Origin of the sequence: Nocardia canadensis, from assembly GCF_032656385.1 — a bacterium.
Taxonomy (GTDB): Bacteria; Actinomycetota; Actinomycetes; order Mycobacteriales; family Mycobacteriaceae; genus Nocardia; species Nocardia canadensis.
In genome coordinates, this window is sequence record NZ_JAVCWB010000006.1 from 56,461 (window position 1) to 99,836 (window position 43,376).

Below are 43,376 nucleotides of genomic sequence, written 5' to 3' on the forward strand. Positions count from 1 at the left end.
GGCGCGGTGTCGCGCACCCGGCGTTCCTTGATCCCGGTGATCCGCTCCAGGTCGAACGAGGGCGGAACTTTCAAACGGGAAATCAATTCCGCGGTGGACACGATATTCGACGGAAGATATGCGCCGATCGACTCGAAACGTGAATGCAACACGTGAACTCCTCCAACGTCTGTAAGTGCGCCTGGGATCATTTCCGACCGTCGGTGGGACGGAACCCTACCTGAGTTATTGCGTTCGCCCGGAAACGATCTGAGGGCCCGGTATTCGAGGAACAACCATCGACGAGCCTACGTGTGACCGGAAGTGCTGGATATGTGGCTACCGCCGGAAAAGCGAGGCTGTACAGGGGTGATGCATTCATTTACGGCGTACGGGCAGTGGGTGGCTATCGCTGCTTCGCGATGTCTCGGCCAAGGCGGATGCCGGATTGCCGAGGCTTCGGAGTGAGGGACCTCACGAAGGAACTCCGGATGGAATGTATCGCCGGGGCCACACCTTTTGTCGCCGGGGCACAATGGTCGGCGTGAAGTTTGTCGCGAGAGGAAAAGGTCCCGCGCGAACGACATCGCGGCCCCGGGGCGCCGTCGAAGGTGGAGCCTCGACGACGGTCGGCGCTGTCACACGCCCCAGCTCGGGCTCTGGGGCCACACCTGCGAACAGACACCGCGAAGACCGTCGAGGAGATCTTGGCCAGGGCCCGGACCGAGGCCGCGGTGGGCTGAGTCAGTGGGCCGGGGAACGCAATCCGGCCAGGCGCGCCAGCCGCCGATGCGAATCCAGCCGTGCCGCGCGATCGAAAGTACTGGTGTGTACGAGGATTTCATCGGCGCCCGACTGGGTAATCAAGTGTCCCAGGGCGTCCGCGACCTCCCTCTCGGCACCGTGGATCTGGTCCTCGAGCGCCCGCTCGAACAGGTCGCGCTGCCGGGCGGTCATCGTCGTGGCATCGACCTCCTCGGGAGCGACGAGGGCGGGGAATTCCCCGCGGGTGCGCGAATACGCGCTCGACCACGCCTCCGGGAGCAGGAGTCGGTGTGCCTGCGCCGCCGAGTCGGCGATCATGACCGTCGCCGAGACGATCACATACGGCTGCTCGGCCCACGCCGACGGCCGGAACTCGGCCCGGTAGCGCTCGATCGCCCGCACCATGGCCGCCCTGCCCCCGACCTGCGCGATGACCAGCGGCAGCCCGAACCGGGCCGCGCGCTCGGCGCCCGAACTCGTCGCCAGCAGGAAGGTCGGCAGGCGGGTGCCCTCCGCCGCCACGGCGTGCACGCCGGCACGGCCCGCGCCGAAGTAGTCGAGCAGTTCGATCAGGTCGGCATCGAAATCCTCGGCATCGGCGCGGTCGTGGGCCAATGCCCGGCGGACGCCGTCGGTGAATCCCACCGACCGGCCCAGACCCATGTCCACCCGCCCGGGGAACAGGGACTGCAGCACACCGAACTGCTCGGCGACGACCAACGGCTGGTGGTTGGGCAGCATGACCCCGCCGGTCCCGACCCGGATCCGGTCGGTCGCCGCCGCGACCGCCGCGGCCAGCACGGTCGGGGCGGTACCCGCGACACCGGGCACGCTGTGATGTTCGGCGACCCAGAACCGGTGGAATCCCCACTGCTCGGCGAGCTGGGCGAACTCGACGGTCTCGCGCAGCGCGTCGGCGTGGGACTGCCCGCGCCGGACGCGGGAACGATCCAGGATCGAGAGGCGAGTCGACTCGAGTGTCGGGGTCATATCGATGTCAACGCCGCGTGTCGCGAGGGATTCCACCGGCGGGTCGCGGCTTCGCAAGATTCGATCGGCACCAACCCTGGACCAACCTTGCCCACCCATAGTGTCTGGCGACCCCGACAACCGAGATTCTCCGAGGAGCGCACCATGCCTTACCAAGCCGGGTCCGGACGCCGTGAACGGCATCCGCGCGTACGTGCCGCGAGCCACCGTCACCGCGCGATCGAGACAACCGAGGACGCCCGCCACGTGCTGCAACTGCTGACCGCCATGCACGGACCGGTCGTCCTCTACCTCCCCGCCGACGCCGACGGCTACACCCCGATCTGTGTGCGCCGCACCGACTTCCACGCCGGTTCCGGCGACGTCCTCGCCGGGCAGACGGCCTGGCACACCGAATTCTGGCTGGCCGAGCGCTTCCACGTCGGCCTCGAGGATCTCGACGTCGGCATCGACGTCCGCAGCGCGCCCGGCGGCGACCGCCGGACCGCCTCGCTGGAATCCTCGTGCGGTTTCCGCTTCACCCTGCGCATCGAGAGCGCCCAGGACGTCACCGGCCTCGTCGAGGAGGCCTCCTAGCCGTCGACGACCACGGGGGGTTGTCGGTGGGTGTGGATACCCTGCCGGGATGGTCGGACTGGACTCGGCGTTGCGCCGGTTGACGCGGGATGTGGGAAAGCTGCTGCAGCCGTACGGTTTCCATGGATCGGATGCCAGATGGGTGCGGGTGGCGGCGGGTGGGGTGGCGTCGGTCGGCCGCGGCCGGGTCCAGCGGAGCTGGACGGACGGACAGCAGGAGGTCCGCTTCGGGCTGGAGGTGAGTGCCACACCGACCGCGTGGTGGGAGTTCGGCAACTGGTGCCATGAGCGGGCGGGTCGCGCGCACACGATGCTGGCGGACGCGACCGGGCCGGGCCTCGTCGACGCGCGGAGCATACCGGCCGAATTCACCGAACCGTGGTCGCTGCGTGTCGATCCCGCGGTCGACGGACAGCAGGTGCGCCCGTCCGATATCGAGGCGTTGCGCGCCGACCTGCCCCGGCGGGTGCACGTGTACGCGCGCCGGGCGCTGCGGTTGCTCGAGCCGGACCGCTATCTGGACGAGTTGCTGGCCGATCCCGAGCCCGGGTGGCGCACCTGGGAGGCGATCGTCGTGCTGCTGGCCGAGCACGGCCCCGACGACCGCCTCGACGCGGCGCTGGACCGGCTGCGGGCCTGTCTGCCCGCAGCGGAGGACGCCGGAGGGCCCGCGAATGTCTTTGCCTACGTGCGCGACCGGCCGGCGGTCGCCTCGATGCCGCTGTCCCCGAGTCCCTGCGACCCGACACGCTGACCGGTAGCATCGCTAACCGAATCGGAAGATTCAGTCCAGCAGTATGTTTCGATGCGATCGCCTGCATTGGGGTCCGGGAAACACCGGTGATCGAGAGGTTCATGGTGGAATCGGTGACGAGTCGGTTGGTAATCGATACAACGGGAGAGGACATCCAGGGCGAGATCGCGCGCATCCGGGAGCAGGGTCGGGCCACGCTGGTCGAGCTGCCCGGCGGGGTGCAGGCGTGGTCGGTCACCGATGTCGCGCTGCTGGAGAAGCTGCTCACCGATGCACGGGTCTCCAAGGACGCCGGGCAGCACTGGCCGCCGTTCGTCGCCGGCGAGATCCCGGCCGACTGGCCCCTGTATCTGTGGGTGGCCGTGGCGAACATGTTCACCGCCTACGGCGCCGACCATCGCAGGCTGCGCCGCCTGGTGGCGCCCGCGTTCACCGCCCGCCGCACCGAGGCCATGCGGGAACAGGTCGAGCGGATCACCACCGATCTGCTCGACCAGCTGGCCGCGACCCCGCGCGGCGAGGTCGTCGATCTGCGGGAGCACTTCGCCTATCCGCTGCCGATCCAGGTGATCTCGGAGCTGATGGGCGTGCCCGAGGCGCTGAACCCGGGCCTGCGCACGTGCGTCGACGGCATCTTCGACACCACCCTCACCCCGGAACAGTCGCAGGCCAACTATCTCGAGATGTACCGGATTCTGGGTGAGCTGGTGGCCTTCCGGCGCGAGCACCCCGGCGACGACATGACCAGCGTGCTCATCTCCCAGCGCGACGAGGACGAGGGCGGCGCGCTCACCGAGGAAGAACTGATCGGCACCCTGCTGCTGGTCATCTCGGCCGGACACGAGACCACCGTCAACCTCCTCGACCAGGCGATCACCGCCCTGCTCACCCGGCCCGCGGTGCTCGCCGAGGTCCGGGCGGGCGCGATCACCTGGGCCGACGTCGTGGAGGAGACGCTGCGCTACGAGTCGCCGGTCGCGCACCTGCCGCTGCGGTTCGCGGTGTCCGACATCGACATCGACGGCGTCCACATCGGCCAGGGCGAGGCGATCCTGGCGAGCTACGCCGGCGCGGGCCGTGACCCGAAGCGGCACGGCGCGACCGCCGACGAGTTCGATCCGACCCGGCCCGACAAGTCCCACATGGCCTTCGGCTACGGCGTGCATCACTGCCTCGGCGCGCCGCTGGCCCGGCTCGAGGCACTGGTCTCGCTGCCCGCGCTGTTCGACCGCTTCCCGGCGATGAGCCTGGCAGCGCCGGTCGAGGAACTCGGCACCGTGCCCAGCTTCATCTCCAACGGGCACCGGCACCTGCCGGTGCGCGTGCACGGCGAGTAGCCCCGAGGGGTCCCTGCTCGGCCGGCCGAGCAGGGACCACGCTCATCGCGTCGGCGCCGCGAGCGGTGGCGTCCTCGGGAACCGCACCGGCAGTGCCGCCAGCGCGCGGTGGAAAGGCCCGGGCCGCCAGACCAATTCGGCCTCCGGTACCGCCAGTTCCAGCTCGGGCAGCGCGTCGAGCAGCTGATCGATCGCCTCCTGCGCGATCAGGTAGGCGGGGGACTTGGCCGGGCAGCCGTGCGGGCCCGTGCTCCACGCCAGATGCGCCCGGTTGTCCAGGAAGTCGCCGCTGCCGATCGAGGGATCGTTGTTGCAGGCGGCCATGCTGATCACCACCGGCTGATGGGCGGGCAGCCACACGTCGTCGACCAGGATCGGCTGGCGCGGGTAGGTGGTGCAGAAGTTGGCCATCGGCGGATCGGTGTAGAGCACTTCGTCGAGCGCGTCGCGGGTGGACAGGCTGCCGCCCAACAGGCTGCCCGCGAAGCGGTGATCGGTGAGCATCAGCCGGATCGTGTTGAGCACCAGGTTGAGCATCGGCTCGATGCCCGCGCCGTACATCGTCAGCAGCTGGTTCATCAGCTCTTCGTCGTTGAGCTGCTGCGGGTGCTGCACGAGCCGGGTGGTGATGTCGTCGCCCGGGGTGGCCTGCTTGAGCCGGACCAGGTCGTAGAGCGCGTCCTCGAGCATCTGCGCGCCGCGCACCGCGGTGTCACCGCCCTCGAACATCTGCGCCATGCCGGTGGCGACCCGCCCGCCGATCTCCTCGGGCACGCCGAGCATGGCGTTGATCGTCGCGAAGATCACCGGAAAGGCATACTGGCTCAGCAGATCCGCCGTGCCGTCGGCGCAGAAGCCGTTGATCACCGGCATCGCGATCTGCTCCACGGTGCGATGCAGCCGGTACAGGTCGACGCCGGCCAGACCGGCCACGGTCACCTGCCGATACCGGACGTGTTCGGCCCCGCTGGTGCGAATCGCGTTGGGGCGGTACCGCATCATCGGATACACCGGGCAATCCACGGGGATGTCGCGCTGCCACATCCGCGGATCGGCCGGGAAATGGTCGGGATCGTTGAGGATCTGGACCGCCGTGCGATATCCGATCACGAGGGTGGCCGGGACTCCGGGCACCAGGTCGACCGGCACCAGCGACCCGTAGCGATGCCGCATGGCGCGATAGGCGCTCTGCGGGTCGGCGGCGAATTCCGGGGAGTACAACGGCACGCGATCCTGGCCGTCCCGCGAGTCCGGTGACACCGGGCAGCGGGTGGGATCGAGGTCGAGCGGAAGGTCGAGCGGCACGGCGTGTTCTCCTCTCGATGGCACGCGCAGGGGGGTCGGGTCGGCCGTCACGCGGGAGACCGATCGTTGCGCCGCGGTGCCGTCCCCAGCTCGCGCCCGACCCGTGCCGCCAGTTCGTTCATCCGGTGTGCGACCAGGGCGAGGTCGACGTCGCTGGTCGTCGCGACCCCGAGCAGGGTACCCGCGCCACCCGCGGTGATCAGCACCATGCCTTCCTCGTACTCGGTCATGTTCTGGCGCACCGCATTCCCGGCCGTGCCGCAGAACTCGCCGAGCGCCTTGCCCAGTGACCGCAGCCCCGACGCGGCGGCTGCGAATCGCTCGGCCTCGTCGCGGGTGATGCCGGCGGAATGGGCCAGGCGCAGTCCGTCATCGGACAGCAGCACCGCGAAGCGCACACCGTCGAGCTCGAGATCGTCGAGTAACCAGGCGAGCCGGTTGGTGCTGTCTGCGAGGGGAGTGCTCATCGGATGTCCTGCCCTTCCGTCGATTGCGCGGCCGCGGCGCGGCCGTGTCGGGAACCGCTGTGCCAGGCGGCGGCGAGTTCCGGCCTGCCCGGGGTGTCGGCAACGTTCGCGCGGTCGTCGGGTGGGGCGACGTCCCTGCGCCTGCGTTTGGGGAGCCCGCCGGTGGTCCGGCTGTCGGCGAGGTCGTCCGGCGCCGGCGCGGCGGGCAGTGCCGCCGTGGGCCTGTGCCTGCCGGTCGACTCGGCCTCGGCGGTGATCGCGACCTGCTCGCGCGCGACGGGTTCGGCCTCGATCGGGCGCGGCTCGGGCTCGGCGGCGACGAGCAGGGCCGCCGGGATGAAGACCATCGCCCGCGTGCCGCCGTAGATGTTCGGTCCGTCGACATAGGCCGCGAAGCCGTAGCGCCGCGCCAGCGCGGCGACGCCCGGGAACCCGACCCGGGGCGAGGGACCCAGCGAGTTGATGTCGACCACGCGCTCGCCGGAGAGCACCTGGCGCGCCTCCTCCATCTGCTCCTGGCTCATCCGCACGCCCGCGTCGTCGATGATCAGCGTGACGCCGTGGTGGCCCTCCTGGAAGGTGATGTCGACGAACGACGAGGGCGGTGAGTAGCGCAGCGCGTTGTCGAGCAGTGTGGCCACGGTGTGGACGAGCGGTTCGACGGCCCGGCTGACGATCACCTGATCGCAGTGGCCGGCCCGGATCCGCAGGTAGTCGCGCACGCGGCTGGTCGCGCCGCCGATCACCTCGTCGACGGTCTGCTGCGGCCAGCGCCTGCCGGGCAGGCCGCCGGAGACGATGACGTAGGACTGCGCCTGCCGGATCATCTGCTGCACGGTGTGGTCGATCCGGCTCAGGATCGCGTAGACCTCGTCGTTGCGGTTCTCCCGCAACGCGTTGCTGACCACCTGGCCGACATCGGCGCCGAGGCTGACCACGGTGGTGCCGAACGCGCGGACCGCGCTGTTGGTCGCTGCCCTGGCGTCGGCCGCCACCTGTGCCCGCGCCGCCGCCTCCGCCGCCTCGACCCGCGCCGTGGCACGCTCCTCGGCGGCCAGTTCCACGGCCGTGGTGGTGTCCTGGCGGAGCTGGCGCAGGTCGGCGGCATGGGTCCTGGCCAGCTTCTGCGCGAACGGGGAATCCTGGAGCAGCGCCGGGACTTCCGCGGTGACGACCGGATCGGTGTGCCGGCGGATCTCGTCGGTGATGCGCGGCAGGGTGAGCTCGGCCAGCCGCGTCATCGCCTCCTCGTGGGTGTAGAGCTCGCGTTCGGCCGCGTCCAGGCGGTGGCGGACACGGCGTTCGTTCCGCAGCGCCAGGACCGCGACCGTCACCGCTCCCAGGAGCACCAGAGTGGCAAGGCAGAACAAGAGCACCGCGATTGTCGGAGTCATCGGTTCCTTTGTCGTCACCGACCGAAGAGCCCATGTGGCCGGCATCCCGCCGGTCTCTCCGGCGAGCCGCGTCGCCGCTGCTCATTGTCCGAAGTGGTTGTACCGCTGCACCCTTCGAGACGAACAAGGGCGAACTCGGTTCCTGCCCGAGCTCGTTGCCCTGCGCTGTCCGGCGATCCCGGACACCCTAGCAGTGCCGTGTCGGACTATCGAAATGTGTTGCTGGGAGCTGCTATTCAGCGCGCCGGCCAGATCGGCAGGCGCAGCGCGGCAGCGGCAGTGGCGGGCACCACCGGACGAGCGGGCGCCACCGGGGCGATCCGCCGGTAGGGCACGCCCATCGGTGGGCGCGGGTCGGGCTCGCCGTTGTTGGGCCACAGCGACGCCGCGCGTTCGGCCTGCGCGGCGATCGTGAGCGAGGGATTGACACCGAGATTGGCCGAGATGGCCGACCCGTCGACGATGCTCAGCGTGGGATAACCGTGCACGCGGTGGAACGGATCGATGACACCGGTGTCCGCGTCCGTTCCGATCACACAGCCGCCGAGGAAATGCGCCGTGACCGGAACGCCGAACACGTCGGGCCAGGTGCTGCCCGCGGTCGCGCCGAGTTTGTCGGCGACCCGGCGGGTGGCCTCGTGGCCGGCCGGAATCCAGGACGGATTCGGTTCGCCGTAGCCCTGTTTGGAGGTGAAGCGGCGGCCGAACAGGCCGCGCCGGGTGTAGGTGGTGATCGAGTTGTCCAGGCTCTGCATCACCAGCAGGATCAGCGTGCGCTCACTCCATCGGCCGGTGCGCAGCAGCCGCGGGGTCAGCACCGGATGCCGCGCGGCGGTGAGCAGGACCCGGGCCCACCGTGGCGTGCGGTGACCGCCGTCGACGAGATAGGTCTGCAGCAGCCCCATCGCGTTGGAGCCCTTGCCGTAGCGCACCGGCTCGACGTGGGTGTCCGGGGTCGGATGGAACGAGGAGGTGATCGCCACGCCCGCGGTGAGATCGCGCTCCGGGTCGATGGTGGTCCGGCCCGCGCCGAGGATGGCCTCGGAGTTGGTGCGGGTCAGCACCCCGAGCCGGTCCGACAGACCGGGCAGCACAGCTTTGTCGCGCATGCGGAACAGCAGGTTCTGGGTACCCCAGGTGCCAGCCGCCAGGACCACCTGCCGAGCCGACACGGTGGTGCGGTTCTTGCGGATCCAGGCGCCGGTGCGGTGGGTGTCGACGCGCCAGCTGCCATCGGCCTGCGGCCGGATCGCTTCGACAGTGGTCAGCGGAAGTACCTGCGCGCCCGCCTGCTCCGCGAGCCCGAGATAGTTCTTGACCAGGGTGTTCTTCGCGCCGTGGCGGCAGCCGGTCATGCACTCGCCGCAGGCGACGCAGCCGGTGCGGGCGGGGCCGACCCCGCCGAAGTAGGGGTCGGCGACGGTGCGGCCCGGCTCGCCGAAATAGACGCCGACCGGCGTCGGCACGACGGTGTCGCCGACGCCCATCTCCTCGGCCACCTCCCGGATGACGGTGTCGGCGGGGGTGAGATGCGGATTGGTGACCACACCGAGCATCCGGCGGGCCTGGTCGTAGTGCGGGCTGAGTTCGGCGTCCCAGTCGGTGATGTCGGCCCACTGCCGGTCACCGAAGAACGCGGGTCCCGGCTTGTAGAGGGTGTTGGCGTAGTTGAGCGAACCGCCGCCGACTCCGGCGCCGGCCAGGATGAAACAGTCGCGCAGGCGGTGCACGCGCTGGATGCCGAAGCAGCCGAGCCGCGGGGCCCACAGGTAGCGGCGCAGGTCCCAGTTCGTCGCGGCGAAGTCCGAGTCGGCGAACCGGCGGCCCGCCTCGACGATCCCGACCCGGTAGCCCTTCTCGACCAGTCGCAGCGCGGTGACGCTGCCGCCGAACCCGGAGCCGACGATCAGCACGTCGAAATCGAACCCGGCCTCGCTGCCGTCGGTGGTCTGTTCCAACACCGTCCAGACACTAGGGCGCGGGCTGTCGCGGGAGGGAAACGTCACAGGGAGTTGGACGAATTCACCATGGCGGCCCGGCCGATCTGTCACGTGGAACAGCCGGAGCCGCCGCCGTGCGGTGGACGGTTCTCCTATTCTGGGGAGCGCTTCAGGTCCCGGGCGTGAAATGTGGAGGTCAGTGAATGCCGCCCAAAGCAACCCGCCGGCGGAAGCAGCCGAGCCAGCCGCGCCGCCAGCCCTCCCAGGATCGCGCGAAAGAGACTCGGGATCACATTCTCGACACCGCCGCGGAATTGTTCGGCTCGCACGGTGTCGCGCAGACCTCGACCAATCGCATCGCGGCCGAAGCGGGGGTCAGCATCGGCACCCTGTACCGGTACTTCGCGGACCGCTCGGTCATCGTCGACGAGCTGCTCGATCGCCTGCTGGCCGATCTCGAACACGGCTTCACCGCCCGGGCTTTCGAGTTCTCGGACTCGGTAAGCGAGGCCTCGGCCGAGTACTGCACGCGCGTGGTCGGTGAGATCCTCGGGATCTTCAGCGACATCCTCGTCGCGAATTCCGCGCTGCTGCGCGCCCTGATCGGCGGCGTGCAGTTCTACAGCACCGGACTGCCGCAGTTCGAACAGCGGCTGCGGCTGATCGTCAAGGTCGTGCTGATCCAGGGGCTCGGTCCCGCCGACGACGGCTACCTCGACACGGTGGCCTTCGTCTTCATCAACACCGGGTTCGCCGCCGTCGTGCGCGCCGCCGCGGTCGAGGTCACCGCGGCGGAGCGGGCCGACGCCATCACGATGACCGCCCGCATGATGGGCACCTGGCTGGCGGCCGAGGTCGCCGAGCGGGAACGGGCGGAGGCTCAGGCGGCGCGCATGGCCCGGTAGACGGCCGCGCCGACGAAGGCCCCGAGTTCGTCGGGCGCCCAGCCGGATCCGCTGGTGAACAGGGTCCGCACCGCGCCCTCGCCGGCCGAGACCCACAGCTCCACCAGGGCGGGCAGCTTGTGTTCGGCATCGACGGTGCCCCAGGCGTGCAGCGTCGGGCGCAGCAACTCGGTGCAGCGCGCGATCGCCAGGGTCCGGCCCCGGCCGAAGGACGCGGCGACCGCGGGATCGGGATTGCCGTACAGCAGTCGCCACGCGGCGGGCCTGCTCGCCACCTTGTGCAGCAGCGCGCGATAGCCCTCGACGAAGACCGTCTCGTCGGCGTCGGTCGCGCGCGGTGGCAGGACGTCGAGCACGCCGGAGACGAGGAAGGCCTCCTCGCGCTCGATCAGCGCGTCGATCAGCTGGACCCGATCCGGGAAGCAGGCGTAGACGACCGGCCTGGTCACGCCCATGTGCTCGGCGATCGCCCCCATGGTCACCGCGGCGATACCCTGCTCGGCCGCGATCGCCAGCGCGGCGTCGAGGACCTGGGGGCGCCGCCGCTCCGGACCCAGATGTGCCGCCCGTTCTCGCCGCCGCACGGCCGACTCGCTACCCATCGCACCACGATAGCAATCGCCGACAGCTTCCTACACATGTGTAGATAAATGCTACATTCATGAATGAAGCGTCCGACAACGCTGGACGCCCGCACGAGGAGCCGACGATGCCCCAGGTCCTGTTCAACCCGAAGAGCTGCGATTTCGCCCAGTTCGACCCGGAGACCCGCAGGCTGCTGCACGCGGTCGTCGACTGGTTCGAGGCCCGCGGCAAGGTCCGGCTGCTCCAGGACGACAAAGAGCAGGTCTGGCCCGCGGACTTCTTGGACTTCGTCAAGCGCGAGCGCCTGTTCGCGACGTTCCTGACCCCGGCCGCCGAGGCCGACGGCGACCCGAACAAGCGCTGGGACACCGGCCGCAACGCCGTGCTCAGCCAGATCTTCGGCTTCTACGGCATGACCTACTGGTACGTCTGGCAGGTCACCATCCTGGGCCTCGGGCCGATCTGGCAGAGCGGCAACGCCGCGGCCAAGAAGAAGGCGGCCGCCCAGCTCGACTCCGGGGAGATCTTCGCCTTCGGGCTCTCGGAGAAGGCGCACGGCGCCGACGTGTACTCCACCGACATGATCGTCGACCCGCAGCCCGACGGGGGGTACTCGGCCACCGGCGCCAAGCACTACATCGGCAACGGCAACCTGGCTTCGATGGTCTCGGTGTTCGGCCGCCGTTCCGACAAGCCGATCATCGACAGCGCCGAGGCGCTGACCGCCAAGCCGACCGAAGCGGATTACGAGGGGTATCTGTTCTTCGTCGCCGACAGTCAGCACCCGGCCTACAAGCTGCGGCGCAACGTGGTCAACAGCCAGATCTACGTCGCGGCCTTCGAGCTGGACAACTACCCGGTCGCCGAGGCCGACATCCTGCATCGTGGTGAGGACGCCTTCCACGCGGCGATGAACACCGTCAACGTCGGCAAGTTCAACCTCGGCTTCGGCGCCATCGGCGCCTGTGAGCACTCCTTCTACGAGGCGATCGATCACGCCGAGAACCGGATCCTGTTCGGGCACAGGGTGACCGAGTTTCCACAGGTGCGCTCGCTGATCGCCGACTCCTACGCGCGCATCGTCGCGATGAAGCTCTACAGCGAGCGTGCGATCGACTACATGCGCTCGGCCTCGCCGCAGGATCGTCGCTACCTGCTGTTCAACGCCATCGAGAAGATGTCGGTGACCCGGCAGGGGCAGCGCGTCATCGAGGATCTCGCCGACGTCATCGCCGCGCGCGGTTTCGAGAACGACATGTACTTCCCGGTCGCGATGACGGCCATGTTCGGCCTGCCGCGGCTCGAGGGCACCGTGCACGTGAACATGGCGCTGTCGCTGAAGTTCATGGCCAACTACATGTTCCACCCGGCCGACGCGGGACTGGCCGCGCTGCAATCGATTCCCGGCGCCGCGGTGGCTCCCGCCGGTGCCGCGCGGGCGGTGACCAACGCGCTGAGCTGGTCGAGCCGCAAGCTCGCGCCGCGACTCGGCGCGGTGGTGAAGCCGCTGCGCGCCGAATTCGCCAGTGCCGGCTACGCTCCGGTGCCGACCCGGCGCGACCCCGCCGACGACGAGTTCCTGTTCCGCCAGGGTCCGAGCAGTGGCCTCGGCCGGATCCGCTTCGCCGACTGGCGGCCGGTCTTCGAGGGCTTCCGCGACGTGCCGAACGTGGCGGTGTTCCTGGAGCAGGTGCGCGCGCTGCAGGGCCTGCTGGCCGCGGCGGGGCCGACGGCCGCGCAGCGCCAGGATGTCGACTTCCTGTTCGCCCTCGGCGAGTTGTTCACCGCGGTGCCCTACGCTCAGCTGATCCTGGAACAGGCGCGCATCGACGGCACCGACGCCTCGGTGCTCGACCAGATCTTCGACGGCTTCGTGCGCACCTTCTCCGCGAACGCGGTGACGCTGCACAACAAGCCCACTGCGACGCCCGCCCAGCAGCGCCGCGCGCTCGACCTGGTCCGTCGGCCCGTCGTCGACGACGCGCGCTTCGACCGGGTGCTCACCGAGGCCCGCTCGCTGGCCGGCGCCTACCGCATGAACCCCTAGCCGGGAGGCGTTTCCCGCGAACTCGAATTATGTTGCTGTGCAACATTATTGATAGTGTTCGTGGCGGTGGTGTGGCCGACGGATCCCGCAGACCCGTTGCGCCGCACCACCTCTGGGGGATCGATCAGGAACCGGTGCCGACCGGATCCCAGTGCCGCAGGATCCAGCGGTTCTTGCCGAGTGCCTTGGCCGCGTAGAGGCAGTTGTCGGCGGCGGTCAGCAGGTCGCGGGGCTCGGCGCCGGCGATCCGCGCGAAGATCGCGCCGAGGCTGATGGTGATCTGGATCTCGTGCTCGGCGACCACGAAGGGTTCGTCGACGGCGGCGTGGAGCAGATCGACGGTGCGCTGGATGCGTGCCTCGTCGGCCGGGGGTGGCAGCACCGCGATGAACTCGTCGCCACCGATACGCGCGAGCACATCGGTCTCGGGATCGAGGCAGGCCTGCATGCGCGCGGCGACCTCGATGAGCAGGCTGTCGCCGACGGTGTGCCCGAAGGCGTCGTTGATCTCCTTGAAGCCGTCCATGTCCAGCGCGCACACCGCGGCGATGTCGTCCGGCGCCGCCTCGGTGATCAGGGTGTCGAGCTGGGCGAGCAGATGCCTGCGGTTGGCCAGGGCGGTGAGTGGGTCGTGGTGGGCCTGCCAGTGCAGGCGTTCGGTGGTGGTACGCCGCTCGGTGGTGTCCTCGCCGAAGCCGAGCAGGTAGCTGCCGCCGGAGGCGGAGACGCACCGGGTGACCGTCCAGTTCGCCCAGCCTTCGCTACCGTCGGGGCGCACGTATTCGCCTTCGATCCGGATGGTGCCGGTCTCGGAGCGTTCGAGTTCGCCGTGGACGCGCTCCCTGGCCTGGTGCACCTCCTCCTCGGCCAGATCGAAGCCCGAGGTGCCCTGGAGCTCGGCCAGGGTCTTGCCGGTCAGCCGCTCGAAGGCGGGATTGGCGTTGATGATGTTGCCGTAGGCGTCGCCGATGGAGATGGCGATGGACGCGTGCCGGAACGCCGCCTCCAGCCCCTCGGTAGCGGGCGTGGCCGCCTGCGCCAGTGCCCGCGCGAAGCCCTGCCCGAATCCACCCGCGAGGGTGCCGAACGCCGCCGTATCGGCGCCGGTCGCCTCGGTCATGGCCTGCAGGATCGGCATCGACCGGGCGATGGCCACCGGATCGGCGCAGCCGAGGTCGTGCACGGCGGCTCCGGCCCGCTCGGCGACGGCGGGATCGGGACGCCCGGTGGCGAGGGCGGCCAGCAGTCGATCGGTCCAGGCCGCGAGCTCGGCCACGAGCCGCTCCGGGGGCGCGGCGTCGTCGGCGGCGGCGAGCAGCTGCGCGGCCCAGCGCGCGGCGAATGCGCGGGACATGTCGGCTGACCACCTCCTGACCGAGTGGGATCGGCAACCAGCTATGGGCTGGCAACCGAACCTACCACCTGCGGAAACGGTCGACGCCAGGGTTGCCGAACTCCAGGTCGATCGTCCGACAAGGAAGGCTCCGCGGACTGGGCCGACCACTCGTCGGAGGTGGGGCCTGCGCCGCCGCCGGCGTGCCCGGAGGCCGATCGGAGTGCCGCGCGGTCAGCGGAGGCGGCGCAGTGCCCGCTCGGCCGCGTTGGCGCCACACATGCCGTGCGCGCCCGGCCCCGGTGGGGTCGCCGCCGAGCACAGGTAGTGGCCGGGGAGACCGATGTCGTACGGCTGCAGTGTTTTTCGTGGGCCGAAGACCAGCTGGGAGATGTCCTTGGCGCCGGTCATGATGTTGCCGCCGACGTAGTTGGGGTTGTAGTCGGCGAACTCCGTGGTGGTGCGGGTGGTGGAGCCGACCACCCGGTCGCGGAAACCGGGGGCGAAGCGTTCGAGCTGGGCGATGATCGCCTCGGTGGCGTCGCCGGTGTAGCCGCGGGGGACGTGGGCGTAGGTCCACACCGGGTGGACCGAGCCCACCGACCGCTGCGGATCGGCGAGGTACTGCTGGCCGACCAGGACGAACGGGCGTTGCGGCATCCGGCCCGCGTGGATGTCGCGCTCGCCCGCCGCGATCTCGGCGAACGAGCCCCCGAGATGCACGGTGCCCGCCCGGCGGGCCGCCTCGACCGTCCACGGGACGCCGCCCTCGACGGCGAAGTCGACCTTGAAAGCGCCGGGGCCGTACCGGAATCGACGATAGGCGCGGGCGACCCGGACGGGCAGCCGGTCGCCGAGGATCTCGGCGACCGCGGTCGGCGCGACATCCCAGACGGTGATGTCGGAGGCGGGCAGGTCGGCGGCCGACCGCACCCGCACCCCGGTCTCGACCTTGCCGCCGTGATCGGCCAGGACGGCCACCATGCCGTCGGCGATCCGCTGTGAGCCGCCGACGGCCACCGCCCAGCCGTAGCGGTGTCCCGCGGTCAGAATGCCGAGCCCAATACTCGCGCTCAGCGGCCGTTCGAGCGGATGGAACGCGTGCGCGGCGACACCGCCGAACAGGGCCCGCCCGGGTTCGGTGCGGAAGGCCCGCGCCAGCACGGACGCGGGCGCCGTCGCGGGAATGCCGAAGCGCGCCAGCCGGAACGGATGCCGGGGGAGCCGCAGCAGCGGCCGCATGATGTCGGCGCCGGTCTCGTCGTAGCCGGCGACCGTCCGCTCGAACAGGGCGCGCCACAGCCGTTCGTCGGCGCCGAGACCGGCGGCGGTCTCGGTGACCGACCGGTGCAGGACCCCGGCGCTGCCGTCGTCGAGCGGATGTACGCAGTCGAGGTCGGCCCACGCCCAGCGCAGACCGTATCGCTCGAGATCGATCCGCCGCAGGAACGGCGACCCCACGGCCATCGGGTGGATGGCCGAGCAGTGGTCGTGCAGCAGACCGGGCACGATCGCCTCGCTCGAGCGGGTACCGCCACCGATCGTGTCCGCCGCCTCGAGCACCGTCACCGCCACCCCGGCCATGGCCAGGGTGATGGCCGCGGCCAACCCGTTGGGGCCGCTACCGACCACTGTCGCCGTCGTCATCGACTCGTCCTCTCCTACTCGGCCGACTGGCCCGCGGTGTCGTGCTGCGGGGTGATCGTGCCGGTGACGTCTTCGCGTCGCCAGGTCACCCGGTGCGGGATGGGGCCGTCCGGCAGCCACGGCAGCGCGGCCACCGCGTCGGCGACCTCCCAGGTACCGCGCTCGAGCACGCCGAGCGCGGCGTCGACCACCATGTACTGCTGGGTGCCGCGGTGGATCGGCTGCGACTCCACCCACACCACGATCCATTCTCCCGGTGCGAACCCGACCCGGGCCTGCACCGCGTCGATCAGATCGAGGTTGTGCAGGTGACCGTCGCCGAAATTGAAGCCGATCAGCGAGTTACAGGCGAACTCGGCCTCGCGCACCGTCCAGCTGTCCAGCGCGGGAACGTGCTTGTACAGCAGCGAGAACAGGCCGCGGCCCTGACTGTGCATCGACCGCCAGGCGATGGTCTGCTGCATGGTGATCTCGGCGACCTCCGGCGGGTAGCCCATGGCCAGCAGTTGGTCGATCTGGTTGTCGGCGGGCCGGTGCGCGATGGTGTTGAGCTTCGCCTCCGCGCCGGGGGAGAAGGCCCACAGCGCCGAGGCCCAGTTGCCCGCGTACTGGCGCATGGACGGCAGGAACGACACCAGGTCCGGGCGCAGATTGCCCAGCACCGGGAAGAACGCGAGACCCGCCGCGATCGCCACCGTCAGCCACGGCGAGGACATGTCGAACACGCCGTAGCCCGCCGAGTTCGGGAAGCCGAGGAACAGGAACACGGTCAGGTAGGCGAACAGGATGTTCCACTCCAGCGGCACCGCCAGCGGGAAGGTCGAGGTGATGAACAGGTGGAAGATCACCATCATCGCGACGCCGGCCAGGTTCAGCCAGTGGTTGGTGGTGAACAGCAGCACGATCGGGGTGACCACCTCGACGGTGGTGCCGCCGACGTGGGCCATGAACGAGGCCAGCCCCGACGGGCGGATGTCGTGCGGGAAGTCGCGGTAGTGCGCGCGCTTGATCGACCGGAACGGCATCGACGGGCTGTTGGACACCATCGGCGGCACCACATTGGTGAAGTGCTTGCCGAATTTGGACACCCCGGCGCCGACCCACACGATCACGATCAGCAGCTTCGCCGCGATGATCATGTCGGTGAACGGCAGCACCGCGAAGAACAACAGCGCGGGCAGGTACTGCTCGCCCCGGGCCGCCAGGAAGATCGTCTTGTCGCGCAGGCCGCACAGCACGTACAGCACGATCGGCGCGATCAGCAGGGCGGGCCGAACCAGCCCGGACGTGTTGTCCGGCAGGGCTTCCAGCAGTGACGCGGTGGTCTTGCCCGGTGCCAGCAGCGCGACCAGCAGCGACGCGAGGAAGCCGAGATAGAGACCCACGTCGAGCAGGGTGCGGGAGTTGCCGTCGGTGAACGGCACCCGATGCCACGGCCGCAGCCTGATGCTGCCGCGCCGGGCGAAATACAGCGCGCCGCCGGTCATCGGCTTGAACTTGCCCGCCAGCGGCCCCCAGGAACCGGCGACACCGATCGCCTCGAGCAGCACCGTCCACAGGACCAGCTTCTGGTAGACGATCGGCTGGTTCCACCACTGCGCGATATCCCAGAACGGCCCGGTGCCCGACGTCGCGGTCGCCACCAGTACGCCGCCGAGCATGTAGAGCACCAGCAATTTCATGATGTAGATGGTGTGGATCATCTTCGGCGTGCCGAAGCCGTATTCGGCCCAGTGCAACGCCAGCGTCCGAACACGTTCGCGCAATGGCAGATCCAGAAATGTCTCGGTATCCACCGGCGGGAAATCTCCCGTCTTGAAGCCCATGGCGCTGTTCCTTTCCTTCTGCTCGCGGGCGCGGCGGACCGCGACCGAAAGTCCGACTTTCGTTCGAATCGAATTGCGGCGCAGTGGCGCTCAGCCGCGCGTGGCGAGTATCCGCAGCTGCTTCTTGTCGATCTTGCCGACCGGATTACGCGGCATCTCGGCCGTGAGCACGATCGCGGCGGGCACCTTGAACGCGGCCAGCTCCGCCCGGCAGTGCTCGGTGAGCTCCTCGGCGGTGACGGTGGCCCGCGGCGCGGCCACCACATGGGCGACCGGCACTTCGCCGAGCACGGGGTCGGGCACCCCGACGACCGCGGCCTCGTGGACCGCCGGGTGCCGGTAGAGGGCGTTCTCGATCTCCTTGGGGTACAGGTTCTCGCCGCCGCGGATGATCATGTCCTTGATCCGGTCGACCAGGACCAGGTAACCGTCGGCGTCGAAGTAGCCGACATCGCCGGTGCGCAGCCACCCGTCCACGACGGTGGCCGCGGTCTCGGCGGGCTTGCCGAGATAGCCCCGCATGACATTCGGCCCGCGGACGACGACCTCACCGGGTTCGCCGGGTGCCGACAGCGCGCCCTCGGGATCCATGATCGCCACCGTCTGACCGGGCAGCGGGAGACCGACCGTGCCCGGTTTGCGCTGTCCCACCACCGGATTCAGGGTGGACGCGCAGGTGCCCTCGGACAGGCCGTAGCCCTCGACGATCGGCACGCCGTAGCGCCGCTGGAAGCGATCGATGAGCTCGGCCGGCATGGGTGCCGCGCCGCAGATCGCCAGCCGCAGCGAGGACGTGTCGGGGTGCTCGCCGTCGGGCTGGGCCACCAGCATCGCGTAGATCGCGGGCACCGCCGAGAAATAGGTGGGCCGGATCCGGGCAACGGTGTCGACGAACCCGGACGCGGAGAACCGGCCCGCGATGGTGGTGCGTCCGCCCGCCAGCAGCGGCGACAGCACGCTGACCACGATGCCGTTGACGTGGAACAGCGGCAGGATCAGCAGGCTGTGGTCGGTCGCGTCCAGGCCGAGCGCGCCGATGATCATCGTGCACATGGCGGCGAGGTTCTCGTGACCGAGCAGCACGCCCTTGGGCCTGCCGGTGGTGCCGCTGGTGTAGATGATCAACGCCAGGCTGTTGATGGGCGCCGCGACGGCGACCGGGCCCGCGGACCGGGCGAGGTCGGCGACATCGAGGGTGATACCCGCCCGCCCGGGCTCGCCGATCACGACCTCGGCGCCCGAATCCTGGATCTGGTACCGGATGTCGTCATCGGTGAGCCCGGGATTGACGGGCGTGACCGCGGCGCCGAGCCGCCAGGCGGCGAACAGGATCACCACGAGTTCCACCCGGTTGGGCAGCACGACGGCGACGACGTCGTCGGCCCGCACACCCGCCCGGTGCAGCACCGACGCGGCGGCCTCGACCCGCGCGTGGAACTGCGCGTTCGACAGGCTGGTCGCGTCGTCGGCCACGGCGTGTCCGTGCGGATCGGTGGTGGCTCTGACCTCGGGCAATTCGGCGATGTGTCGCATGATTCCTCACCGTGACGGATGTGATCTGGATTACATGTCCCAAGGTAGGGGCCGGATCCGGCGCCGCCTACGGGCCCGCGGCCCAGCATTGCGGCGCGGTGTTGTGCCACGAGCACAAACAGCGCCGTCCGGTGGGCCGCCGGGGGTACTGTCTGCGGCCATGGCCGACGACAACGATCCCCTCGTCCGTGCGGTGGCGGGCCGGATCAAGGCGGACCTGGACCGGCTGGCGCCGACGATGACCTCGATGTTCGTCGAGGTCATCCCGGAATTCCGGCACGACGACGAGGTGCGCAGACTGATGGTGGCCAGCACCGAGTCCAACCTCGCCGCGATCCTGGACATGCTCACCCTGGCCATCGGCCTCGACGACATCACCGTGCCGCCCGCCGCCGCCGAATACGCGCGCCGCTTCGCCCAGCACGACCTGTCGCTGGAAGCGCTGCTGCGCGCCTACCGGCTCGGCGAGCACATGTTCGTGCAGTGGACGATGACCCTGCTGACCGAACTGAACCCGCCCACCGACGTCGCCCTGGCCACCGCCGCCCGCATCGCCGACCTCGTCAACGGCTACATCGATCAGGTGATCGAGGGCCTGATCGACATCTACGAGAGCGAACGCCGTCGCTGGGACGCGCGCACCGATGCCGCCCGCGCCGCTCAGGTCCGCGCGGTGCTCGACGCCGACGATCTGGATGTGGCCTCGGCCGAGCAGATGCTGGGCGTCTCGCTGCGTGGCTGGCAGCAGTTCGCGGTGCTGTGGACCCCGCCGGGCACGCGTGACCCCGGCGCGGTCCTGCGCGCGGGGACCGCGCTGGTGGCCGCCGCCACCGGCAAGACCCCGATGACCGTCGAGGTCGACGACTACAGCCGGTGGGTCTGGATCTCCTCGGCGGGCAAGCCGGTGCTCGACACCGAGGGCCTGGTCCGCGATCTGCGCGCGCACCCGAACCTGTCGGTGGCCCTGGGTGATCCGGCCACCGGCCTGGAGGGCTTCCGCCAGACCTGCCGGGACGCGCAGCGGGCCCGCACCGTCGCGCTGGCCACCCGCACGCACGGGCTCACCGGATACGCCGACGTGGCGCTGTCGGCACTGTTCACCGACCGCGTGCCCGCGGTGCAGGAGTGGGCGAGCCGGGTGCTGGGCGGACTGATGGCCGAGGACGAGGCGGCCGCGCGGCTGCGCGAGACGGTCCGGGCGTTCCTCGACGCGCGCGGCAGCTACACCGACGCCGCGGCCCGGCTGCACGTGCACAAGAACACCGTGCACTACCGGGTGCGCAAAGCCGAAGAGCTGCTGGGGCATCCACTCGCCGAGCGCAGGCTAGACATCGAGGTGGCGCTGCGCGCCTGCGCGCAGCTGGGCCTGCCGAAGCCGTAATTCCGGCGTGGTCCGCTGTGAATGCCCACAGCGTTGCACCGAACCGTGTGCGGTCCGGGACGAGGGCACCGATGGTGGAGCCCTGGGAAGGTGATTCCCGGATCGATCGACGCACTACTGGGGAATCGGAATGAACGCACCGGAGAATCATCGGAACAGAGCCGCGCAGGAATGCAGGCCGAGGCCCTCGCGCCGGAATATCGACCCCTATGTTCGGTCCGAAGTGGCCCGAATTCACGAGAATTGGCTCGGCGGCGCCGAATTCACGACCTCCGCCCGCGCTGCCCGCATCGATGCCGAGGCCGCCGAACTCACCGGCCGCGTGGCCGTCGCCGAAGCCCGCATCCTCGACGATCTGCGCGCCGACTGGCGTGCCGTCCACGGCAGTGGGCTACCGTCACCGCGCACCGTCGCCGCCCTGCGGAACACCGCGCGCGAGGACGCCCGCCACGCCGTGCTGTGCGAGTACCTCTATCCGCGGGTGTCGCCCGAGGCGATCGCGGAGCGGCACCGCGTCGAGTACCTCGCGGCCGACCGCCGCCTCAATGCCGCGGTCCACACCGACCTGCACCGGTGGCGGCGGCGCCCCGTGCACCCGACGCCCTCGACCCGCGCGATCGTGGCCAGGACCTGGGGCACGGTCCGATCCGGGGAGTTCCTCGCCCTGGCGCACGCCCTCGTCCAGACGCGCGTGGAGGACGGGCTGCCGCTGCCGGCGACCCCGCTGGACCCGTTGACCGAACAGCTCACCGAGGCCATCCGTGATCAATTGGTGTCCGACGGCCTGCTGCCGGTCTGAGAGTTCGCCCGAATCGGCCGTCTGCCTCGAGTTACCGTGACCACACCACGACGATGTGGTGTGGGGAAGGAGGCATCGCGGATGCCACGTCTCGATATCGGTGGAACCTCGATCGCCTACGACGTGGCGGGATCGGGTCCGGCGATCGTCTTCCTGCACAATCTCGGCGGCGATCGCACCATCTGGCGGGCGCAGTACGAGGCCTTGCGGTCCTCGCACCGGGTCGTCGCGATCGACCTGATCGGCTACGGCGCATCGGACGCCCCCGACGACGGCTACACCCTGGAGAACTACCTCGCCATGGTCGAGGCGGTCTTCGCCGCACTGGATCTGCGCGAGGTCACGCTGGTCGGGCACTGCTTCGGCAGCGCGCTGTCGCTGCTGTTCACCCAGGCGCGTCCGGACCTGGTGCGGTCGCTGGTGCTCAGCAGCCCGCTGACCCCGGCCACGGTGAAACCGACCAGGACCGGCTGGGCGGCGCTGGTGGGCAAGCACGTACGCCTGGACTCGCTGCTGTCGATGGTGCGCATCCCCGGCCCGATCGCCGGGCTGATCGTGGCCGAGCAACTCGGCGCGGGCGGCGCGCACACCGACGAGACCGCCCGGCATCTGCGGTCGAGCTGGACCGAGCCGCGCAGGCTGATGGTGACCGCCGCGATCGCCCGGGAGATCCCGCGCCTGGCCATCCTCGACGAGTTCGTCCCGCCGCCGGACTTCCCGCCGATCACCACCGTCTGGGGCGCGCGCAACCGGGTACTCTCGGCCCCCGCGGGCGCGCGGCTGAACACGACGCTGCGGCCGGTGCGCGACATCGTCGTCGACGACGCCGGGCACCTGGTCATGGTGGAAGCCCCCGAAACCGTCACCGCCGCGGTGCTTTCGGCGATCGAGCACGCGAACCAGCAGCACTGACGAGTGTCGCCGGCGGGGCGGACCCACCGGCGAATACCCCGTGGCTCAGGAGATCTCGGCGGGCGCGGCCAGAGCGGCCTGCATGGCGACCCCGTCCACGTAGGTGTGCTTCTCCTTCACCGCGCCGTCCTCGACCAGCACCATGTCCGCGATGTCCACGTCGACGGTGCCGCCGGTGACGGAGGTGCCGGACAGCTTCCAGCGCACCACCCAGAAGTCGTCGCCGACCCGGAGATCGACCTGGGTGAAGGTCAGATCGGGGACCAGGGCGAAGGTCTGTGCCGCGGCGGTGCGGATCTCGGCCCGCCCGTGCGCAGGCGCGCCGCCGGAATGCAGGTGGAAGATCGAATCGGTCGTGTGCAGGGCGACGATCCGATCGGGGTCGCGGTCGGCCCAGCAGGCGTGGTAGCGCTCGAACAGATCCTTGGTGGCATCGGACATGGTGGCCGGCCCCTTCTAAGATACAAACAGGATGACTGTATGTTCCCGGACGGTGGATGACCGGTCAAGGGGCGAAGGGCCTCGATCGGCCGCCGCCGTCGTGCTGCCCTAGACTTCGACGTCGCCATGAACCCTGATCGCCGTACCCAAGCCGAGCGCTCGGCCGCCACGCGCGCCGCGGTGATCCGTGCCGGGCGAGAATTGTTCGGGCAGTTCGGTTATGGCGCGGTCAGTACCATCGCGGTCGCCGAGGCCGCCGGGGTCAGTCGTGGCGCGCTGTATCACCAGTTCGCCGAGAAGAAGGATCTGTTCGAAGCGGTCTTCGAGGATCTCGAACGCAGCCTGGTCGAGGTGATCGCCGGCGCGGTCGCCGCGGCGCGCGAAGCGGATCCGATCGCGAGCCTGATCGTCGGCTGCCTGGCGTGGTTGCAGGCCTCGACCGCCACCGAGGTGCAGCGGATCGCGCTGCTGGACGCGCCCGCGGTGCTCGGGTGGAGCCGGTGGCGCGAGATCGAGTTGCGGCACACGATCGGGCTGGTGGAGAACGCGCTGGCCGGGGCGATGGCCGCCGGGCGGATCCGCAAGCAGCCGGTGCGGCCGCTGGCGCTGGTGGTGGTGGGTGCGCTGGACGAGGCGGCGCAGTACCTCGCGAATTCCGGCGACGCGGAGGACATGACGGCCGTTCGTGGGGTCATCGAGCAGCTCATCTCGGGGCTCGCGATCGACTAGAGAGTGCCCGGTTGCCATTTGATAGGTTAGCCTTGCCTAATGGCAATCGAGACTGTGTCCCGTCCGACCATGGTCTACGCGCCGCTGCGGGTGTGCCGCACGGTGCGGCTGACCCCGCGCATGGTGCGCATCACCCTCCGCTGTGCGAACCCGGCCGCGCTCGGCGACACCGGGCCGGATCAGTACACGAAGCTGTTCTTCCCGCTGCCCGGCCAGTCGCGCCCCGTCGTGCCGCCGCCGCTGGACGACTCCGGCAGCGTGATGAGTTGGTATCAGCGGTATCTCGCCATGCCCGACGAGATCCGCCCGCCGATGCGCACCTACACCATCCGGGCGCAACGACCCGAGATCGGTGAGCTGGACATCGATTTCGCGCTGCACGCCGAGCACGCCGGCCCCGCCTCCGACTGGGCGTCGACCGCGGCGCCCGGCGACGAGATCGGGCTGCTGTGCCCGCCGCACGCGCTTTACGCTCCACCGCCGGATCCCGCCTGGCAGTTGCTGATCGGTGACGAGACCGCGATTCCGGCCATCGGCGCGATCGTCGAACGCCTCGACGTCGCGGCGTCGGTGCGCGCGTTCATCGAGGTCGCCGGACCGACCGACGAGCAGCGGTTCGACACGCGCGGTGACGTGCGCGTCCAGTGGGTGCATCGCGGCGATCGCCCGCACGGCGCGGCCTTGGTGGACGCGGTGTGCTCCGCCGAGCTTCCGGCGGCGGTGCCCTACGCGTGGATCTCCGGCGAGGCCGAGCTGGTGAAGCTCGCTCGGCGCAACCTCGTGCGCGACCGTGGTTTCGATAAGCGCGCGATCACCTTCACCGGCTACTGGCGCCAGGGTCGTACCGAGGAGGACAACGGCCGCGAGAAGGTCCGTCGCGCCGCCGCCGGGGAGCCGCTCGTCGACGAGGACTGACCAGCAGCGCCCTCGGCCGCACGGTCTGTGACGCCACTAATAGTTATTGCACCAACTATTAGTGGCACAATAGTGTGTGGACGAAGGAAGGCGGTGGACCATGCAGGAGCTCGACGACCCGTTGCGGCTCGACCGGCAGGTGTGTTTCGCCCTGGCGGTGGCCAACCGATCGGTGCTGGCGGTCTACCGGCCGCTGCTCGAACCGCTCGGCCTGACCCATCCGCAGTACCTGGTGATGCTGGCCCTGTGGGGCGAGGCGCCGATGTCGGTCAAGGCGGTCGCCGAGGCGATCCAGCTCGACTCGGCGACGCTGTCGCCGCTGCTCAAGCGGCTCGAGTCGGCCGGTCTCATCACTCGCCGCCGTGATCCGCACGACGAGCGGACGCTGCACATCGATCTCACCGACGCGGGTCGTGACCTGCGTCGGCAGGCCGAACAGATCCCGCCCGCCGTCGTCGACCGGCTGGGCGTGAGTCTGGCCGATCTGGAAGAATTGCGCGATGTCCTCGGCCGGGTCAACGCGGCCGCGCGACGCGCATCGGACGTGAGGGAGCACCAATGACCGCCTCGACCCCCAATCTCTGGCAGCGCGTGCGCTACGTCACCGGCGGCACCCTGCCGCCCTCGATGTCGGACTGGGTCCTGGCCGACCTGACCGGTCCCGGCGCCACCCGCCGCTACCTGATGCGCTTCCTGCTGCCCGTCCTGCCGATCCTGTGCCTGTTCCTGCTGGTCCCGGGCCCGCTCTGGATGGGGCTGTCGATGATGGCCCTGCTCTATCTGCCGCTGGTCTACTTCACCGTCGCCCTGGTCTACGTCTACCGGCGTCACCGTCTGGTCAGCCACGGCTTCGATCCGGAACTGGCCGACGAGGCCGAACGCCGCCGCGCCGACGCCGAGCGCGCCGCCTACGAGAGCCGCCACCAGCGCGGCTGAGCGCGGCATCAAGCCTGGGGGAGACCCTGGGAGATCGCGGCGAGGGTTTCGACGACGGGCTGATCCGGGTCGACGGTGACGCCCTTGCCGCGCAGAAAGCCGTCCAGGAGCTGACAGACCGAGTCGGTGCTGCGCTCGATGAATTCCTGGGTGGCGGTGGGATCCGGGGTGCCCGGTACGTCGAGCCACAGGTCGGTGACCGCGACGAGGAAGCCGACGATGCCACGGGCCAGGTGATCGACGCCGTCGGTGTCCAGCCCGACCGCGGCGAAGAGCGTTCTGGTGCGTTCGGCGAGGTCGCCGGACAGCCGCCTGCCCACGTCGAGCGGGCGGGCCGAGCCGTCGCCGGGCGGGATGCTCTGGGTGATCGCGACGTAGCGGAACACGTTCGGGTGGGTGAGCACGACCTCGGTGGCGGCGGTCAGGAACTGGTGCACGGTCGCCCTGCGGGTCTGCATCATCAGTGACAGATCCGGCGCCACCGCCCGGTAGATCTGGTCGACCAGCCAGTCCGCGACCGCCCGGTCCAGGTCGGACTTGTCGGTGAACATCCGGTACAGCCGTGGCTTCGCGACGCCCACTTCGGCCGCGATCGCCCCCATCGTCACCTGCGCGCCGTCGCGGCCGATGGCGCGGATCGCCCCGCGGACGACATCGTCGCGCGAGAGGATCCGCGCGGCCGAACGCCCCGATGTCATCGACATGTCCTTTGTTCTCTCCGCGTCGCCCGATGCCGTATCGGCAGCATACCGGCAGTTCCAGCCGCGCCGACCCCGCCGCGATCACAGCCGTCCTTGACAGGACCGCCGCCCGCCCTGGAAACTCACCGACGGTACCGGCGGTACCGTGAAAGAGAACCCGGAGTACATCGTGCAGTGGCGCACGCGTCCAGAAGGAATTCCCATGGCGGCTCACCTCGACCATCAGCCCAGTGTCCGACCCGAACCACGGCGACAGCATCGGGTCGGCAACGGTGACATCGAACTCGCCGTCTTCGAGTACGGACCGCCCGACGGTGTACCCGTGGTACTGGTGCACGGCTGGCCGGACACCCACCACCTGTGGGACGGCGTGATCGCGCTGCTGGCGGACCGATACCGCGTGCTCGCTTACGACACTCGCGGGTACGGCGAGTCCAGCGCGCCGCGCGCGGTGTCGGCGTATCGCCTCGACCGGCTCGCGACCGACTTCTTCGCCATCGTCGATCAGCTCAGCCCGGAACAGCCGGTGCACGTCGTCGCGCACGACTGGGGCTCGGTCCAGGTCTGGGAGGCGGTGTGCGAGCACGGCGCCGACGAATTCGTCGCCTCGTTCACCTCGATCTCCGGCCCCAATCTCGACCATCTCGGCAAATTCCTGCGGGCGCCGCTGCGCACGCCGACCCCGCGCGCGGTGTGGAACACGCTGGCCCAGGGCCTGTCCTCGGCCTACACCGGGTTCTTCATGCTGCCGGTGCTGCCCGGCCTGTTCTTCCGGGTTGCCGGCTCGGCGCGGATGTGGCGGCTGTTCCTGCGCCTGGTCGAGGGCATCCGGCCCGAGCAGGTCACCGTGGCCGCGACCCTGCGCCGCGACATGGTCTCGGGCCTGCGCTTCTACAAGGCCAACATCCTACCCCGAATGTTCTCCCCGCGCGACCGCCGCACCGCGGTGCCCGTGCAGCTGATCGTCAACACCCGCGATATCGCCGTGCGCCCGGCCGGCTACGACGGCTACGAGGACTGGGCCGACGAACTGATCCGCCACGACCTGCCGCGCGGCCACTGGCTGCCCTTCGCCGACCCCGGCGCGATCGCGGACTACGCGGACAAGTTCATCACGGCGCACTCGATCGACACCGGAAAGTAGTTCTCCCATGACCGATTTCGATCTCGTCATCACCGGCGGCACCTGGTTCGACGGCACCGGAGCGCCCGCGCGACGGCGCCACCTCGGCATCACCGGCGGTGTGGTGCGGCGGGTGTCGGCCGAGCCGCTGCCCGTCGGCCCCGGCACCGAGGTGATCGACGCCGACGGCAAATGGGTCCTGCCCGGCTTCGTCGACGTGCACACCCACTACGACGCCGAGGTGCTGATCAAGCCGGAACTGTCGGAGTCGCTGCGCCACGGTGTCACCACCGTCGTCATCGGCAACTGCTCGCTGTCGACGGTGCTGGCCTCCAACACCGACTGCGCCGACATCTTCAGCCGGGTCGAGGCCGTGCCGCGCGATGCGGTCTACGACACCCTCGACCGCGTCCGGACCTGGTCGGGTCCGGCCGAATACGCCAAGGCGATCGACGAACTGCCGCTCGGGCCGAATATCGCGGCGTTCCTGGGACATTCGGATCTGCGCACCCATGTGCTCGGGCTCGGTCGCGCCGTCACCCGCGACACCGAACCGACCGCCGCCGAGATCGAGCGGATGCAGGAACTGCTCGGCGAGGCGATCGCGGCAGGCTTCCTCGGTCTGTCGTCGATGTCGAACCCGCTCGACAAGATCGACGGCGACGAGTACCGCTCGCGCTCGCTGCCCTCGACCTACGCGCGCGGCAAGGAGGTGCGCGCGCTCAATCGGGTGCTGCGCCGCCACCGCCGCATCCTGCAGAGCGCGCCGACGGTGAGCCTGCGCCCGAACATCGCCAAGTTCTTCCTGGCCAGCGCGGGAATCGGCCGTCGCCCGCTGCGTACCTCGCTGCTCTCGGCCGCCGACTCCAAGGCCTATCCGCCGCTGGTGTGGTTCATGCTCGCGGTCGCGCCGCTGCTGAACCGCTTCGCACGCACCGACTTCCGCTGGCAGCACCTGCCGGTGCCGTTCACGGTGTACGCCGACGGCATCGATCTGGTGGTCTTCGAGGAGTTCGGCGCCGGCGCGGCCGCGCTGCACCTGAAGGACCAGGTCGAGCGCAACGCGCTGCTGCGCGAGGAGTCCTACCGGCGCTGGTTCCGCCGCCAGTACGACAACAAGTTCACCCCGCGCATCTGGCACCGCGACTTCTTCGACGCCGAGATCATCGCCTGCCCCGACGCCTCGGTAGTCGGCAAGTCGATCGGCCGGGTCGGCAAGGACCGTGGCCTGCATCCGGTCGACGCCTACCTCGACCTGGTCGTCGAACACGGCTCGGCGCTGCGCTGGCGCACCACCATCGCCAACGACCGGCCCGGCTACCTGAACAAGCTCGCCGCCAGTAGCGGCGTGCAGATGGGCTTCGGCGACGCGGGCGCGCACCTGCGCAACATGGCCTTCTACAACTATCCGCTGCGCCTGCTCGAACGCGTGCTGCGCGCGCAGGAAGCGGGCACGCCGTTCCTGAGTGTGGAGCGGGCCGTGCACCGGCTCACCGGTGAACTGGCCGACTGGTTCCGCATCGATGCCGGTCACCTGCGCGAAGGCGACCGCGCCGACCTGCTCGTCCTCGATCCCGCCGGTCTCGACGCCCGGGTGCACGAGCTGCACGAGGCGCCGCTGCCGGAATTCGGGCTGGACCGCATGGTCAACCGCAACGACGACGCCGTCGTGGCCACCGTCGTCGGCGGCAAGCGGGTGTTCGCGCGCGGCGCGCTCGCCGACGGGCTCGGCACCGCCTGGGGCACCGGCAGTTTCCTGCGCGCCGGCGCCGCTGCCCGCACCCCGTCCTCGGAGGAGTACCGATGAAGTCGACTCGCCGCCGCCGGACCCCGGCCCCGCACGTCGCGCTGCACGCGCGCGACGTGCGGTTCGACTGGACCGATACCGCCCTGCGGTGGATGCCGGACGAACCGGTCGCCTCGCACGTCGTCAACTCGCTGAATCTGCTGCTGCCCGAAGGGGAGCGGATGTTCTGCGCGGCCTACACCGAGGCGCTGCCGTATGTGAAGGACGCCAAGCTGCGTGAGGACATGCTCGGCTTCATCGGCCAGGAGTCGATGCACGCCGAGACCCACCAGAAGGTGCTGGCCGGGGTGCTGGCCGCGCACGGCATCGACACCGCGCCGTATGTGCGGCAGATGGAATTCGTCTTCCGCAACACCCTCGGCGCCCGGGACGCGGGCACCGCCGCGACCGAGGTGCGGATGGTGGAGCGGCTGACCTTCATCGCCAGCCTCGAGCACTTCTTCGCCTGGCTCGGCGACTGGATCCTCAACGCCGACTTGGAGAAACATCACGCCGATCCGCGCATGCTCGACCTGTTCCGCTGGCACGGCGCCGAAGAGGTCGAACACCGCAACGTCGCCCACGATGTGGCGATCTACTTCGGCGCGGGCTACCTGCGGCGCGCGGTGATGATGATGATCGTCATCCCGATCCTGCTCGTGCTGATCCTGCGCGGCACCCGCTACCTGATCAACCAGGACCCCGGCATGCCGAACATCGGCTATCCGATGCTGCTGTGGCGGATCCTCGGCGCGATGCGGCGCGGGGCGCTGCCGCGCCTGCGCGCGCTCGCGATCAGCGCGCTGTCGACGTTCAACCCGCGCTACTCGCCGAACACTGTCGGGTCGACCGAGCAGGCGATCGCGTATCTGGCCAAGTCGCCCGCGGCGAGGGCGGCACACCGGTGACCCGGCCCGACGTCCCCGCCACGCTGCCGCCGGACCTCTACGGCAAGCACGCCCACGATCCGACCACACGAGTGATCGACCGGATCGCCACCGCGAAGGTGGGCCTGTCGACGCTGATCAACCGGGGCAGGCTCGAATCCGGGGTGGACGACCGGCGCTTGCCGGTGCGGGTGACCGAGCGGACGATCGTCGCGGCCGACGCCGACGTGGTGAGCCTGCGCCTCGAGTCACCGTCGGGGCGCGCCCTGCCGCGCTGGCAGCCGGGCGCGCACATCGACCTGGAACTGCCCTCGGGACGCGTCCGGCAGTACTCGCTGTGTGGCGATCCGGCCGACCGGGGCGGCTACCGGATCGCGGTGCGCCGCATCCCCGCCGGTGGTGGCGGGTCGATCGAGGTGCACGACGCGCTGCCGGTCGGCGCGGAACTGACGGTGCGCGGTCCGCGCAACGCCTTCCCGTTCGCCCCGCCCGGGCGCGGATCCACCGCGCGCCGACTGCATTTCGTGGCGGGCGGCATCGGCATCACCCCGATCCTGACCATGGCCAGGGCCGCCGACCGGCTCGGCGTGCCGTGGACGATGCTCTACTGCGGCCGCACCCGCGCGACCCTGCCGTTCCTCGACGAGATCGCCGAGTTCGGTGACCGTGTCACGGTGCGCACCGATGCCGAGCACGGCGTCCCCACCGCCGCGGAACTGCTCGCCGGCGTCGACGGCGACAGCGCGGTCTACTGCTGCGGACCGACCGTGATGACCGCGGCCCTGCTGAACGCGGTCAGACAGCACGACGGCGTCGAATTCCATTCGGAGCGTTTCTCGCCCGCGCCTGTCGTGGACGGCAGGCCGTTCGCCGTGCGGCTGGCGGGCAGCGGCGAAGTCGTCGACGTGGGTGCCGAGGAGACCATGCTCGCCGCCCTTCTGCGCGCCCGGCCCGATCAGCCCTATTCCTGCCGTCAGGGCTTCTGCCGGACCTGTGTGGTCCGGGTGGTGGCCGGAGACCCCGACCATCGCGACACCGTGCTCACCGACGCCGAGCGCGCCGAGGGCAAGACTCTCGCGTGTGTATCACGGTGCGACGGGGGAACTCTCGTCCTCGACCTGTGAGAGCGCGTGGCCGGTGGCGGCGCCGAGCATGGTCTCGAGCTCGGCGACGACCTCGTCGAGCGGCTCGGTGGAGCGGTCGACCCGGCAGAGGATGACCGCGCCCTCCACGGCCGCGATCGCCATCGTGGCCAGGCGGCTCGCGCGCGCAGGCTCGACGCCGTCCGCGGCGAGGGCCGCGTCCAGCGCGCGATGCCAGCGGCGCAGGATCTCGGCGATCTCCGGGCGCAGATGCCGGTCGTCGGAGGAGCCGCCCACCGCCACGGAGACCACTGGGCAGCCCGCCTCGAAATCGGAGGCCGCCAGGATCGAGGTCCAGAACTCGCTGATGCTGCGCAGGGCCGTGCGCGATCCGCGCGCCGCCGCCTGATCGATGATCGTGCCGATCGTGTCACCGGCGAGCGCGAGCGACTCGGTCATGATCTGGGCCCGGCCGCCGGGGAAGTGGTGATACACCGACCCGCGCGGCGCGCCGCTGCGGGCCAGCACGGCATCGACGGTCACCCCGGCCGCACCGCGTTCACGCAGCAGTTCCACGGCGCTGTAGAGCATCTTCTGCCGGGTGTTGGTGCGGGCTCCCACGGGTGCGGTCTCCTTCGGCGATCTCGGGTCGGGCAACTGTCATGGTAAGCGCCCCACCGCTATGTTATGTTGCATAGCATACTACTCGGGTGTGACGGCGACCTCTGTCACCGCGGCGAAGGATGTCCCCATGGTGGAAACGCAGCCGAAGGCGACCGCGTGCGTCCTGTGTGAATGCAACTGCGGCATCACCGTCGAACTGGACGGGCGCAGGCTGACGAAGATCCGCGGCGACAAGACCCACCCGGCGTCGGCGGGCTACACCTGCGAGAAGGCGATGCGCCTCGACCTGTACCAGAACGGCCCCCATCGCCTGACCACCCCGCTGAAGCGGCAGGCCGACGGCAGCTACCGCGAGATCGATTGGGACACCGCGCTCGACGAGATCGCCGCGCGGCTGGCCGCACTGCGCGACGAGCACGGTGGCGACACGATCTTCTTCTACGGCGGCGGGGGACAGGGCAATCACCTGGGCTCGGCCAACGCGCTCGCGCTGCGGGGCGCGCTCGGGTCGGGGTATCACTCGAATGCGCTGGCGCAGGAGAAGACCGGCGAGATCTGGGTCGACGGACGTCTCTACGGCGGCCACACCAAAGGCGATTTCGAGCATGCCGAGGTGCTGGTCTTCGTCGGCAAGAATCCCTGGCAGTCGCACAGTTTCCCGCGGGCACGGCCGATCCTCAAGCAGGTCGCGGGCGACCCGGCGCGGTCGATGGTGGTGATCGACCCGCGGGTCAGCGAGACCGCCGCCATGGCCGACTTCCACCTGCGGGTGGCCCCCGGTCGTGATGCCTGGCTGATGGCGGCGCTGGTCGCGGTGATCATCCAGGAGGATCTGGTCGACGCCGAGTTCGTCGCCGCGCACACCGCCGGGTACGACGAAGTCCGGGCGGCGTTCCTGGACATCGACATTCCCGCCTTCGCCACCATCAGCGGCGTCGAGGTCGACCGGATCAGGGCCGCCGCCCGCCGGATCGCGACCGCGTCGAGCGTGTGCGTCTACGAGGATCTCGGCATCCAGCAGGCGCCCAACTCCACCCTGGTCTCCTACCTGAACAAGCTGCTGTGGATCGTCACCGGCAATTTCGGGCGGCCCGGGACGATGTTCCTGCACTCGTCGTTCGCGCTGCTGGCCGGCGGCTCGGGGACGCCGTCGCGCCCACGCAAGCCGCCGAGCGCGCTGGACAAGCTGCGCAAGAAGGCGACGGCCCGCGCGGTCACCGCGGTCGCGGCCACGGTCGGGACGACGCTGCCCGCGCTGGCCCGGGTCGGTGCGCTGCGACCCGGCGTCGAGGCGGGCGCGTCCGCGCTGCTCGACGCCGTGGTGCCGCTGGCGGGTGGCCTGCTCGCCGGAGGTGGTGGCGGCGGCGGTGGCAACCGGGTCACACCCGTCACCGGGGCGAAGATCATCGGCGGGCTGGTGCCGTGCAACTCGATCGCCGACGAGATCCTCACCGAGCACCCGAAACGGTTCCGCGCCTTGTGGATCGACTCGTCGAACCCGGCGCATTCGCTGCCGGACTCGCGGCGTTTCCGGGACGCGATGCGAGCCACCGAGCTCTCCGTCGTGATCGACGTGGCGTTCACCGAGACGGCCAGGCAGGCCGACTACGTGCTGCCCGCCGCGAGCCAGTTCGAGAAGCCCGAGGCCACGTTCTTCAATTTCGAGTTCCCGCGCAACGTCTTCCACCTGCGCAAGCCGCTGCTGGAACCACTCGCGGGCACGCTGCCCGAGCCGGAGATCTACGCGCGGCTGCTGCGCCGGCTGCGGGTGGTCGACGACGCGACCATCACCCGGCTGCGGCGGGCGGCCGAGACCGGCCGCGCCACCTTCGGCGCGAGTTTCCTGGCGACCGTCGCCGCCGACCCCGCGCTGGGCAAGGTCGTGCCGTTCCTGCTCTACGAAACGCTCGGGGCCACCCTCGATCCCGCGGTGCGCGGCGCCGCGGTGCTGTGGGGAGTGAGCCAGCTGTGCGCGCTGTCGAATCCGAAGGCCGTCGGCCGCGCCGGGTTCACCGGCGGCGGCCTCACGCCGGGGAACGAGCTGTTCGACACGATCCTGGCATCGCCGTCGGGGGTGGTGTTCACCGAGGACACCTGGGACGACGTGTGGCACTACGTCAAACGCGAGGATCGCCGGTTCACCCTCGACGTCGACACCCTGCTCGACCAGGTCCGCGCGCTGCCCACCGCGCGGACAGCGTGGACCACACCGGAATTCCCGCTGGTCCTCGCCGCGGGCGAACGCCGGTCCTTCACCGCGAACACCATCTTGCGCAACCCGGACTGGCGCCGCCGCGACCGCGAGGGGCACCTGCGCGTCAGTGCCGACGACGCCGCCGCGGCCGGCGTGTCCGACGGAGATCGGGCCCGGCTGGTCACCGAGACCGGAACGGCCACCGTGACCGTCGAGATCAGCGACATGATGCGCGCGGGCAATATCGCGCTGCCCAACGGGCACGGTCTGGACTTCCCCGCCGGCGACGGCACCACGACCAGCGCGGGGGTGTCACCGAACGAATTGACCAGCACCGCCCACAAGGACGCCTTCGCCGGCACGCCGTGGCACAAGCACGTGCCCGCGCGCCTGGAAGCGCTGTAGCGCGCGGCTCAGCGCTGCGCGCGCACCGTCGCCAGGACCTGCCATGCCTGCAGTGCCGCACCGAGATCGCGGACGGCGGCGGGATCGGCGAGGGATCGGCCGGTGAGCTTCTCGACGCGCCGCAGACGATAGCGCACCGTATTGGCGTGCAGATAGAGCCGTTCGCCGGTCCTGGTCGCGGAACCGCCTGCGGCGAACCAGTTTTCGAGGGTCTCGAGCAGTCGGCCGCGTTCGTCGTTGGGAAGGGCCAGCACCTCGCGCAGGCGCATGTCGACCATATGCGCGGCCTCCACCGGCGCGGCCGCGACCACCATGCCCAGCGGATTGTCGTCGAACCGGGCGACACCGGACGCGCGATCGGCGAGGCCGACCAGCGCCAAGCGCGCGAAGTGCCACGCCTGCGGGGTCTCGGTGAGCGATTCGTACGGTGGGCTCATACCGATGCGGGCCCGGTGTTTGCGCAGGGCGGCCAGCGCGGCAGGCTCGCGGTCGGCGGGCAGTGCCAGTACGCCGATCTGCTGATCGGGCTGCAGCCGCCAGGCCGAGGTGATCCGGGCGTGGCGCAGGGTCGACTCGATGCCGGGCAGCGCCTCCCGGCCCGCCGCGCTGACCTCCGCGGCCACCACGACGTAGCGGCCGCGCGGCGGCAGGCCCAGGATGCGGGTCGCCTCGCCGAGCGTGGCCGGATCGGCGATGACGCCGGTGAACAGTGCCTCCACCAGTACCGAGCGCTCGTGCTCGCGTTGCAGCATGAGCTCCGAGCTCCTCTCCCGGTACGCGGCGGCGACGGCGACGGAGTACTCCCCGGCCAGCGCCCACACCTCGGCGCCCAGATCGACCAGCACCGCGTCGGTGACCGCCGGATGCCGCCTGGCCTCGGCGACCAGCTCCGACCACAGGAATTCGAACCCGATCCGGAACGCGTGCAGGGTCTCGGCCAGCGGCACCCCCTGCTGGGCGCGCAGCCTGCCCGTCTCCTTCGGCGGCTCGGGATCCACCGGCTCGTCGGTGGTGAAGTGCTGCACCATCAGCGTCAGATTGCGGGTGCAGGAGGTGTGGATGGTCGCGAACGGCACCAGGTTCTCGTCGCGGTAGGTGTCGAGTTCGGCGACGAAGCGCCGGGCCAGCTGCAGCCCGAGATCGTCGATACGCGCGAGCAGTGCCGCGGCGACGTCGACGATCGGGCCCGGAGGCGAGATTCGAACCATTTCCGCAGCTTACCGGGGGTGTGATTGTTCCCGCGGACAACGGTGTCGCGGCGATGTTGTCCGGCGATCCATGGGATCGGCGTCACAGCGGTGCGACGATTTTTCGCATGCCGACGCCCGCTCTGAGCGAGAACCTGCTGCGCTGCGCGCACCGCTATCCGACCCGTCCCGCGCTGCGCGCCGGCGCGACCGTGCTCACCTACGACGAACTCGCCGAACGCACCGCCCTGGTGGCCGCGTTCCTGCGCGATCGCGGCATCGCCTCGGGGGATCGGGTGGCGCTGATGCTGCCGAACGTGCCGGAGTTCGTCGTGCTGTACTACGGCATCCTGCGCGCCGGCGCGGTCGTCGTGCCGATGAACCCGCTGCTGAAGGCGCGCGAAGTCGCCTATTACCTGCGGGATTCGGCCGCGGTGCTGCTGCTGGACTGGGCCGGCGGTCCGGGGGAGGGGCCGCAGGGGGCGCGCGAGGCGCAGACGGCGGTGCTCACCATCGACACCGACGGCCTGGCCGAACTGCTCGCCGGGCACGCCCCCGACCGCGACGATCGCCCGGTCGCCGCCGACGACCCCGCGGTGATCCTCTACACCTCCGGCACCACCGGGACGCCCAAGGGCGCCGCGCTGTCGCACGCCGGGTTGATCCACAACGCCGACGTCTATGCCGTGACCGTGCTCGACATCGGCGCCGACGACGTGATCCTCGGGTGTCTGCCGCTGTTCCACACCTTCGGCCAGACCTGCGCGATGAACACCGCGATCCGCAGCGGCGCCTGCCTGACGCTGGTGCCGCGCTTCGAGCCCGGCGCGGTCTTCGAGGCGATCGCCCGCGACGGCGTCACCGTCTTCGCCGGTGTGCCGACGATGTATTCGGCGCTGCTGCACGATGCCGGAGCCGCCGCGGCGGACGTGTCGACCCTGCGCCGCTGCGTCTCCGGTGGCGCCTCGTTGCCGATGGAACTGCTGCACGCCTTCGAAAAGCGTTTCGGCTGTGTGATTCTCGAAGGCTACGGGCTGTCGGAGACGAGTCCGGTCGTCGCGTTCAACCACGCGGGGCGGGTGCGCAAGCCGGGATCGATCGGTACGCCGATCCGCGATGTTGAGGTCGAGCTCGTCGATCGGATCGACGGGGTCGGGGAGATCGCGGTGCGCGGCCCGAACGTGATGCTCGGCTACTGGGGCCGCCCCGCCGACACCGCCGCCGCGATTCCCGACGGATGGTTCCGCACCGGTGACCTCGCCCGCCGCGACGACGACGGCTACCTCTACATCGTCGACCGCAAGAAGGACATGATCATTCGCGGCGGCTACAACGTCTATCCGCGCGAGATCGAAGAGGTGCTCTACGAGCATCCCGAGATCACCCAGGCGGCGGTGATCGGCATCGCCGACGCGCATCTGGGCGAGGAGATCGTGGCCGCGGTCGCCTTGTGCGAGGGCGCGACCAGCACCGGCGCGCAGATCCAGGAGTTCGTCCGGGTCCGGGTCGCCGCCTACAAGTACCCGCGCCAGGTGTGGCTGCTCGACGCGCTGCCCACCGGGCCGACCGGCAAGATCCTCAAACGCGCCATCGCCCGGCCGTGAAACCCGCTCCCGCACCACATTTCCCGCACATCACACAGGAGTGATCCATGTTCACCTACACCAGCAGCGACGGCACGACCATCCACGTCCGCTCCTGGCTGCCCGCCGGGGACGACGTCACCGGCGTGGTCCAGATCGCGCACGGCATGGGCGAGTACGCCGCGCGTTACAGCCATCTCGCCGAGCGTCTCGCCGGGCTCGGCTACGCGGTCTACGCCGCCGACCACCGCGGACACGGCCACAGCATGACCGGGGTGCCCGGTGACCTGGGCGACAACGGCTGGAACCTGCTCGTCGAGGACATGGCCGCGCTGACCACGATCCTGCGCGAGACCCATCCCGGGCGCCGCGTGGTGCTGTTCGGGCACAGCCTCGGTTCGTTCGCGGTCCAGCAGTATCTGCTCGATCACGACGCGCTCGTCGACGCCGCCGTCCTGTGCGGCACCACCGCGGTCGACGAGCTGTTCATCGAGATCGCCGCCGCCGACGGCGATCTGCTCGGCCTGTTCAACCGGGAATTCCAGCCCGTGCGCACCACCGCCGACTGGCTCAGCCGCGACGAGGCCCAGGTCGACGCCTACCTGGCCCACCCGTGGTGCGGATTCGAAATCGACGCGGCGAACATGGCGCTGCTGGCCAGGGCGGGCACCGAACGGCTGGCCCGGCCGCGCGGCATCAGGACCGACCTGCCGCTGTATGTCATGGTCGGTGACCGCGATCCGCTCACCGTCGGTGCGCGACTGAGTGCTCTGCAGGTCGAGCGGTATCGCGACGCGGGGCTCACCGACGTCACCTATCGCGTCTATCCGAACGCCCGCCACGAGATCCTCAACGAGATCAACCGCGACGAGGTGGAGAACGAACTCCTCGCGTGGATCTCGCGCGCCAGCTAGGGGATCCGGGCCATCCCGCACAGCATCGAGACCGCTTCCTTGCGCGGGTGCGGGCGCCATTCGGTGGGCCGCCAGTCGATCACCGAGGTGATGCCCGGTGAGACGAGCTCGAGGCCGTCGAAGAAACGGGTGAACTCGGCGGTCGAGCGGAGCCGGAACGGGACGCCGCTGCGCTCGTTGGCGGCGACGTTCGCCGCGAGGTCCTCGGGAGACAGGTGGTCGTCGGTGGCGTGGGTCATGGTGAGGTAGCTGCCCGAGGGCAGGGCCGCGCAGAGTTCGCGCACGATCTCGTAGGGGTGCATCTCGTCGGTGAGGAAGTGCAGCACCGCGCAGAGCATGAGGGCCACCGGCCGGTCGAGGTCGAGGGTGCCGTGTAGAGCCGGATGCTCGAGGATCGAGGCGGGGTCGCGCAGGTCGGCGTCGATGTAGGCGGTCGCGCCACTCGGGGAGCTGTCGAGCAGGTCGCGGGCGTGGTAGAGGACGATCGGGTCGTTGTCGACGTAGACGACGCGGGCTTCCGGGGCGATCTCCTGGGCGAGTTCGTGGACATTGCCCGCGGTCGGCAGTCCGGTGCCGATGTCGAGGAACTGGCGGATGCCCACCGTCTCCACGAGGTAGGGAATCGCGCGACGAAGGAAACTGCGGTTCTCCAGGACGGCGAAATGGATGGAGGGGAACGCCTCGGCGACGGCGTCGGCCGACTTGCGGTCCGCTTCGAAATGGGCGCTGCCGCCCAGCCAGTAGTCGTACCGGCGGGCAGGGTGCGGTTTGGTGACGTCCACCCGGTCGGCAGCGGCCTCGAAGTCCACGGCGCACTTCCCTTCTCTCGACTACGGTCGTCCCTGTCAGCCCGACTCGAGACCGGTGGTGGCGTGGCTGGTCCCGCCGCCGCGAAAGGCACGGCCATGCCCCTGCAGTTCAGCCCCTACGACTTCGCTGTCCATGCCGATCCGTATCCGTACTATGCCAGGTTGCGCAGTGAGTCCCCCGTCTACCGCAACGACACCGACGACTTCTGGGCCCTGTCGCGGCACGCCGACGTCCGGGCGGCGTTGCGCGATTCGGAGCGGTTCTCGAGCGCCAACGGCCTGCGGATGGAGCCGGCGTTCTGGGGACCGCAGGCGGAGAAGTTCTTCTCGTTCGTGGCGATGGACCCGCCCAAGCACACCCGGATGCGCGAACTCGTCGTCCGGGCGTTCACCCAGCGCCGGGTGCAGAGCCTCGAGCCGCGCCTGCGCGAGATCGCCCGGCGCACCCTGCGGCCGCTGCTCGAGCGCGGCAGCTTCGACCTGATCGCCGACTTCGCCGGTCCCTTCCCGACCGACGTCATCTCCGAACTGGTCGGTGTGCCGGAACAGGATCGGGAACTGCTGCGCAAGCTCGGCATGGAGATCATGTACACCGACGCCGAGTCGACCGATCTACGGCCGGAGGCGATGGCCGCGATCGGGGCGCTGGTCGGGTACTACACGGAGCTGACCATCGCGCGCAGTCAGCAGCGCGGCGACGATCTGCTCTCGGGTCTGCTCGACGCCGCCGACGGCGACGACCGGCTCACGCCCGAGGAGATCGTCGGGGTGCTGATCCTGCTCGTCGGGGCGGGCATCGAGACGGTCATGCTGACCCTCGGCAACGCCTGGCACAGCGCCGCGCTGCACCCCGATCAGCGCCGCGCCGCCTTCGACGGCCGCGTCGACGACTGGATCGCGGAGTCCATGCGCTACGACCCGGCCACCCAGGCCCAGTTGCGCACCACCACGACGCCGATCGAGCTGCACGGCGTCGAGATCCCGGCCCAGGCCCGCATCCTGCTGCTGACCGGCTCGGCGCATCGCGACGAGGCGGTCTTCGAAAACCCCGACAGCTTCGATCTGGACCGCGATACCAGCGCCTCGCTCGCCTTCGGCGCGGGCCGCCACCACTGCCTGGGCATGAACCTGGCCCAGCTGGAGCTGCGGGTGGCGCTGCAGGAGATCGTCGCCGCGGTGGCCGACTACGAGATCGACACCGACAACCTGGTGCGCATCCACTCGTCGAACAACCGGGGCTTCGCCGCGCTGCCGACCACCGTCACGCTGCGCTGATCCCGCGTCCGGTCGCCGTGCCGCCGGTGCGGCGACCGGATCGTACCGGTGATCCCATGCCCGGTCCCGCGGTTGTGTGATTGGTCCCAATATCGGGGTGGGGTGGTTGCGCCGTGCCGCGAAGACGTCGATGGTGAGTACCTGGGAAGACCAGTCTCACACACCAGTCGGTCGGATTCTGTGGGCCGAGTCGGTAGGAATCGACATCGGAGTCGGTATGAATGCTGTGTTCGAGTGTCATCACGGATGGGTCGTCGACATCGTCGACGACGACGCGCGCGACCCGATCGGCTGGCGCGCGCAGTGTTCCTGCGGCCGATGGCGTGGGCGGCCCTGGCGGCGCTCGGCGCATCCGCTCGGCCACGCGCCCGCCGATCGCCGCCTGCACAGCCCGTCCGGCAGGCTCGACCCCACCCTGACCCGGCTCGTCCTCGACGACTGGGAGTGCCATCAGTTCGAGATGCGGGCGCTGATGCCGGTGCGGCTGGCGTTCCAGGACTCGGAGTCCGCGCGTCAGCGGCTCGTCGAGGCCGTGCGCTTCGTCCGCGCGACGGGCGCGTCCTGGGAGTCGATCGGGCACGTGCTCGGCACCGATTCCGCGGAGCTCGCCGAGCAGTGGTTCGGCACCGGCGCCGCGGTCTGAGTCAGAATCCGGCCAGACCGGAGGCGAGATCGCTGATGTCGAGCGTGGCCAGCACCTGGTCACGGACATCCGGGCAACGCTGGATGGTGACGGTGTCGATCGCGCCGCGGTTGAGCGTGATCGCGGTGTTGATGGCGCCGTTGCGCAACGCCCAGTTGTGCACGGTGCCGTTGTAGGACACCCGGGCGACGGCGGTGCCCTGCTGCCGCCAGTTGTCGATCTCGGCGCGCAGCATGTCGCACAGCTGATCGGCGGCAGCGGTGCCGATCTCCGGTATCTGGGTGGGGGTGGGGCGGGTCGGATCGGACGGTTCGGTACTGGTGCCGCACCCGGCGAGCGCGGCCGCGGCGAGAACCGCGACAACGATGCCGGTGCGCCGCCGGGACCGTCGTCCGCACGATGCGCTGGTGGTCATGAGAACTCCCTGATCGTGACGATCCGGATGCACGTCGGGCGCCCACGCTGGGCCGGGCGACATGCCGCGCGGCCTACTCTCGAAGTATGGTCGCCCGCGTCCGCAGGATCAACGGATTCGTGGTGCGGCCGCCTTGCTCCTCCCGGTGGGCGCGGTAGGCCGAAAATCGAGTGGTCGGCTACTCGTGTCCGGCACCGGATCACCAGCCCACGCTGAGGGAACCAGCTGCATCCTTCTCCGGGCGAGGTGACCCATGGATACCGAAAGCGACACCCGCACCGCCGCATGGCGCGAGCAGATGAACGCCGCGTCGCGGCGGTTCGCCGACAGCGCGACCGAGCGCGACGAGGTGACCCGCAAACGCGAGGCGTCCGAATCCGATGTCGTCGACACCGAGGAACAGATCCTCGCCCGCGCCGACCGGCTGCTGGGCAATGGCGAGGTGCCCGCCCAGGCGGTCATCGAGCTGGGCAGGCAGGACCCGCTCGACAGCATCGGCTCACTGGAACGGGTCATCGGCTTCGCCAACGAACTGCAGGCCGTCAACTTCCTGACCCGCGGCACCCGCGCGGCCGCCGCCGTCGCCCGGATCTCGCTGTCCGACCACGGCCGCCGGGTGCCGATCGGCACCGGGTCGCTGGTCTCGCCGCAGCTGCTGCTCACCAATAATCATGTGCTGCCCAGCGTCGATGTCGCCGAATCGGTGATCATCGAATTCGCGGCGGAAGCCGGTATCGACAATGTGCCGACCCAGACGGTGCGCTTCGATCTCGCGCCGGGCGACTTCTTCGTCACCGACCGGCACCTGGACTACACCCTCGTGCGAGTGGCGCCCGGTGCCGACGGCACGGCCCCGGGGAACACCTTCGGCTGGAACCCGCTGATCGCCAAGCCGGGCAAGATCGTCATCGGGGAGGCGATGAACGTCGTCGGTCATCCGCTGGGCAGGCTCAAGGAGATCTCGATCCGCGACAACCGGCTCGATCTGCAGCTCGACGACTTCCTGCACTACACCTCCGACACCGAGCCGGGGAACTCCGGGTCGCCGGTCTTCAACGATCAATGGGAGATCGTCGCCCTGCACCACGCCGGCGTGCCCGAGAAGGACGACAAGGGCCGGGTACTGCGCAAGGACGGCAAGCCGTGGCAGGGCGGCGACGGTGACGACGCCATCCGCTGGGTCGCCAACGAAGGCATCCGCGTGAGTGTGCTGCTGCGCGATCTCGGCTCCCGCACCTTCGATCCCGGGCAGCGCGCGCTGCTCGACGAACTCGGCCCCGCCGCATGCCTGGCGGCCGACGCCGTGGTCGTCGACCCGACAGCCGCCGCGCCACCACCGGATTCGGTGGCGGAGACGATCGTGCGCGGTCCGCACGGCAGGCCGAGCGCGTTCGGTGGCAACCGCAGCGTCGTGTTCCTGCACGGTCGCAGGCAGGAGGGCCGCGACCCGGCCGAGCTGCGCCGCAGCTGGACCGCGGGCCTGAACAAGGGCCTCACTCTCGCGGACCTGAGCCCGATCGATCCCGCCGACGTCCACTTCCCCTTCTACGGTGACCAGCTCGTCGCGAGCCTGGGCGCCCGCGAAGCGGCCGTGGCGACCGGATCGGAGCTCTACGAGAGCCTGGTCGCCGAGACCGCCCAGCGCCTCGGCATGCCGACCGCCGCGCAGGCAGGCGACCCGATGGCCCAGGAGGGCTTCGGGTTCGGTTCGGTCGTCCTCGGCCGGGTGCGCGACCAGCTCGGCTGGATCGCCGCGCGCAGTGGCCTGGACTCGCTGCTCATCGGGGCGATCTTCCAGGACGTCGCGGCCTATCTCGACGACGAGAGGGTCCGCAAGGGAGTACTCGACACCGTGCTCGCCGACATGCCGACCAGCGGTGAACTCGTGCTGGTCAGCCACAGTCTGGGCACGGTGGTGGCGATGGATCTGCTCACCCAGCTGCCCAGGGAGCTGACCGTGCGCCTGCTCGTCACCGCGGGCAGTCCGCTGGGCCTGGACGGGGTCTACGGCAAGCTGCTCACCGGCGGGCCGCACCGGCCGGACCGGATCGGCGACTGGCTCAACACCTGGTACGCCGGCGACCCGATCGCCATCGGCTGCCCGCTGCGCCAGGCATGGGGACCCGACCTGCTCGATCTGCCCGTCGAGAACCCCAAGGAGCGGGCGCACGATATCGCCGAGTACCTCGCGCACCCGGCGGTCGCGGCCACGATCGGGCGCATGCTGACCGACTGAGCACCGGCGCGGCGGG

General features: G+C 70.1%; 39 protein-coding genes (1 of these 39 running past the window's edge). 22 read left to right on the forward strand and 17 right to left on the reverse strand.

The features are described from left to right. Both Q7X29_RS12825 and Q7X29_RS12830 read right to left on the reverse strand, forming a co-directional pair. Positions 1-152 carry the beginning of a 3-oxoacyl-ACP synthase III family protein gene (locus tag Q7X29_RS12825; protein ID WP_316574159.1) on the reverse strand. The gene continues 898 nt to the left of window position 1, outside the view, so only the first 152 of its 1,050 coding nucleotides appear in the window; its start codon is at positions 150-152; its stop codon lies beyond the left edge, outside the window. A 571-nt stretch (positions 153-723) separates the two neighbouring features. Next, on the reverse strand, positions 724-1,734 hold the full coding sequence (locus tag Q7X29_RS12830; protein WP_316574160.1) for an LLM class flavin-dependent oxidoreductase: 1,011 nt from the start codon (positions 1,732-1,734) through the stop codon (positions 724-726). Between the two features lie 144 nt (positions 1,735-1,878). Between Q7X29_RS12830 and Q7X29_RS12835 the strand changes: the two genes are divergently transcribed. From Q7X29_RS12835 to Q7X29_RS12845, 3 genes are all read left to right on the forward strand, one after another. Next, a complete protein-coding gene (locus Q7X29_RS12835; RefSeq protein WP_316574161.1) occupies positions 1,879-2,310 on the forward strand; it encodes a DUF779 domain-containing protein in 432 nt (143 codons plus the stop codon). A gap of 49 nt (positions 2,311-2,359) precedes the next feature. Continuing rightward, a complete protein-coding gene (locus Q7X29_RS12840) occupies positions 2,360-3,064 on the forward strand; it encodes a hypothetical protein (protein ID WP_316574162.1) in 705 nt (234 codons plus the stop codon). 101 nt (positions 3,065-3,165) lie between these two features. Further along, positions 3,166-4,401 carry a cytochrome P450 family protein gene (locus Q7X29_RS12845; protein WP_218717911.1) on the forward strand — a complete coding sequence of 412 codons (1,236 nt, stop codon included), beginning with the start codon at positions 3,166-3,168 and terminating at the stop codon, positions 4,399-4,401. A gap of 42 nt (positions 4,402-4,443) precedes the next feature. Here the strand turns inward: Q7X29_RS12845 and Q7X29_RS12850 are convergent, their stop codons facing one another. The 4 genes from Q7X29_RS12850 to Q7X29_RS12865 form a co-directional block, all read right to left on the reverse strand. Next, entirely contained in the window at positions 4,444-5,706 is a 1,263-nt protein-coding gene (locus Q7X29_RS12850; RefSeq protein WP_394358683.1) for a cytochrome P450, read from the reverse strand. A 47-nt stretch (positions 5,707-5,753) separates the two neighbouring features. Continuing rightward, positions 5,754-6,173, reverse strand: coding sequence for a roadblock/LC7 domain-containing protein (locus Q7X29_RS12855; protein WP_316574163.1), 420 nt, complete (start codon positions 6,171-6,173; stop codon positions 5,754-5,756). Beyond that, a complete protein-coding gene (locus Q7X29_RS12860) occupies positions 6,170-7,567 on the reverse strand; it encodes an ATP-binding protein (RefSeq protein WP_316574164.1) in 1,398 nt (465 codons plus the stop codon). Before Q7X29_RS12860 ends, Q7X29_RS12855 begins: the two co-directional genes overlap by 4 nt. A gap of 236 nt (positions 7,568-7,803) precedes the next feature. Next, a complete protein-coding gene (locus Q7X29_RS12865) occupies positions 7,804-9,528 on the reverse strand; it encodes a GMC oxidoreductase (RefSeq protein ID WP_218717875.1) in 1,725 nt (574 codons plus the stop codon). Positions 9,529-9,710: 182 nt separating this feature from the next. Between Q7X29_RS12865 and Q7X29_RS12870 the strand changes: the two genes are divergently transcribed. Further along, positions 9,711-10,412 (forward strand): TetR/AcrR family transcriptional regulator, encoded by a 702-nt coding sequence (locus Q7X29_RS12870; RefSeq protein ID WP_316574165.1) that lies wholly within the window; start codon positions 9,711-9,713, stop codon positions 10,410-10,412. On the opposite strand, the gene Q7X29_RS12875 is transcribed toward Q7X29_RS12870, so the two are convergent. Further along, on the reverse strand, positions 10,388-11,014 hold the full coding sequence (locus Q7X29_RS12875; protein WP_218717873.1) for a TetR/AcrR family transcriptional regulator: 627 nt from the start codon (positions 11,012-11,014) through the stop codon (positions 10,388-10,390). The two genes, Q7X29_RS12870 and Q7X29_RS12875, sit on opposite strands and share 25 nt — an antisense overlap. A 107-nt stretch (positions 11,015-11,121) precedes the next feature. Here Q7X29_RS12875 and Q7X29_RS12880 point away from each other — a divergent pair, with 107 nt between their 5' ends. Then, positions 11,122-13,044 carry an acyl-CoA dehydrogenase family protein gene (locus Q7X29_RS12880; protein ID WP_316574186.1) on the forward strand — a complete coding sequence of 641 codons (1,923 nt, stop codon included), beginning with the start codon at positions 11,122-11,124 and terminating at the stop codon, positions 13,042-13,044. Positions 13,045-13,168: 124 nt separating this feature from the next. On the opposite strand, the gene Q7X29_RS12885 is transcribed toward Q7X29_RS12880, so the two are convergent. The 4 genes from Q7X29_RS12885 to Q7X29_RS12900 form a co-directional block, all read right to left on the reverse strand. Then, positions 13,169-14,398 (reverse strand): sensor domain-containing diguanylate cyclase, encoded by a 1,230-nt coding sequence (locus Q7X29_RS12885; RefSeq protein WP_316574167.1) that lies wholly within the window; start codon positions 14,396-14,398, stop codon positions 13,169-13,171. A gap of 213 nt (positions 14,399-14,611) precedes the next feature. Further along, the gene (locus tag Q7X29_RS12890; RefSeq protein WP_218717870.1) at positions 14,612-16,024 is read right to left on the reverse strand and encodes a phytoene desaturase family protein; all 1,413 of its coding nucleotides are present in this window, start codon (positions 16,022-16,024) and stop codon (positions 14,612-14,614) included. A gap of 14 nt (positions 16,025-16,038) precedes the next feature. After that, entirely contained in the window at positions 16,039-17,850 is a 1,812-nt protein-coding gene (locus Q7X29_RS12895; RefSeq protein ID WP_316574168.1) for a DUF3556 domain-containing protein, read from the reverse strand. A gap of 90 nt (positions 17,851-17,940) precedes the next feature. Then, on the reverse strand, positions 17,941-19,383 hold the full coding sequence (locus Q7X29_RS12900) for a class I adenylate-forming enzyme family protein (protein WP_218717868.1): 1,443 nt from the start codon (positions 19,381-19,383) through the stop codon (positions 17,941-17,943). 160 nt (positions 19,384-19,543) lie between these two features. Here Q7X29_RS12900 and Q7X29_RS12905 point away from each other — a divergent pair, with 160 nt between their 5' ends. The 3 genes from Q7X29_RS12905 to Q7X29_RS12915 all read left to right on the forward strand — a co-directional run bounded on the left by Q7X29_RS12905 (position 19,544) and on the right by Q7X29_RS12915 (position 22,475). Continuing rightward, a complete protein-coding gene (locus Q7X29_RS12905; protein WP_218717867.1) occupies positions 19,544-20,764 on the forward strand; it encodes a PucR family transcriptional regulator in 1,221 nt (406 codons plus the stop codon). A gap of 223 nt (positions 20,765-20,987) precedes the next feature. Next, positions 20,988-21,563, forward strand: coding sequence for a hypothetical protein (locus Q7X29_RS12910; protein ID WP_316574169.1), 576 nt, complete (start codon positions 20,988-20,990; stop codon positions 21,561-21,563). A gap of 81 nt (positions 21,564-21,644) precedes the next feature. Further along, entirely contained in the window at positions 21,645-22,475 is an 831-nt protein-coding gene (locus Q7X29_RS12915) for an alpha/beta fold hydrolase (protein WP_218717865.1), read from the forward strand. Positions 22,476-22,520: 45 nt separating this feature from the next. Here the strand turns inward: Q7X29_RS12915 and Q7X29_RS12920 are convergent, their stop codons facing one another. After that, entirely contained in the window at positions 22,521-22,916 is a 396-nt protein-coding gene (locus Q7X29_RS12920; protein ID WP_218717864.1) for a nuclear transport factor 2 family protein, read from the reverse strand. A gap of 126 nt (positions 22,917-23,042) precedes the next feature. Here Q7X29_RS12920 and Q7X29_RS12925 point away from each other — a divergent pair, with 126 nt between their 5' ends. From Q7X29_RS12925 to Q7X29_RS12940, 4 genes are all read left to right on the forward strand, one after another. Next, a complete protein-coding gene (locus tag Q7X29_RS12925) occupies positions 23,043-23,645 on the forward strand; it encodes a TetR/AcrR family transcriptional regulator (RefSeq protein ID WP_218717863.1) in 603 nt (200 codons plus the stop codon). A 39-nt stretch (positions 23,646-23,684) separates the two neighbouring features. Next, entirely contained in the window at positions 23,685-24,560 is an 876-nt protein-coding gene (locus Q7X29_RS12930; protein WP_316574170.1) for a siderophore-interacting protein, read from the forward strand. 100 nt (positions 24,561-24,660) lie between these two features. Beyond that, a complete protein-coding gene (locus Q7X29_RS12935; protein WP_218717862.1) occupies positions 24,661-25,122 on the forward strand; it encodes a MarR family winged helix-turn-helix transcriptional regulator in 462 nt (153 codons plus the stop codon). Then, positions 25,119-25,496, forward strand: a complete 378-nt coding sequence (locus Q7X29_RS12940; protein WP_218717861.1) for a DUF5313 family protein — start codon at positions 25,119-25,121, stop codon at positions 25,494-25,496. The genes Q7X29_RS12935 and Q7X29_RS12940 overlap by 4 nt, the downstream gene beginning before the upstream one ends. Positions 25,497-25,504: 8 nt before the next feature. On the opposite strand, the gene Q7X29_RS12945 is transcribed toward Q7X29_RS12940, so the two are convergent. Continuing rightward, positions 25,505-26,194 carry a TetR/AcrR family transcriptional regulator gene (locus Q7X29_RS12945; RefSeq protein WP_218717860.1) on the reverse strand — a complete coding sequence of 230 codons (690 nt, stop codon included), beginning with the start codon at positions 26,192-26,194 and terminating at the stop codon, positions 25,505-25,507. A gap of 205 nt (positions 26,195-26,399) precedes the next feature. Between Q7X29_RS12945 and Q7X29_RS12950 the strand changes: the two genes are divergently transcribed. The 4 genes from Q7X29_RS12950 to Q7X29_RS12965 are packed head-to-tail and all read left to right on the forward strand — an operon-like array spanning position 26,400 to position 31,117. Then, positions 26,400-27,341, forward strand: coding sequence for an alpha/beta fold hydrolase (locus tag Q7X29_RS12950; protein ID WP_316574171.1), 942 nt, complete (start codon positions 26,400-26,402; stop codon positions 27,339-27,341). Positions 27,342-27,348: 7 nt separating this feature from the next. Next, complete coding sequence (locus tag Q7X29_RS12955) at positions 27,349-29,127, forward strand: N-acyl-D-amino-acid deacylase family protein (protein WP_316574172.1); 1,779 nt, start codon at positions 27,349-27,351, stop codon at positions 29,125-29,127. After that, entirely contained in the window at positions 29,124-30,014 is an 891-nt protein-coding gene (locus Q7X29_RS12960; RefSeq protein ID WP_316574173.1) for a metal-dependent hydrolase, read from the forward strand. Before Q7X29_RS12955 ends, Q7X29_RS12960 begins: the two co-directional genes overlap by 4 nt. Continuing rightward, the gene (locus Q7X29_RS12965) at positions 30,011-31,117 is read left to right on the forward strand and encodes a PDR/VanB family oxidoreductase (protein WP_316574174.1); all 1,107 of its coding nucleotides are present in this window, start codon (positions 30,011-30,013) and stop codon (positions 31,115-31,117) included. Before Q7X29_RS12960 ends, Q7X29_RS12965 begins: the two co-directional genes overlap by 4 nt. On the opposite strand, the gene Q7X29_RS12970 is transcribed toward Q7X29_RS12965, so the two are convergent. Continuing rightward, positions 31,079-31,696, reverse strand: a complete 618-nt coding sequence (locus Q7X29_RS12970) for a TetR/AcrR family transcriptional regulator (RefSeq protein ID WP_449411942.1) — start codon at positions 31,694-31,696, stop codon at positions 31,079-31,081. The two genes, Q7X29_RS12965 and Q7X29_RS12970, sit on opposite strands and share 39 nt — an antisense overlap. A 130-nt stretch (positions 31,697-31,826) precedes the next feature. Between Q7X29_RS12970 and Q7X29_RS12975 the strand changes: the two genes are divergently transcribed. Beyond that, positions 31,827-34,298, forward strand: coding sequence for a molybdopterin-dependent oxidoreductase (locus tag Q7X29_RS12975; RefSeq protein ID WP_316574175.1), 2,472 nt, complete (start codon positions 31,827-31,829; stop codon positions 34,296-34,298). 8 nt (positions 34,299-34,306) lie between these two features. Here the strand turns inward: Q7X29_RS12975 and Q7X29_RS12980 are convergent, their stop codons facing one another. After that, the gene (locus Q7X29_RS12980) at positions 34,307-35,506 is read right to left on the reverse strand and encodes a PucR family transcriptional regulator (protein ID WP_316574176.1); all 1,200 of its coding nucleotides are present in this window, start codon (positions 35,504-35,506) and stop codon (positions 34,307-34,309) included. A gap of 107 nt (positions 35,507-35,613) precedes the next feature. Here Q7X29_RS12980 and Q7X29_RS12985 point away from each other — a divergent pair, with 107 nt between their 5' ends. Further along, on the forward strand, positions 35,614-37,089 hold the full coding sequence (locus tag Q7X29_RS12985) for a long-chain-fatty-acid--CoA ligase (protein WP_316574177.1): 1,476 nt from the start codon (positions 35,614-35,616) through the stop codon (positions 37,087-37,089). A gap of 47 nt (positions 37,090-37,136) precedes the next feature. Further along, entirely contained in the window at positions 37,137-37,982 is an 846-nt protein-coding gene (locus tag Q7X29_RS12990; RefSeq protein WP_218721004.1) for an alpha/beta fold hydrolase, read from the forward strand. Here Q7X29_RS12990 and Q7X29_RS12995 read toward each other — a convergent pair. After that, a complete protein-coding gene (locus tag Q7X29_RS12995) occupies positions 37,979-38,791 on the reverse strand; it encodes an SAM-dependent methyltransferase (protein ID WP_316574178.1) in 813 nt (270 codons plus the stop codon). The genes Q7X29_RS12990 and Q7X29_RS12995 overlap by 4 nt on opposite strands. A 96-nt stretch (positions 38,792-38,887) precedes the next feature. On the opposite strand from Q7X29_RS12995, the gene Q7X29_RS13000 reads away from it, so the two are divergent. After that, positions 38,888-40,066, forward strand: coding sequence for a cytochrome P450 (locus Q7X29_RS13000; RefSeq protein ID WP_316574179.1), 1,179 nt, complete (start codon positions 38,888-38,890; stop codon positions 40,064-40,066). A 217-nt stretch (positions 40,067-40,283) separates the two neighbouring features. Continuing rightward, positions 40,284-40,709: a hypothetical protein gene (locus tag Q7X29_RS13005; RefSeq protein WP_316574180.1), complete on the forward strand. Its 426-nt coding sequence runs from the start codon at positions 40,284-40,286 to the stop codon at positions 40,707-40,709. Between the two features lies 1 nt (position 40,710). Here Q7X29_RS13005 and Q7X29_RS13010 read toward each other — a convergent pair whose 3' ends face one another. After that, positions 40,711-41,124 carry a hypothetical protein gene (locus Q7X29_RS13010; protein ID WP_218721007.1) on the reverse strand — a complete coding sequence of 138 codons (414 nt, stop codon included), beginning with the start codon at positions 41,122-41,124 and terminating at the stop codon, positions 40,711-40,713. A 253-nt stretch (positions 41,125-41,377) separates the two neighbouring features. Here Q7X29_RS13010 and Q7X29_RS13015 point away from each other — a divergent pair, with 253 nt between their 5' ends. After that, positions 41,378-43,360, forward strand: a complete 1,983-nt coding sequence (locus Q7X29_RS13015; protein WP_316574181.1) for a trypsin-like serine peptidase — start codon at positions 41,378-41,380, stop codon at positions 43,358-43,360. Positions 43,361-43,376: the final 16 nt, after the last annotated feature.

What these genes read in the sequence shown, in the direction of transcription:
- Q7X29_RS12920 (WP_218717864.1), bottom strand. Translation starts at nt 22,916, where the DNA reads ATGTCCGATGCCACCAAGGATCTGTTCGAGCGCTACCACGCCTGCTGG.
- Q7X29_RS12845 (WP_218717911.1), top strand. Translation starts at nt 3,166, where the DNA reads ATGGTGGAATCGGTGACGAGTCGGTTGGTAATCGATACAACGGGAGAG.
- Q7X29_RS12855 (WP_316574163.1), bottom strand. Translation starts at nt 6,173, where the DNA reads ATGAGCACTCCCCTCGCAGACAGCACCAACCGGCTCGCCTGGTTACTC.
- Q7X29_RS12915 (WP_218717865.1), top strand. Translation starts at nt 21,645, where the DNA reads ATGCCACGTCTCGATATCGGTGGAACCTCGATCGCCTACGACGTGGCG.
- Q7X29_RS12860 (WP_316574164.1), bottom strand. Translation starts at nt 7,567, where the DNA reads ATGACTCCGACAATCGCGGTGCTCTTGTTCTGCCTTGCCACTCTGGTG.
- Q7X29_RS12955 (WP_316574172.1), top strand. Translation starts at nt 27,349, where the DNA reads ATGACCGATTTCGATCTCGTCATCACCGGCGGCACCTGGTTCGACGGC.
- Q7X29_RS12885 (WP_316574167.1), bottom strand. Translation starts at nt 14,398, where the DNA reads ATGTCCCGCGCATTCGCCGCGCGCTGGGCCGCGCAGCTGCTCGCCGCC.
- Q7X29_RS12935 (WP_218717862.1), top strand. Translation starts at nt 24,661, where the DNA reads ATGCAGGAGCTCGACGACCCGTTGCGGCTCGACCGGCAGGTGTGTTTC.
- Q7X29_RS12905 (WP_218717867.1), top strand. Translation starts at nt 19,544, where the DNA reads ATGGCCGACGACAACGATCCCCTCGTCCGTGCGGTGGCGGGCCGGATC.
- Q7X29_RS12940 (WP_218717861.1), top strand. Translation starts at nt 25,119, where the DNA reads ATGACCGCCTCGACCCCCAATCTCTGGCAGCGCGTGCGCTACGTCACC.
- Q7X29_RS13005 (WP_316574180.1), top strand. Translation starts at nt 40,284, where the DNA reads ATGAATGCTGTGTTCGAGTGTCATCACGGATGGGTCGTCGACATCGTC.
- Q7X29_RS12900 (WP_218717868.1), bottom strand. Translation starts at nt 19,383, where the DNA reads ATGCGACACATCGCCGAATTGCCCGAGGTCAGAGCCACCACCGATCCG.
- Q7X29_RS13015 (WP_316574181.1), top strand. Translation starts at nt 41,378, where the DNA reads ATGGATACCGAAAGCGACACCCGCACCGCCGCATGGCGCGAGCAGATG.
- Q7X29_RS12925 (WP_218717863.1), top strand. Translation starts at nt 23,043, where the DNA reads ATGAACCCTGATCGCCGTACCCAAGCCGAGCGCTCGGCCGCCACGCGC.
- Q7X29_RS12950 (WP_316574171.1), top strand. Translation starts at nt 26,400, where the DNA reads ATGGCGGCTCACCTCGACCATCAGCCCAGTGTCCGACCCGAACCACGG.
- Q7X29_RS12890 (WP_218717870.1), bottom strand. Translation starts at nt 16,024, where the DNA reads ATGACGACGGCGACAGTGGTCGGTAGCGGCCCCAACGGGTTGGCCGCG.
- Q7X29_RS12830 (WP_316574160.1), bottom strand. Translation starts at nt 1,734, where the DNA reads ATGACCCCGACACTCGAGTCGACTCGCCTCTCGATCCTGGATCGTTCC.
- Q7X29_RS12975 (WP_316574175.1), top strand. Translation starts at nt 31,827, where the DNA reads ATGGTGGAAACGCAGCCGAAGGCGACCGCGTGCGTCCTGTGTGAATGC.
- Q7X29_RS12985 (WP_316574177.1), top strand. Translation starts at nt 35,614, where the DNA reads ATGCCGACGCCCGCTCTGAGCGAGAACCTGCTGCGCTGCGCGCACCGC.
- Q7X29_RS13000 (WP_316574179.1), top strand. Translation starts at nt 38,888, where the DNA reads ATGCCCCTGCAGTTCAGCCCCTACGACTTCGCTGTCCATGCCGATCCG.
- Q7X29_RS12990 (WP_218721004.1), top strand. Translation starts at nt 37,137, where the DNA reads ATGTTCACCTACACCAGCAGCGACGGCACGACCATCCACGTCCGCTCC.
- Q7X29_RS12980 (WP_316574176.1), bottom strand. Translation starts at nt 35,506, where the DNA reads ATGGTTCGAATCTCGCCTCCGGGCCCGATCGTCGACGTCGCCGCGGCA.
- Q7X29_RS12840 (WP_316574162.1), top strand. Translation starts at nt 2,360, where the DNA reads ATGGTCGGACTGGACTCGGCGTTGCGCCGGTTGACGCGGGATGTGGGA.
- Q7X29_RS12880 (WP_316574186.1), top strand. Translation starts at nt 11,122, where the DNA reads ATGCCCCAGGTCCTGTTCAACCCGAAGAGCTGCGATTTCGCCCAGTTC.
- Q7X29_RS12875 (WP_218717873.1), bottom strand. Translation starts at nt 11,014, where the DNA reads ATGGGTAGCGAGTCGGCCGTGCGGCGGCGAGAACGGGCGGCACATCTG.
- Q7X29_RS12835 (WP_316574161.1), top strand. Translation starts at nt 1,879, where the DNA reads ATGCCTTACCAAGCCGGGTCCGGACGCCGTGAACGGCATCCGCGCGTA.
- Q7X29_RS12960 (WP_316574173.1), top strand. Translation starts at nt 29,124, where the DNA reads ATGAAGTCGACTCGCCGCCGCCGGACCCCGGCCCCGCACGTCGCGCTG.
- Q7X29_RS12930 (WP_316574170.1), top strand. Translation starts at nt 23,685, where the DNA reads ATGGCAATCGAGACTGTGTCCCGTCCGACCATGGTCTACGCGCCGCTG.
- Q7X29_RS13010 (WP_218721007.1), bottom strand. Translation starts at nt 41,124, where the DNA reads ATGACCACCAGCGCATCGTGCGGACGACGGTCCCGGCGGCGCACCGGC.
- Q7X29_RS12945 (WP_218717860.1), bottom strand. Translation starts at nt 26,194, where the DNA reads ATGACATCGGGGCGTTCGGCCGCGCGGATCCTCTCGCGCGACGATGTC.
- Q7X29_RS12870 (WP_316574165.1), top strand. Translation starts at nt 9,711, where the DNA reads ATGCCGCCCAAAGCAACCCGCCGGCGGAAGCAGCCGAGCCAGCCGCGC.
- Q7X29_RS12895 (WP_316574168.1), bottom strand. Translation starts at nt 17,850, where the DNA reads ATGGGCTTCAAGACGGGAGATTTCCCGCCGGTGGATACCGAGACATTT.